Source organism: Nocardia caishijiensis NBRC 108228 (assembly GCF_001612825.1).
GTDB lineage: Bacteria > Actinomycetota > Actinomycetes > Mycobacteriales > Mycobacteriaceae > Nocardia > Nocardia caishijiensis.
This window is the reverse complement of sequence record NZ_BDBE01000036.1, coordinates 1-57671: the sequence shown is the minus strand read 5'-3', so window position 1 is coordinate 57671 and position 57671 is coordinate 1. Positions and strand designations below refer to the sequence as shown.

The following is a 57671-nucleotide window of genomic DNA, read 5'->3' as shown; positions in this document are numbered from 1 at the left end:
ACACCCACAGCACCGCCGAGGCTTTCGCGGTGCTGGCCGACAACGACGAGGCGTGGACCGTGTCGGCCTACGACCCCGCCTACGCCAGCGCGACCACCCCGGCGGACATGACCACGCTGCTGACCCAGCTCTGGTCGGGTCGGGTGCTGTCCACGCAGAGCACCGAATTCGTACGCTCGATCATGCGCGATCAGATCTGGCCACACCGTATCCGCGCCGCGTTCCCGCATCGCGATGTCGTGGTCGCGGGCAAGACCGGGACCATCGGGATCATCCGCAACGAGGTCGCCGTCGTCGAATTCGCCGGTGAGACACCGGTCGCCGTCGCGGTGTTCACCCGCGCGGCCCGCGCCGACCCCGACCTCCCCGTCGTCGACGCCGCCATCGGCGAAGCCGCGCGCATCGCCGTCACCGAACTACGTCGCCCCACCTCCTGACCTCCTTCTGGGCGACCGATGCCGCCACCGGAGTGTGGTGATCATGAAGTGACTGGGTGGGAGTCCGGGCGACGGCTTAGCATCGTCTGTCGTGGGTGGAGATTCCGGCTTCGGCCGAGCGAAAATTGTTGGGATCGTGGCGGGGGCGCTCGGTTTGTTGCTGGCGGTTCTCGTTCCGCTGCTTCCCGTGCATCAGCAGCGGGCGAGCCTGGACTGGCCGCAGGACGCGTCGTTGCAGGTCAGCGCACCGCTTGTGCACTACGTGCCGCTGAGCCTCGACGTGCGCATCCCGTGCAACGCCCTGCGAGGCTTCGCCGGGGGGACCGTCGTGTCGACCGTCCCACCCCAGGCCCCGCGCGCCGGTTCCAAGGGGCTCGTCGCCCGTATCGAGGACCGTCCCGACCTGGGCCGCACACTCTCGATGGTGTTGCGCGACCGGCTACTACTGAGTGTTCCGCTCGGCGATCTCCCCGTGGGTTCCGGAGCGCCGGGCGCCGATGGGCCGCCCTTGCCGTCAGCACCCGACGCACCAACCGGGGCGCCTGCGGGCGGACCCGCCGCAGGGCTGCCGAGCCCACCCCCCGGGGCACCAGCCGGAACGCCCACGGACGGGGCCGCAGGGGTCCCGACCCCACCCCCTGGCACACCAGCCAAAACGCTTACGGGCGCACCCGCCGCAGGGATCCCGAGCCCACCGCCCGACGCACCAGCGGGAGCACCCGCGGACAGGCCCGCGACAGGGGTGCCGAGCCCATCGCCCAGCGCACCTGGCGGAAGCGCGCCGTCGAGGGCACCTGGCGGTGACGGTGCGTCAGGCTCGGCGGACGGAAGTTGTGCGCTGGTCGTGTCTTCCGATGCGGGAAGTACTACCGCCGAGATCGTCGGGGTGACAGCGCGCGACGGCGTGGTGGTACGGACGGTTGTGCAGGGGGATGTGCGGCCGCAGGTTGTCGGGGTGTTCACCGAGCTGGATCGGGGGCGGCTCGGTGATGCGCGGTTGCATGCCGAGATCGACGCGCGGTTCTCGTCGAGCCCGAGTGGATGGAAGCTGGCGGCGATCATCGGTGCGGTGTTGTCCACGCTGGTGGCGCTGATCTGCTTGCATCGTGGCGATCTTCGCGACGGCAGACGGACGCGGCGGGTTCTGCCCGCGCGCTGGTGGCGGTTCGGCGCGGTCGACGTCACCGTGGCCGGGGTGCTGGTCGGATGGCACGTGATCGGCGCGAACAGTTCCGACGACGGGTACATCCTCACGATGGCGCGGTCCGCGCGCGAGGCCGGGTACACGGCCAACTACTACCGGTGGTTCCAGGTGGCGGAGGCGCCGTTCGGCTGGCCGTACGAGGTGCTCGCCTGGATGAGTCGGGTCAGCGAGGCCGGGGTGTGGATGCGGTTGCCCGCGTTGCTGGCCGGGCTGGTGTGCTGGTTGGTGCTCAGTCGGGAGGTGCTGCCCCGGTTGGGAATCACCTCGCATCGCTGGGCGGTGTGGACCGGTGCGCTGGTGTTCCTCTCGATCTGGTTGCCCTACAACAACGGACTGCGTCCGGAACCGCTGATCGCCGTCGGGGCCCTGCTCACCTGGTGCTCGATGGAGCGGGCGGTGGCCACCCGGCGGCTGCTCCCCGCCGCCGTCGCGGTGCTCGTCGCGGCGTTCTCGCTGGCCGCCGGTCCCACCGGCTTGATCTGTGTCGCGGCGCTGGTGGCGGCATCGCGTCCTGTTCTGCGCGGGATCGTCGACCGCTCGGGCGCCACCCCTGGCGGCTACGCGGCTCTGCTCGCGCCGATCGCCGCGGCGGGCACGCTCGTGTTGGTGGTGGTGTTCGCCGACCAGACCCTGGCGACCGTGCTGGAAGCCACGCGTGTCCGCCAGCTCGTCGGCCCCGACATGTCCTGGTTCGAGGAACGCACCCGCTGGGACACTCTGTTGTCGGTGAACCCCGACGGCTCCCTGGCCCGCCGTTTCGGCATCCTCGCCATGCTGCTGTGCCTGGTCGTCGGAATCCTCACCACCCTGCGTCGCGGATGGGTTACCGGCACCGCACGCGGGCCGGTAAACCGGCTGATCGCAATGGTTTTCATGGCATTGCTGCTGATGATGTTCACCCCGACGAAGTGGACCCACCACTTCGGCGTGTACGCGGGGCTGGCCGCCGCCCTCGCCGCCGTCACCGCAGTCGCGCTGACTCGCAGGACAATTCGAGCCCCGCACGTGCGGACGCTCTTCGCCGCGGCGGTGCTGTTCCTCCTCGCGGTGAGCCTCACCGGGTCCAACGGCTGGTGGTACGTCTCCGGCTACGGCGTCCCCTGGCCCGACCGTGCCCCGGTTCTCGGCACCGTCAGCCTGTCCACCCTCGCCCTCACTGCCACGGCAGCCACCCTGCTCGTGGCGCTGTACCAGTACTACCGCGAACGCCCCCAGGAGCACCGCACCAGCGTCCGCTCTTCCGACCACGACGCCATCGCACCGCAACCTGAACACCAGACACCTGTCGACGACGACCAGCCAAGCAATTCCGAGCTCGACAACCAGCGGAACTCGGCCGAGCACGCCGTGGAACCGCGAGCGGCCGAGGCCGACAGCAAGGCGTTGTCGGCGAAGAAGCCCACCGCGACCGGTCGTTTCATGATCGCTCCGATCGCGCCGCTCACCCTCGCAGCGGCGGCACTGGTGCTGTTCGAGGTCGGCTCGCTGGCTTCGGCGGCGATCTCGCAGTACCCCGCCTACTCGGTCGGCCTGTCCAACCTGCGCGCCCTCACCGGCAACCCGTGCGCCATGGCCGACGACGTCCTGGTGGAAACCGATACCGCCGACTCCCTCCTCACCCCGTACACCGGCACCCTCGCCGACAGCCTCGCCGCCGAGAACACCGGCTTCACCCCCAACGGCATCGGCAGCCTCACCCCCGACCCCGGCCCCGGCCAGTCCTCCGCACCCCCCTCCGGTTCCGGCCCCGGCGCCGCACCCGGTGGACCGGCCGGACCCCCACAGGGCGCCCCCGGCGCCGGAGCACCTGGTGGAAGTGTAGGACCCAGCGCCGACGCCCCGAGCGGCGCGGCGCCCGGCGGAGCGAATGGCGCCTCGTCCGGCGGGCCGACTGGTGCCGCGCCTGGCGGACCGGTAGGTGGCAGCGCAGGACCGCGTGGGGATGCTCGCGGCGCCGTGGGCGCTTCCGGTGGACCGAACAATGGTGCGCCCGGCTCCATGCCGGGGCCTGATAACGGCGCACCGACCGGAGCCGCGGGTCCCGGTAGCGGTGCGCCGAGTGGAGCCGCAGGGCCGGGCACCGGCGGGCCGACCGGAGGCGCAGCACCAGGAAATGGTGGCCTGGGCGGGGTCGGGTTCACCGGCGTCAACGGCAGTGGCGTGGCGTTGCCGTTCGGGCTTGCGCCGGAGCGGACGCCGGTGCTCGGGAGTTACGCCGTGGGCGAGCCTCGGGCCAGCAGGTTGGTTACCCAGTGGTATCGGCTGGATGGGGATGCGGTGCGGCGGGATTCGGCGTACCGGGTGCTGATTCTGACTGTCGCGGGGCGCATCGAGGGCGTGGGTCCGGATGGGTCGCGGATGCCGGGGCAGCGGCTGCGGGTGGAGTTCGCACGGGCGGCCGACGGGGCGTTTTCGCTACTGGGAGAGGCAGTTCCGCCGACTGTCGGTGGCGCACCCGGGTGGCGGAACCTTCCGGTCGGGTTGGACCGGGTCCCCGCGGGCACGACCGCCGTTCGCCTGGTCGTCGAGGGGGAACCGGACCCGATGCAGTGGGTGGCGCTCACCCCGCCGCGGTTGCCGAAGCTGGCCACGCTGAACACGATGGTCGGCACGGAGAACCCGGTTCTCGCGGATTGGCATGTGGGACTGGCTTTCCCGTGTCAGCGCCCGTTCGATCATCGGGCCGGGGTGGCACAGATGCCGATCTGGCGGATCCTGCCCGACAAACTCAACGCCCAGGTCTCCGAAACATGGCAGGGCGAAACCGGCGGTGGCCCCCTCGGCTGGACCGGCATGCTCATGCGATCGCAGACCATCCCGTCCTACCTGGCCGACGACTGGACCCGCGACTGGGGCGAACTCCAACGCCTCACCCGCCTGATCACCGCTCCCCCCGCCGAGATCACCGTCGAAACCGACTCCACCTGGGGTTGGTCGACCGCCGCACCGATCAGAACCAGCTGACCCGACGAACGCTCCGAAAACGAAAACCGCCGCTGCCCACGCGGGCAGCGGCGGTCGGGTTGCGCGAGAACCTACTTCGGCGGCGCACCACCGGCAGGCGGCTCCGCACCGGGCGCACCCGGCGGCGCCGCACCCGCGGGCGGCTTGGCACCGGCGGGCAGCGGCTTGCCGATGTGCGGCGCCATCTCCGGCATCAACCGGATGGCCACCTGCTCCCAGGTGCCCCAGTTGTGGATGCCGATGTCGGGAAAGTCGTAGGTGACGTTGGTGTAACCCAGTGCGGTGAGCCGCTTTTCGAACGAGCGGGTGTTGGCGAGGGCGATCGCCTCCAGCGGCATACCCTGGGTGATCGCATCGACGGACGACAGATCCTGATCGGCGGGCTTGGCGCTACCGGCCGAGATGTAGAGACGGGTATTGTTCGCGATCAGCTTCTCGGCGAACCCGTAGGGGTCCATCCGCCGCCACTTCTCGCTGCCCGCCGGTGCCATCGCCTCGATGTTGTATCCGCCGCTGGCGATCATCGCCGCCCCGAGCGCCTCCCGCATACCGGGCATCGACATGTGCAGATACCCCGACAGCGACCCCGCGTAGCTGAACTGCTCGGGGTGGTAGGCGGCCATCAGCAGCGCCGCGCTGCCGCCGCTGGACAGTCCGAGCACACCGTTGCGCGTCGCACTGAACCCGAGCCTGGACTTCAGCGCCTCGGGCAGCGTCTTGGTGATGAAGGTTTCCCACTGGTAGGTGGTGGTCTTGCCCTGGGTGTCCTCCCAGCCACCGATGGCCGACCCGGAGTCGGCGCTCGGCAGCATGGACCCGTCGGGATTGACCCCGTTGAAGCTGCTCGGCTGCTCCCAGTCGGCGTAGAAACTGGACTGCCCACCGACCGGCATCACGACGTTGATGTTGAACTTCGCCATCTGTGCCGGGATGGAGGTGTGCTTCTCCCAGCCGTTCAGGTCGTTCTCGGCGCGTTCACCGTCGAGCAGGTACACCACCCGGTCGGTGTTGCCGTCGGCCGCGCGCACGATGCGGGTGTTGATGGTGCCCATCGACGACTCGACCGCGAAGTCGATGGCGTTCGGATCGGCGTCGGCACCCGCCGGAACCGCCGCCCCGAACGGCAACAACACCGCCGCGGTGACCCCGATCAGGGTCCGCCGGACCCGCCCGGATCGGCGCGCAGGCGCCCCTCCCCCGTTTACGCCACGCATGATCGACCTTTCACTGACGCGGCCACGCCGCTCCCCACACGACCCGCCTCGCGGCGAGGTCCTGCCGGGCAGCATAGCGCGCCCGACCGCCCCCGGCACACATCGAATTACGGTGCGACGCAGCCACCTTCACCGGCCCGCGTTTTCGCCTCGGCGCCGCCGCCGATCCGGGCGCTACGCTGGTGGGGAAATTCGTGCCGCGACCCCGGCGGCCCCTGCAGAACGGGACCCCGTGAAGCTCGCTGTACGCCTGATGTTCCTGCTCATCCCAGCCCTGCTGCTGACCCTGCCCTGGTGGACGCTGGTCTGGGCACCGACCGGCGGCACCGGAACGCTGTTCTGGATCGGCACCGCCGTCGCCGCGTTCCTCGTCGTCTGCCTGCCGGTGGCGATGTTCCTCGGGCACGGCCCGGCCCAATCCGACCCGGCGGTGATCCTCGGCGACGCACTGCTCGGCGTGACCTGGGTGTTCTTCGCCTGGTCGGTGCTCGGCGTGTTCGCCCGTGGCGCGCTGACGGTGATCGGTGTCGACGATCCGGCCCGTCCGGTGGCCGCCGCAGTGGCGATCACCGCGCTCGCCCTCATCGGCTGGGGTCTGTACGAGGCGCGGCGGGTGCCACGGGTGCGCACCGTCGACGTGGACATCCGCGGCCTCGCCCCCGGCCTCGACGGCCTGCGGCTGGTCGTGGTCACCGACACCCACTACGCCGCGCTGAACCGCGTGCGCTGGTCGGAGAAGGTGGTCGACGTGGTGAACGGCCTCGAACCCGATATCGCTTGCCACGCCGGTGATCTCGCCGACGGCTCGGTCGCGAAGCGCCAGACCCAGGTCGATCCGCTCGGCAAGGTGGTCGCCCCGCTCGGCCGCTTCTACATCACCGGCAACCACGAATACTTCGGCGACGCGCAGGGCTGGATCGACTACATGGCCGACCTCGGCTGGCAGCCACTGCACAACGAGCACCGCACTCTCACTCGCGACGGCGACCGCCTCGTCATCGCGGGTATCGACGACCCGACCGGTCGCGGGCTCCCCGGTCACGGCCCCGATCTGCCCGCCGCCCTTGCCGGTGCCGAACCCGACCTGCCGGTGGTGCTGCTCGCCCATCAGCCCAGGCAGATCGCCGATGCCGTCGCCGCCGGGGTGGCGCTGCAGATCTCCGGGCACACCCACGGCGGGCAGATCTGGCCGTTCCACTACCTGGTCCGGCTGGAGCAACCGGTGGTGGCGGGGTTGAGCAGGCACGCGAACAACACTCAGCTCTACACCAGCCGCGGCACCGGGTTCTGGGGCCCGCCGTTGCGCGTGTTCGCGCCGAGCGAGATCACGGTTCTCGTGCTCCACCCGGAGTCGACCGGTGCCGTCAGCGGTGCGGCTGGGTGACCTCGCTCGGCAGCGGTCCACTCATCGCCACGCCGGAACCGGTCCAGGTGTAGGTGATCGACACCGGCCCACCCTGCGGTGCCGCGAACGGTTCGTCACCGACGAGCCACTTGTACTCGACGGTCACCGCGTTGCCGTTCGCCCCGGCGACATAGGTGAAGGCGTAGGCCTCCGAAGTCGCTGTGCCCAAGTACTTTCCGTCGTGAAAGAACATGATGTGAATCGGCGCGCCCGCCGAGTTGCCACCGACGGCACGCACCCACAGCAGCTCACCACAACTGCCCGGTGCGTCCGCCGAGGCCTGCGACGCGGCCCAGCCGTCGCCGAGCCGGGCAAGGGCATTGCGCACCCCGGTCGAGCCTGGGTCGATGCACCGGCCCGGGCCGCTGATGTCATCGACGGGTGGCGCGACGACCGTTTCCGCCGGTGCGGAGGGCGCACTCACCGACGGAGTTCCCGCCGACGGTGCGCCCGCCTCCGGTTCGCCTGCCGACGGTGCGCCCGCCTCCGGCGTAACAGTCCGCTCCACCGGAGGTTCCACCGACACCGACGGCGCGCCGGTGACCGAGGTCGTCGGTCGAGCAGTCACTCCGTCGTCCCCCGTGCAGCCCGCGACCAACCCCGCCGCCACTGCCATCAGCACACTCATCCGAACTGCGTTCTTCATGGCTTTCCTCGATTCCGAGTCCCCCGCACGCTCTCGCGCGGACAACGATTCCATCGAGACACCCTCCGGCCTCGTTAGGCGAAAACCGTGGATCAGCACCCTAGGGTGCGATATTCGCACCCTGCTACCTCTCATACCTAGATCTGCTAGGGTCATACCTAATGGTTCTAGGTATAGGAGTGCTGTGCGCATAGACAAAGACCTGGTGGCGGCCTCGGCCACGCCGCTCGTCCTCGGCATCCTCGCCGACGGCGAGTCCTACGGCTACGCCATCCTCGAACAGGTGAACACGCTGTCCAACGGCCGCATGCAGTGGACCGACGGCATGCTCTATCCCCTGCTGCACCGTCTGGAACGGCTGGGCTATGTGTCCTCGACCTGGCGCGTGGCCGACAGCGGCCGCCGCCGCAAGCACTACCTCATCACCGCCGCGGGCCGCGCCGCCCTCGCCGAGCGCCGGGCCCAGTGGACCGTCGTCGCCGAAGCCCTCGACCAGGTCTGGCGCGGCATCAATCAGCCGCCGACCACAGCGCGGGGGTGGGCGTGATGGAAGCCGAACTCGACGCCGCCGTCGATCTGTGGCGCGGCTATGTCCAGCGGCACCGGGTGATCTCGGTGTCGGATGTGGACGAGATGGAAGACCATCTGCGCGAACAGGTCTCGACGCTGCGGGACGCGGGACTCAGCAGCGAGGAGGCCTTCCTCGTCGCGGTCAAGCGGATGGGGAACGTGGACTCGATCTCGCGCGAGTTCGCCCGTGCGCATTCGGATCGGCTGTGGAAACAACTGGTCCTGATGCCCGAAGACGGTGGGCGCGAGAGCAATCGGGAGCTGATGGTGGTGATCGCCATCGCGCTCACCGCCGGTCTCGCGGTGAAGACCGGGTTCTCGTTGCTGCACGACGAGACCCTCGGGCTCAACGTCAGCCTGCTCGTCCTCCCCTTCCTCACCGGCTATTTCGCGTGGAAGCGGCAGGTGAGCGCGGCCGTCGCCGTCGCCTTGGTCGTACCGTTCGTCCTGGCGGCGCTCGTGCTGAATCTGTACCCGTTCGAGGACGGCGGTTCGACCGTGGTGCTGGCGGGCATCCACACCCCGATCGCGCTGTGGCTGGTGGTCGGCCTCGCCTACGCGGGCGGCGACTGGCGGTCGGACCGACCCCGCATGGACTTCATCCGGTTCACCGGGGAGTGGTTCGTGTATCTCACGCTGCTCGCCCTCGGCGGCGGCGTGCTGACGGCACTCACGGTCGCCGCGTTCGAAACCCTCGATTTCGACATCGAACCGATCATCACCGGGTGGATCATGCCGTTCGGCGCGGCGGGCGCGGTGATCGTCGCCGCGTGGCTGGTCGAGGCCAAACAGAACGTGATCGAGAACATCGCCCCCGTCCTCACCAGAGTGTTCACGCCGCTCACCATCCTGATGCTGCTGGCACTGCTCGGCGCGTTCGTCACCACCCGCAGTCTCACCGGCATCGACCGTGACTTGCTGATCCTGATGGACCTCATCCTGGTCCTCGTTCTCGGCCTGCTGCTGTACACGATCTCGGCCCGCGACCCATTGGCTCCGCCCGCGCTCTTCGACCGTGTCCAGCTGGTGTTGGTGGTGAGCGCCCTGATCGTCGACCTGATGATGCTCGCGGTCATGGCCACCCGAATCGCCGAATTCGGCTCGAGTCCCAACAAGGTCGTCGCCCTCGGCATGAATGTGGTGCTGCTGGTGAACCTCGCCTGGTCGGCCCATCTGAGCGTCCGGTTCCTGCGCGGCCACACCCCGTTCACCGCGCTGGAGCACTGGCAGACCCGCTATCTGCCGATCTACGGTGTCTGGGCGGCGGTGGTCGTGGTCGCCGTCGGGCCGATGTTCGCGTTCGCCTGAAGGTTTTCACAAGAAATCCACTGGACCGACCGTGACAGGATCGGTCCGTGCTGTTGACGATCTCCACGACCATCTCCCCGGCGACCGATCTCGGGTACCTGCTGGTCAAACACCCCGACCGCGTGCAGTCGTTTTCGACCACCGGCGGCACCGCGCACGTGTTCTACCCCCGCGCGGACGCGCACCGGTGCACGGTGGCGCTGCTGCTCGAGATCGACCCCGTGGAATTGGCCAGACCGGCCAAGGGCCAGCACAACTCGACCCTCGGGCGCTACGTCAACGACCGACCGTACGTGGCGTCGAGCCTGCTGTCGGTGGCATTGGGGAAGGTGTTCCGGTCGGCGCTCAACGGCACCAGCCGGGAACGCGCCGAGCTGGCGGGCACCGCGATCCCGCTGGAGATCGACCTACCCGCGGTGCCGTGTAGAGGTGGCGGCGAGATCGTCGAGCGGCTGTTCGCGCCGCTGGGCTGGCAGGTGTCGACCACCACCGCACCGCTGGACCCGCAGTTCCCGGACTGGGGCGACTCGCCCTACACCGGGGTGCGACTCACCGGCACCGTGCGACTGGCCGAGGCACTGAACCACCTGTATGTGCTGCTGCCGGTGCTCGACGACGCCAAGCACTACTGGGTCGACGCCGACGAGGTCGACAAACTGTTGCGCGCCGGTTCCGGCTGGCTCGGCACCCACCCCGACCGCGAACTCATCGCCCGCCGCTACCTGGCCGGTCGGCACTCGCTCACCCAGTCCGCGCTCGAACGTCTACGCGCGGCCGACGACCAGCTCGAACCCGAAACCACCGAGGACGCCGTCGAACTCGTGGAGGCCGCCGAGCGCCGGACCCCACTGGTGAAGCTGCGTCGCGACGCGGTGCTGGCCGCGCTCGCCGAGACCGGCGCCACCCGTGTGCTCGACCTCGGCTGCGGCCCGGGCACGCTGCTGCTCGCGCTGCACGCCGACCAGCGATTCACCGAGATCGTCGGCGCCGATGTATCGAGCGGCGCCCTCGCGATCGCGGAGCGACGCTTGAAGTTCCACCGCATGCCCGACCGGCAGCGGGCCAGGATCACCCTCGTCCAGTCGGCACTGACCTACCACGACGACCGGCTGCGCGGTTTCGACGCGGCCGTGCTGATGGAGGTGATCGAACACGTCGACGAAAGCCGTCTGCCCGCCCTCGAACGCGCCGTGTTCGGGCACGCCGCGCCCGGCGCGGTCATCGTGACCACACCTAACGTCGAATACAACGTGCACTACGAGACCCTCGACGGGCACCGCCACGACGATCACCGATTCGAGTGGACCCGTGCGCAATTCGCCGACTGGTCCGCCCGCGTGGCGGCCACGTTCGGCTACACCGTCGACATCCGTCCCGTCGGCGAACTCGACCCGCGCACGGGCTCCCCCACCCAGCTCGCCCTCTTCCGTAAGGCCGCCTGATGAACATCGACCTTCCCGAGCTGTCGCTCATCGCCCTCGTCGGCATCTCCGGTTCCGGCAAGTCCACCTTCGCCCGCGACCACTTCAAGCCCACCGAGGTGCTGTCCTCGGACTTCTTCCGCGGCCTGGTCGCCGACGACGAGAACGACCAGAGCGCGACGAAGGACGCCTTCGACGCGCTGGACCACATCGCGGGCATCCGGCTGCGTGCCGGTCGGCGCGTCGTCGTCGACGCCACCAATGTGCAGAAGCACGCCCGCGCCGAATTGGTCGCGCTGGCCCGCTCGTTCGATGTACTCCCCGTCGCGATCGTGCTCGACACACCGGAATCGGTGGCGTGGGAGCGCACCCGGGCGCGCACCGATCGCACCTTCGAACGGCATGTCCTGCGTCGTCAGAGCCAGGAGCTGCGGCGGTCGCTGCGTCAGCTCGGGCGCGAAGGCTTCCGCAAGGTGTTCGTGGTGAGCGACCCGGCCGATGTCACGGTCACCTACGAGCGGGCCTGGAACGATCGGCGCGAACTCACCGGGCCGTTCGACATCGTCGGCGACGTACACGGGTGCCGCGCCGAACTGGAGTCCCTGCTGGTCGAACTCGGCTGGGAGCTGGTGCGCGACGAGTGCGGGCGCCCGGTCGACGCCACCCATTCCGAGGGCCGCCAGGCCGTTTTCGTCGGCGACCTCGTGGACCGTGGACCGGATTCGCCGGGCGTGTTGCGGCTGGTGATGGGCATGACCGCCAACGGTCACGCCCTATGCGTGCCCGGCAATCACGAGCAGAAGCTGCTGCGCGCATTGCGCGGTAAGCAGGTGACGGTGTCGCACGGGTTGGCCGAAACGCTCGAGCAGTTGGAGCGGGAGACACCGGAATTCGTCGACGAGGCGGGCCGGTGGATCGACAAGCTGGTCAGTCACCTGCGGCTCGACGGCGGACGTCTCGTCGTCGCGCACGCCGGGCTCAAGGAGGAATACCACGGGCGCGCCTCCGGCCGGGTCCGTGACTTCTGCCTCTACGGCGAATCCACCGGCGAGACCGACGAATACGGTTTGCCGGTGCGCTATCCGTGGGCGCGCGACTATCGCGGTTCGGCGATGGTGGTCTACGGGCACGTCCCGACACCGAAGGTGGAGTGGGTCAACAACACCGTCTGCCTCGACACCGGTGCCGTCTTCGGCGGTGAGCTCACCGCACTGCGCTACCCCGAGAAGACCTTCGTCGCCGTACCGGCCGAGCGGACGTACTACGAGCCGGTGAAACCACTGGTGGCCGAACCGGTTCGGGACAACGAGACCCTGAATCTGGCCGACGTCACCGGGCGTAGGCACGTGCGCACCGACGACGGCACGGTCATCATCGATGCCGAGAGCTCGGCGGCCGCACTCGAGGTGATGAGCCGGTTCGCCATCGATCCGCGCCTGCTGCTGTGGTTGCCGCCGACCATGTCGCCGCCGTCCACGTCGTCGGTGGAGGGGTATCTCGAATACCCGACCGAGGCCTTCGCCGACTATCGGGCGGCGGGGGTGGACACGGTGGTGTGCGAGGAAAAGCACATGGGTTCGCGTGCCGCGGTGCTCGTGTGCCGCGACCAGGTCAGTGCCACAGCACGTTTCGGCGTCAGCGACGGCACCGGCGCGATCTACACCCGAACCGGGCGCTCGTTCTTCGCCGACGCCGCCCTCACCGAAACACTGCTCGCCCGAGTTCGGTCGGCCGCCGCGACGCTGTTCGACGAACTGGACACCGACTGGCTGCTGCTCGACTGCGAACTGCTGCCGTGGTCGGCCAAGGCGGGTGGCTTGATCCGCACGCAGTACGCCGCGGCGGGTGCGGCCGCACGTTCCGCCCTGCCCCCGGCACTGTCCGCCCTGGACGCGGGCATCGACCGTGGCCTCGACCTCACCGCGCTGCGTGCGCGCACCGCCGACCGCGCCGCGAACGCCGACGACTTCACCACCGCCTACCGCCGATACTGCTGGCCCACCAGCGATCTCGACGGCATGGCGCTGGCACCGTTCGCCCTGCTCGCGGCCGAGGGCACCACCTTCGCCGACCGCGATCACGGCTGGCACCTCGACATCTGCGACCGCCTGGTCGCCGCCGACCCCACCACCTTCCGAGCCACCGACCGCCGCGTGGTCGACCTGTCCGACCCGTCCGCCGAAGCCGATGCCACCACCTGGTGGCTGGACCTGACCGGCGCGGGCGGCGAGGGAATGGTCATCAAGCCGTACGCGGGCCTGTCCGCCCGCACCAACGGCAAACTCGTCCAGCCCGGCATCAAGTGCCGCGGCCGCGAATACCTGCGCATCATCTACGGCCCGGACTACACAGCCCCCGAACACCTCTCGCGCCTGCGCGACCGCAACCTCAACCGCAAACGCGGCCTCGCCCTGCGCGAACACAGCCTCGGCCTGTCCGCCCTGACCGCCGTCGCCACCGGCGAACCGCTGTGGCGGATCCACGAGCTCGTATTCGCCGTCCTCGCCATGGAATCGACACCAACCGACCCCCGCCTCTAGGACCCGCCCCGCGCATTCCCGGCGCTGCCGTGGCGATGTGGCAGGCGGCAATTCATCACCTGCGCGGGATGGGTCCGGTGGCGGTTTTGTGGCAGGGTCGCAGGGGTGCCCGCGGAGCCGCCGTAGGTGCGTCAGAACTGTTGAGAGATCAGAGAATTGACTGAGTTGGATCCGTTTCCGTTGCCGTTCCGCACTGCTCATGTGTCGGTTCTCGCGCCTGCTCGGACTGTGCGCGAGCTCGAGATGATGCGGATGAGTGCGAGTATCCGGGCGAAGCCGGAGTGGTATCGGAAGTATCAGGATGCCGAGATCGTGGCGCGGTGGTCGCGGGAGGCGGCCGAGCAAGGCATGACACAAGCGCAGATCCGGTATGTGCTCGACGAATTGGAGTACTACGACGACTTGCGCGACGCGGAGCGCGGGATCGAGGTATCGGCTGTCGACGGGGTGTGGCAGTCGGACTCGCTGATCGACGAGGATCTGCGCAAACGGTTAGCCGAGGCGGTGCGGGTGCTCGAGGACGTGCCCTCGACGGAGTTGGATTGGCATCCGGGTTCCGACGAACAGGTGCTCGACCTGGTGCACCCCTCGATGTACTGCCTGGTGCGTGGTGTGAGCGTGCCCGAGGACGCACCGTGGCCGGTCCTGGACAAGAAGGACGAGCGGGCCTCGCTCTCGAAGCACTTCCAGTGGTTGCCCACCGATGTCGAGGTCGGCGACGACGGTTCCGTCGCGTTCCTGTCCTATGTGAACAATGTCGATCCGGAACGTCACCAGGAGCTCGCCGCAGTCCTCCCCGAGATCTTCGGCGCGACACTGCCGCTGCTGGAGAACGTGCTCACCGACCTGCGCGCACCGAAACGGGTGCGGATCGAAGCCGACCCGTTCAGCTGGTACGGCGACACCGAACCACAGCCGCCCGAAGACGATGACGACGACGCCGCCGAGGAAGCCTACGAGGAAGCCATGGAGAAGTGGTGGGAGGAACGCCGACCCACCATCCCGGACGCGCCCGAATTCGAACGACCCGAACGCGACGCCACCCGCGCCGTCACACTCGGCGGTCGCCGATTGCAGGTGATCGTCAAGCTCGCCAACATCCACCTCACCCCGGACAAGCCCGACTATTACGGCGGCTCATGGCATGTCGAGGCGATGCTCAACGAACGCATCGTCGCCACCGCCATCTACTACTGGGACAGCGACAACATCACCGAATCCCTGCTCGGTTTCCGCACCGCCATCGACGAACCGGAGTACGAGCAGAACGACAACAACGGGGTGAGCGACGTCTACGGCCTCGACGACGAGGACCCGCTCAACCAGGAACTCGGCTCGGTCCGCACCACGACCGGTCGCTGCGTGGCCTTTCCGAACATCTACCAGCACCGCGTGGCACCGTTCCGGCTCGACGACCCGACCCGCGAAGGGCACCGCAAGATCGTGGCCTTCTTCCTGGTCGACCCGTCGGTCACCATCACCTCGACGGCCGACGTGCCACCGCAGCAGCCCTGGTCACCCACCTCGACGATGACCAGGGCCCAGGCCGAGGGCTTCCGTGAACAGCTGATGCACGAACGCAAGTTCTTCGTCGACGAACACAACGAGGAGTACTTCGAGCGCGAGTTCTATCTCTGCGAGCACTGACCTACTTGACGTGGCCGCCCACCTGGTTCAGGTGGGTCAGCGCCTGCCGATAGGACTCGAAAAGGCCGGTCTCGCAGTAGGGTACGTCGATTTCGGCACAGAATTCGGCGACCATCGGCTGGGCCAGTCGCAGGTTGGCACGCGGCATCGACGGGAACAGGTGGTGTTCGATCTGATAGTTCAGGCCGCCCATTCCCAGGTCGACGAGGAAACTGCCACGCACATTGCGCGACGTGAGCACCTGGCGGCGCAGGAAGTCGGTGTTGTCACCTTCGGGCAGGACCTCCATCCCCTTGTGGTTCGGCGCGAAGGTGGACCCCATGTACAGCCCGAACAGACCCTGCTGAATCGCGATGAACGCCAACGCTTTACCCGGCGACAGCACGAGGAACGCCGCGGACAGCACACCGATGAAGTGGGCGGCGAGCAGCGCACCCTCCCAGACCCGGTTCGCGATCGGCCAACGGAACACCGCGACAACGCTCTTCCAATGCAGGCTGCCACCTTCGAGCAGCAGCAGCGGGAAGAACAACCACCCCTGGTAACGGAAGATGAAACGGCGCCAACCTTTTCCGGCTTGCGCCCGCTCACCGGAGAACGCGAGCACACCCATCGCGTCCGGATCCATCCCCTCGGTGTTGGGGTGGGCGTGATGGCGCGCGTGATTGCTGGTCCACCAACCGATGCTCAGCCCGATCGCGAGGTTGCCCGCGATCAACCCGTACAGGTAGTTGGCCCGCCTGCCCGCGAAGATCTGCTTGTGCCCGGCATCGTGGCCGAGGAATGCGATCTGCGAGAACACCAGCGCCAGAAACGCCCCGGTCAGCAGCGTCCACCAGGAGTCACCGATGACGAAGAACGCCGCCCAACCCGCGATGAGAGCCGCCGCTGTGAACGCGGTCTTCCACCCGTAATACCGCAACCGCCGGTTCAGAAGACCCGCCTCCCGGACACGACGCAACAGGACCGAGAACTCACTGCCACGCACGGGGACGACGTCAGACGCTATAACCACCGGACAAGCATGGCGCATCCGCCCGACCAGCGGGTGAACGGGTTGCAGATCGGAGTGGAAACGCCGCCTCAGGCACCGGGCAGACCGTCGAGGAACCGCCGGATCCGGGCAGCTTCGCCACTGCCGGTGGTCGCCAGCCGCAGCAACCGCAGGTCGTAGCGTCGGCAGATCTCGTCCTTCTTCCGGTCCCTGCGCTGCTGGTCCGGATCCGCCTCGTGCGTGCGGAAACCGTCCACCTCCACCGCACCGACGAACTCGTTGGTGATGCGGTTGTAGAAGACGAAGTCGAACGAGGACCGGTCCCTGACGAATTTCCGCAGTTCCGCGTCGAGCGGGGCCAGATCGCGGGGAAACACATTCTGCAGGTACACCTGGCAGTGCACGGCCAAATGGTCACGTCCGGTCTGCGCGAGCACCTCTTCGAGCGTCGCGAGCGCGATGTCCTCCGACGGCCACTGCGTGCGCCCCCAGCCGATCATCGGATGCGCGCGCCGCCGCTCGTTGAGTTCGGTGTAGAGCAGGTCGAAGATCGACACCAGATCGCTGTCGATCACACCGTGGCGGCGGTCCCGGTACCGAACGTAACCGAACAGGTCGCGCAGGTGTCGACTGCCCGGCAGTTCGGACGGATGGGTGACGAGAACGAACTGGCGCATCGCCCGGGAAACGGCCACATTGATCAGCTTCGGGTCGTCGGCGAACTTCAGTCCGGCGCGGCCGCTGTCGGTGTCGTCGAGCACGGTGGTCATGATGATCGCGTCCTTTTCGCGTCCCTGGAACTTGTGCACCGTGTCGGCTTCGATGGCCGCGATCAGGGCATCGGCCGCCTTGTCCGCCTGGCGGCGATACGGCGTGGTGACCCCGATCTCGTGTGGCGCGAATTCGCCTTCCAGCCAAGGGATCACCTCGTGGCGGATCACGTCGATCTCCCGCTCGTTGCTGCGGGCCTTGGAGCGGGGATCGTCGTCGCTGTGGGTCCGGCGCATGTGATTGCCGGGGACTGTGCGCACCAAGGACATGGCGTTGATTCCCGGCGTGCTGCTGGTGTACGGAATCAGGTCGCCTCGGTAGAACTTGCGGTTGCAGAACTCGATGATGTCGGGGTCGCACCGGTAGTGCTCGCGCAGCAATCGGCGGGGCACGCGATCGCCGTAGCGTTCGATGATCGATGCGAGCACGCTGTTGCGGTAGTCGAAAACAGGATCGGGCGCGGGCGGCAGGCCGTGGAAATCCTTCGTGACGGGCGGCAGCTGTGCCAGGTCGCCCACCACGATCACCGTGCGGGCGCAGGCCAGCGCCGGGGCCACGGTCACCAGGTCGACCTGGGAGGCCTCATCGATGATGAGGTAGTCCAGCAGTGCCGAGGGACCGATGCTGTTCTGCAGGGAGTGGCAGGTGCTCATGATCAGCGGGTAGTCGCGCGTGAACCGGTCGAAACGCTTCCGGTAGCGAGAGTCGTAGACGGTGCGGTTCATGGCCCGGTACCGCTCGAACAGGGAATCTCGCAGCAGCCGACGCGACAGGCTCGCCTGTTCGGCCATCAGTTCGTCGAACCCGCGGGCCGCCAACGCGGTGTCGAGCTGTTCGACTCGTCGTTCGAGTTCGGCGATCTTCTTCTCGTAGTACAGGCGTTGGATGCGCAGCACCACGTCGATATCGTCGGCGTCCACATGGCGCAAGGCGCGATATCGGAAGTAGCGGTTCATCACGTCGATCGCGCGGCCGACGCCGCTGTCGCGAATCCATCGGGGATCGGTGTCGGCGATGAAGTCGAGCAGTTTGCGCGCGCTGTAGCGGGTCAGCAGTGGCAGGTTGTCGGCGTCCGGGACCTCACGGTCGTCGAAATAGGACTGGAAGTGCCGCTGTTCCAGGCGATAGGCGTGCAGTTGGGCGCGGACCTCGGCGCGGAGCCGATCCTGCTTCTGCAGGTCGGTGAGTCGCCGGTTCACCGTCACCAGTTGGGCCGCGGCATCGGTTTCTTGTCCTCGCCCGGCACGGATCAGCGCGTCGACCTCCGCGTTGCGCTGCGGCTGCGCGGCGAAGAATTCCTGGCGTTTGACGTAGTTGCCGAGGTTGGCCGCCACCATCCCGAACCGTTCCCTGGTCAGCTTCTCCACCACGTTCTCGACGGCGGAGTTGCTGAAGGAGACGACGCCGACCGTGGCATCGGGTGTACAGATCACCGAGGCGATGATGTTGAGGATCGTCTGCGTCTTCCCGGTGCCGGGTGGGCCTTCGATCACCGAAATCGGGTATCGCAGAGCGTTGTTCACGGCCTCGCTCTGGCTGATGTTGGTGCGGAACGGGTACAGCGGAATCGGTGCCCGCTCATCGGGTTTCGGCTCGATCGGGGTGTTCTCCAGCAGGCGCGCCAGAGCGCTGTCCGGGTGGATGAACTCCAGGCTCTGATAGTTCCGCTGGAGCAGCACCCCCGCGTCGTCGGTGTGTTTTCCGGCCACTGTCCGCCAGTAGCCGAGCACGTCGCGGGACGCCGGGGACAGTGCCGTTCGCACCTGAACCTGATCGTCGCGGTAGGCGTGCCAGGTTCCCGCGCGGGTCAGCACATGCCACCACGAACCGGTTTCGGGCGGGCCCGCGAAAATGTACGCCTCGACGGCGTCCGTCGGGGAACCGTCGACGAAAACCCGGTCGTGCGGGCCGAATCGCACCGGCCGGGGACTGTGGAGCACCGTCACCCGGTCCCACCCGTACCGGTAGGGGCCCGACGTGCCGAACCACACCACCGCCCGGTCGTGTCGCGGCTCGAAAGCGGTGATCTGCGGTGTCTTGTCCTCGACAAGACCGTTCGTGGTCCCCCGAATTACTATCGCCGTCGCTCGCGGATCGAGCATCGCACCCCCCTCGGTACCCGAACGGCGATTCTACAAACCGCGACTGCGTCCCGGCTTCTGTTGCGACGCTTGACTTTTGATCATCGAGCCCGGCCAGCTCAGACGGACTGGTCGACCAGGTGGGCGTTCCACACCGCCGCGGCTTCTTCGTGGGAGTCGACGCCGGAAAAGAAGACGTCAGCCATCGCGTGGTAGTCAGGAGCATCGAAACCACTGGTCTCGATGAACTTCGGGCGATACACAGCGAACCCCTGCGGGCTCGTGTGCGGCCGATAGGGGACGGCCATCTTCAGCGACCGCCGGTGTGGTCCGTATTCGACGGCGTCGATGATCAACGCGTCGACGCGGCCGCTGGGCAACCGCAGGAAGGCATCGACGACCAGCGCGGCATGAACCCACCCCGGCCGCCCCGCCCGCAGCTCCTCGGCCCCGAACTGCGCGGCCTCACCGACATCGTCGAATCCGAAGCGGACGATACCCTTCGCTCCGTCGGAACCCACGTAGCCGATCAACGGAACCAACAACGAGGAGTCGCTCACACTCCAAACCCCATGCGCACCAGCAAATCCCGCGATCTCAGCAATCTCGTACACACTGGGGAGCCTAGTGGTGGGTCACCCTCGAAGGTGACGGAGTTGCTTCACGCTCGCTCCAGCACGGCGAACGGAATCGTGGCTTCGACGGGTTCGTCGAGGAGCAGGACCCTACGGTGGACGGTGTGCGCCCGGCGGCCCATCGGAACCTACGAGCCGTGGCGAAACGACAAAAGGCCCGGCTGAAAAGCCGGACCTTTTGTGTCGGGTGGAGCTAAGGGGACTCGAACCCCTGACCCCCACATAGAGCGTCATGAGTTCATCGGTCCGGACAGGATCGGTGTGCGGAGCCCAACCCGAACGAGTAGCCCAGCGCGGCGACCGCCGTAACCGGATCGGCAAATTGACGTACTCGCGAATCATGCTCGGTCGCAATGGAAGTCCGACGCATTGATCGCAACTTTCTGCGGGGGCCAAACCGCGCGGCACCTCTCCGCGGGTTGCCCCGAGACCAGCAGCAGACACTCGGCCCATCGCTGATCGTTGGTCAGAACGTCAAATCCCCCGCCGAACGACAGGAAAGCGGCCCGGTTCCCCTCGCCGAGATCGTCAGGAGCAAACGAAGGGGGCTGACCAGCACAAAGAGTGAAACCCACCGACGGCGCCACCTTCAGTTCTCGAACAATCGCCTCTCGGCAAAAGCCTGACACCGATGCCACCTCGACGACGAAAGCGCGGGGTTACCGGTGGGCCCGCTCAAGTCTTGCACCCACCGACTCCTTCCCGACACGGCACACGGCCGACGCTGTGCGATCAGAGCTTCTCGATCGCACTGTGGCGTCCGACCATGCATCCGGGCGCCCTCGGCGACGTGACCACCACCCGCGAACACCTGCACCGCATGACCGCACCCGCCTGAATCCACCGACACCGGTAGTCTGCCGATCTGCTCGTCCCGCGCTGCACCTGAACACGTGCCCGCCGGAAACGCCTTGACCCGGCGGGATACTCTGAACTCCTTGCCTCCAACCGGGCGAGGTCCCGGAAGAAGACCACGATGGCACTGCTCCCCGACCAGCCCGCTTCTACTGACCCGGGTATGTTCCCGATCCCGGCTTCCGGTGGCCGGAATCAGCTGCGCCGAAAGTTCCGAGCTCTGGCCCGCGCGATCGAAGACACCTGGTTGGCGACGGCGGACAGCGATGTCGTGATGCACCCAGGCCATTTCCATATCGATACCGAGGCCGTCTCCATCGACGTCGCTGATGCGGTGACGGTGATGCGCACGATCGATACGCTGTTCACCGAATTGCTCGATCCGGCGGATAAACCCCGCTACGAAGCGATGCGGGCCAGCGATTCCGACGGCCGGGTCGTGCATGGCCTGCGGCTGATCCGGAACGCCGAGATCCATCGCCACGCCATGATCGACATGGACACCGACCGACTGGTCAGTGGGGTCGGTAAGGGCGGATGGCGGGTCTTTCCTCGCTGGAAGCCGTATTCCGATCTCCCTGTGGAGATCCGGAACAACACCGACGGAAAGCGCACTTCGGTCGACCGGCGCTACGAGGACTCTGTGGGTGGTCGGTTGGTGATCGAAACGCTCCTGGATGTCATGCGGTTCTTCGACCGCTGCGATCCGTCGCTCACCCACCGCAACGAGGACGGAGACATCGATGGGTTCCCCCTACCCCCTTTCATCATCGAGCACACCTACGAGTGCCGCCACCCCTACGATCCGCGCGAGGTGAAGATGAACGAGATCCTGCTCGACCGCTGGACCATCATGGCTCCGACCGGACTCAACCGGCAGATCCACCGTGCTGTCCTATACGGCGACCTGACCCTATACGTGGGCTTGACCAACTTCGGACATCACCTGGAATCGTTCGTGGAATCCGCCGACCAGATCGCCTGGGACATCGCCGGCGGTTACTCCTACACCGCTATCACTGATACCGGCCGGCTCATGCCGGTCACCGAGTGGGATCGGACGCTGATGCTGGGCGAAACACCGCTGGCCGAGGCCACGCTGGCCGAGGTTCGGGCCGGTAGATCCACAGACTCCGACGACCGGATCCGGGAGTGGTGGGACAGGCAAATCACCGACGCGTTTTGGTACCGGCGCCATCGCCGCGCTTCGTAGGGCGTTCGTTTCTGTCGCCGATCGGTTCGCCCCGGGTCTGGATGTCACCGTGTTCGGGTGTGGCGCGCCGCGCGGATTTCAGCGTCGGCGACCTTATCGGCGAGCAGGATGTAGATCGGTGGAAGCGTGACCGAGGCGCTTGCGCACGACCTTGATGGAGACGCCGGCGCAGCGCGTGCCGTTCCCGATCGGTGAGCTGGTCGTGGGACACCGGCATGCCCGCGTGGAGTCCGAGCAGCACGTCCAGTAGCGCATGTCATCGAGAGTCCTTAGTCCCACCCGCTGCCGCCGGGCCACCTCCCGGTCGTCTAGGCGGTAGGCGACACGAGCGCGGACGCCCTCCAGTCGCACGATGGTGTGCGCGAGATCGGTGCCGGTCACGACTTGCCTCCCGAAGTTGCCCGATAACCGTAGTTATCAGGCAACAATCTGGCGGCGGCGGACGTCGGAGCGGAAAATGGAGCCGAGGCGCTGGCCTGGCTTGTAACGGAAGCATCGTCATCGAACGAAGCACAGTGATGAAATCCCCAGTAGACGAAGAGCAGTGGCTGGCTGAAATTGTCGCCGTGCTCCAAGGGCGATTCACCGTCTACGTCGAAGCGATGACACTCACCGCGGCCGTAGTGGAGCTACTCGCCTGGATCGACGACCGGCGCCAGTTCATCCCCGTCCAACACAATGACTGGCAATCAATACTCGCCGATGTCCGTTCCGGGTATTCCGCGTCCGGCCCGAAGCTGCAGCGAGTCGTTGACCTGGCCTATCGCTCGGTCGAATCGCATTTCGCGCAACTTTTCACCTCCTCGGCAGGCGCCGGTGGGAACAACGAAGTAGGGATCGACGAACAGGTCCGCGATTCCCTACGCCACGATGCAGCCGTGCTGAGGGAGCGGCTCAGATCCGACGCAGCGATCGATTCCGCATGGTTAGACCTGCACCAGGCCTGCGTCAACCGGACCAAAAAGGTCGAGGACATCGAGTTCAAACGGAAGACACTGTGGGCGATCGCCGAGGCCCGACATCAGAACACCGATAACGGGTTCGGCCTCGGGCGGCAGCTCAGTGAGTTGATGCGAGGCTACCCCCTCCTGACTCTCGGTACGCACGACGGGGGAAATGGTCCAGTCTGGCGGCGAAGCCAGCAATGCCAGGAATTCCTGATGCGGCCACCGGCCAAGGCCGACTGCATTGTATGGCTGCGCTTGGAACCCGCGCTCATGCATGAGTTTGAGGTCACACACGGTCAGGTGACGTTCTACAGCGCCCAACTGCTGGCTTCGTGTGTCGGACATCCAGAACTGGCATGCAACTTCACCGTAATACCGCACGAAGTGCTCAACCTTCCCGCGGACATCCAGGAACACGAGCGCCGGGCGTGGTCCGAGGACCCGGGTCTCAGCTACGCGCGCGTTCTTCTGCCGGACGCCGTGGTCCATCTCGCACGGAAACAGGCATCTACGCTCGTGGCCGCTCTGGTCCAGATCAGCGACCCGCACCCCGGCACATGGATCCAGCTCGACGGGAGCATGCTTTTCATCGACGGCACTCTGCGCACTTGGGAATGGGGCCCCAAAGCGCGCCGCCGCGACTACTCACGCCACCGCTCCGGAGACGCCGTCGCCCGGCGGATACAACTCATGGTCCAAACCTCGCAGTCGCTGAGCATCGAGACAACCGAACAGCTCGCTGCCGCCCTAGCGCTCAGCAACGCACTGACCCGCTCGCGAGACGACGGCTCAGAAGCAACGGTCATGGCGGCTGTTCGTGCCATCGAACACGTCAATGCGTGGGCTGTCGGCGGCCGAAGCGACTGGGCACAATTCGCATGCAAATACTTCAAGCAGGCAACCTCACGCGCGCAACTCGTCGCCTTCCTCGGCGAATTCACCTCCGCCGCAAGCACCGACTTGCCGGATTCATCCCCCGACGCTCTCCCTCCGCCCGAAGATCTCGACGACATCAAGGAAGAGTTGTGGACTACGTCCGCTGACGTCGACTACTTCGATGTCAACGGCGCGATCGACCATCTCCCGAGGCTGCGCGAGATCTATCAACGGCACTGGCTTCGCCGCGCTCTGGCGGATATGGAGGCGGTATTCAGATCCGGAAAAGCCGTCGTTGCGCGACTGAACCTTTACGATCAGCGCTTCGACACCCACCTCAGTCGGCTGAAACGCATTCGCAACGCCGCGATCCATGGCGGGCCGGTCACGCCTGACGCCTGTGAATCCATAGCCACTTTCGCATACCACCTAGGCCACTACTGCCTCAACCAGGTCATCGAGGCACATCTCACCGCCACGGATATCACCACGTACATGAACAACTTTCGCGCCCGCGAACAGGAGCGGCGCCAGAAGGTCGAACTGGACAGTGACTACGACGAGCTGTTCGTCCCGACCCCGATATGAGGCCACCACCTTCCGCAGCTGGCTGCCACCGTGGCGACTCGACTTCTGGACAGTTCAGACCACCAGTCGAACTGGCCGTATCCGCTCGGGTTCGAAATGTCCAGGAACCGATCAATTCTTGAGCATCATAGAGGGTGTCTATTCGGGCCACCGGGCCAGCAGACGCACCAGCCGTGGTTGCCCCGGCCCGCTCAGCTCTTGAAGAGCTACCTGATCCACCACCGGCAGGCAACAGGCCGCGCTGGATTTGTGGCTGACCGCCTTAAGGGAACACTCGCTGGAGAACATCAGCGTTACCGAGTAGGGCGGCCCCCGACGCGAGGGCCTGATCCACTGAGAGGGCACCGGCAACGAGTCCGATCACGATCTCGGGCCCGGCGGTCAGGACGGTCTCTGGTTGACGGTCAGCGTCGATTCTCGCGCTCGAGCCGTCCTCGTCGATCCGGAGAACGATGAGGAGTCCCTCCACATCGAAGCCGACCTCCACAGGCGGCGCTGCCGTCCTGTCACGAAGCATTGCGGGCAAGGCCAGTGCCAGCCATCGGGGCCGGAAGGTATCATCGCCCCGTCCGGTCGCCAGCAGCGGAATGGCCCATCTGCCAAGGGCTTCCATCGGCTCCCGGAGCTCCGCGCCCCACGGCGTTAGTCCATAGAGGACTCCCGTGTCTCCCAGTCGTCGCTCCACGACCCCGGCCGACTCCATCGTCCGGAGACGCTCGGCCAAGAGGTTACTCGCGACGCCAGGGAGGAAGGACTTCAGCTCGCCGTACCGCAGCGGCCCGGGCAGCAGCTCGCGCACGACCAGAAGATTCCAGCGGTCCCCGACGACATCGAGCGCCCGCGCCAGGCCACAGAACTGACCGTAGGAGCGCCCGACTGGATGCTTTACGTTTTCCATCGCAGTGGATAATATCAACCGATGACTCAGGGCGCCACACCATGACCGGCGCTGGGTTTGACGAGGGATGAAGGGGCTGTGCAATGGAGATCAACTGGCTCGCGGCCGCGCTCGCGTTCGTAGCGGGCATGGTCGTGGCGTTCATCTGGTATCAGAAGGGCTTCATCGCGAACGCCTGGGAGCAGCTGACGGGCGTGACGTCGGACCGCTCGCGACCGGCTCGCGCGAGGAATATGACCCAGTTGGCCATCGCAAATCTCGTGACCGCAGTCGGCCTCGCCGCGGGGATCTCCCTCGCATCAGAGGCGACCGGCGACAAGTCTGTGGGGATGGCTTTGCTGGTCGGGTTCGCGGCATGGCTGGCGTTTTCTGCCAGTACGCTCCTGCAGCACAATGCCTTCGAGCTGAAACCTGCGAAGCTGACGGTCATCAACTCCAGTTACCAGCTCGCCCTGTTCCTGGCGATGTCGGTCGTAATCGGGCTGCTGTAACACCGGGGAGTCGTGTCGATCACGTCGCCCAGATCCCGATGGCTTCCGCCGGTCTCGCGAACTCCTGCACGCCCAGAGAAACCTCGAGAACGGCAGCCGACTCCCAACCCGCAACACAGCGAGTTGGCATCGGCGATTACCCAGTGAACACCACATCACCGCTCAGCCTGGAGCAAAACCGCCTTCGACTACTCGTTGACCGCAGCAAATATCCAGGTCGCGCGTGTTTCCATCTTCATTTGCCCCGCCGAGGGGCTCAACGAAGGTGGAAACACGATACGATCGGTACCGGCGGACCGGCATCGCTAGATCGGATAGGAATCCGCGATGACCAGGCGTTTTCCGGTTGCCCATGTTTTGTGTGTCCTGCCGAGGGCACCAACCTGCGACGACGGCTCGGCAGCCTCGAATCGATGCCATTCAAGGGTCGCGGCTACTACTTGCGCAGACCACACGCGGGAGTTGGACCAAACCTGAACATGCCGTCGCCATCTCAGCGCGCGGTACCGGCGACTGTCCGTCAGCGCAGATCCCGTCAACCGTTACATCGGGTTGTAACAAGGTAGACAGTCAACCGTGATTGCCGCTCAGCCACTGACGACTTCGGGTACCCTCTGGCAGTGCCAGCCGAGGATTCCGAGTCGCGCGTCATAGCGGTAATGCGCCTCAGCGGTGCACGATTCGACGCCAAAGGCATGCCGGCCGAGTCACTCCTCGAGGTCGCCGCGTTCGAGGACATCCTTCGATCACTCGTCAAGCTCTACTGGCTCGAACGCCACCCTCTCCAAAAGCGCGTGCCGAACGGGTATGACGACCTCATCGCCCTGCGTCTCGTCCAGAAAATCGGCGAAGGATCAGCGAAGCCACAGCTCGAGTACGATCTCGGCGCCGGCGCCATCGACATGTTCGCCGAAGACGAACTCGAACACGACTACGGCCGAGCCCTCGAAACCGTCGAAGCGTTCATCGACTATGCCCAGACAGGCAACGGCACAATCCCCGGCGAGATCCGACGACTTCACCAAAAGGTCAAGAAACTCGGCCAAACTATGCAGGCTGGCGATGCTATCCAGGTCGCCGCGACCGACGTCGCTGACTGGAAGCCCGTTCCCAAGTACGACAACTGGGCACGGAAAAGGGTGATGCGCCGACTAGAGGTCGACTCGGCTCGGCCTGTCACCATCACCGGGCATGTCATCGACATCCACGTGCTCTCAGGTCGGCTGATCGTCCGAGACCGTGAGCACAGGGCCGATGTTCAAGTTCCATACCTGGACTCCGGCGTAAAAGTAAACGTCGATTCCGGTCGCCAACTATTCAAATGCTCCGCTGAGGGCATCGGCCACTTCAACGCAAACAACCGGCTTATCAAACTGGACAGACTCAAGTCCCTCTCCGTTGTCGAGTTCTCTGAGGACGCCCAGCTCGCGCGCGCATCTGTCGACGCTCTTGCTGACCTCGCCGAGGGTTGGATGGATGGCGAGTCCGGCGAAGCGATCTCGAAGTTGGCAATCGAACGCGCTCACACGGTAATCGAGGCGATGATCTCTCTCGGCAACTTCACCCGCACTATCTTCCCAACCGAGGAAGGCGGGATCCGCTTCTACTGGCCCGAGGCGGAAAACCAGCTAACGATCGACGTCGAGCCCAGCGGGAGTTTGTACATACACGCCGCAGACGTTGAGGCAGGAACATTCGATGAGGGCACCATTGCTGCTGACATCTCGGACTTGGCCGAAGCGCTCGACTCATGGCTGTCCGAGGCAGGCGATCGATGAGCGACGACAGCGAAAGCCCCGAAATTCTTCGTGAGCCCATCACCGTGCCCACCGAAGAGCTGCTCCGGCCGATCATCAGCAACTGGTTCACCAACGACGTCATCGATCCTAGCGCCTTCAACATCAGCACCACGGATCGAAAGCACGACAACAACCGCATGTCGATCGCACGCGGCAGCGCGACAACTCCCGAGCAGGCATACCAGGCAAAACTCAACGCAATCAAAGAGCGATGCGAACCGCTCGGAAAGCCCTACAACGCGCCGATCGGCGTCCTCGCTGTGACCGTCGAGGAAGTCGAGTCGGTCGAGGTCAAGTCGCCACACGGCGGTGAGGCGCGACAGCCTCTCACTGTCTGGGACGACTCGATGAACGAGAACCGCCCCGACGATCACGGACACATAGACTTCAATGCCGTTCCTGCCGACGACAAGGGCGCTTGCCTGCTTGCCGCGAAGCAACTACTGAGACTGGCAATGGAGCGCGATTGGAAGTACCGGCCCTAGGCTAGCCAGCGCCCGAGTCCCTAGAAGTGCGATTGGGCAATCACCGCCCCGCAGTACGGAGCGCGGCGACTGACAGTCAAACGTAACGGCAGCGGCTCCGAAAACGGAATAACCGCCATGGACACCCTGCGAACAGGCACCGGGCAACGAGTCACCGAGCCAGTGGGCCTGCGGGACGTAACTCACCCTGACCTTTCGTCGACCCTCGTCCATTTCGTACACCGAAACCGTCCACCTGGTATCGGTGTGCCCGAAGCGATCCGAGCATTGGACGCCGTCGAGCGCATGGAATCGATCCTGACTGATGGCGCAATCTCGCCGTTCGTGACCTACTCGGGCGGAATGCCCTCAGTATGCATGACTGAGGCCACACAGGCCGGAGTGAGCTACCTCATCGAAACCCGAGGCTACGAACCCTGGGCACTGATGTTCGACCGACAGCACGTCTACGCCGCAGGCGGCGGACCAGTGTGGTACGCCCGGCCCGATGAGTACCAGATGCTGAAAGACGATGAGAGACTCCGCACCTGGGCTGTCGAGCTCAGTGGTCAATCCGACTGGTCCCATGAACGCGAATGGCGCATACCCCGACCGGCCGACAGCCGCGGCATTGCGCCACCGATCCCCTTGTCGGAGTTGGGCTTTTGCGGAGTACTTGTCGGCGACCCAGACTGGGACCCTCGGATCTTCGCACACGATCCCAACCTCGGAATCGGCCATCTGCCCCACCACTGGGACTTCCTACCATTGCCTGCCCTGGTCGGAATACCACGCTACTTGTGGAACCCGGCCGAAAACATCCTCCTATGCGACAGCTGACAAGACACGGTCACCGAACCACCCCTATTGAGGGTCGACTACTCCATCGCGACCGTGTGGCATCCACAGCGATGGTCAAGGCAGTCCGTCAGCGAATCCGTCAGCCTTCTCGCTGGCCGCAGCGGCACACGACCGTATAGCTGGCGACCGTAAACTGGATCTAGGGCCAAACGGGGGGTAAACGGGGGGCTAGACACAATAAAACAGGTCAGGCCCGGTCTGCGACCGGGCCTGACCTGCTATTTCTGTGGAGCTAAGGGGACTCGAACCCCTGACCCCCACATAGAGCGTCATGGGCCCATCGGCCTGACGGGGTCGGTGTGCGGAGCCCGACCCCACTGACGATCAGTCCAGCGCGCGACCGCCGCGACCGGGCAAGAAGATCGTTGAAACCGCGAAACATACTCGGCTGCAACACAATTTCGATGCTTTGATCGGAACCTTCGTCCGAGGCCAAAACCGCGCCGCACCCCTCCGCGCGCTACCCGAGACCAGCAGCAGGTACTCGGCCCGCGCTGATCAGTGGTCAGAACGTCAAGTACCCCAACGGGCGACAGGAAGCCGCCCGGTTCACCTTACTGAGATGGTCAGGAGCATAGGAAAAGGGTTGACCAGCACAAAGATGAAATCTGCCGACAGCGCGGCCTTCAGTTCTCGAACAATCTTCTCTCGGCAACGCCTGACACTGATGCCACCTCTACGACGAAAGCGGGGGGTTACCGGTGGGCCCGCTCAAGTCTTGCACCTACCGACTTCTTCCCGGCAGGGCACACAACCGACGCTGCGCGATCAGAGCCGGGAAACCGCTCGACACGAGCTTCAGCACGGATCGCTATCGCCACGACTCTGCAGCCAACTCAACAGCGCGGCCACCGCCTTGGCTTGGACAGCAGGGATACGCTACTTCCGCACCACCGACGTACCGAACGTTCAAGGACACCGTGCTCGCACAGCACACCCGTCGCGTGCACCACGCAACCCATCCGCCAATCGCCTGTTCAACGCCGCCGCCACGGCCGTCGACCTGACAGTGGGCGACATAGGCCGACGCGCCCGGTCGACGAACCGTCGCCCCCGGACAATCCGCGCACCCTGATGCGAGCCCCCACTGGGCCAGCGGGCAGCGCCGCTCGAGGCCGTCTTCGAGATCCAGGGTGCCGAGAACCACGACGGCGAACATCTGCCATAGCAGCAGGCCGAAGCACCCACCGTGTATTGAAATAGATTGCATCACAATAATCTTCGCCCCGGCAGTCTGCTGGTTGAACTGCTGCGATCACTCACCTCTCCGCATTACTATGGTTGAGCGGGGACAGCCATCGGCCGGATTCCGGGGGGTCAATGGGCATCAGGTCACCGCGCGCGGGCGACGTGACAGCAACGGCGATGATCACAATCAAGACCTACCCGAATCCCAGCGACACCTACGGCGAGACCGTCTGTGTCGCGGGGGTTATGACTCGATCGCGGACGGCCGGAGTGGATCCGGCTGTATCCGGTCAAGCTTCGCATCGAGGACTTCAACAAGCGGTTCAGGAAGTACTAGCCGCCCAGTCAGGGTTCGAGTCCCTGTGGGGGCCGCTTCATTTGCGCAGGTGGGCGCGTTGCGCCGCCGGTCACGACGTACATCAGCGTCGCCACCCCGGCACGCGGGCAGGTAGACAGCCATAACCTCATGCTGGCGAACAAGTTCGTCAGCATGAGGCCGGCAAGAGGCTGTCACATGCCGGGTGCGAACGGTCGTCGGTGTCCCGTCGTAGTCTGAGCAGGTGGAAGATGGTTCGGCCGCAGAGCCGGCACCTTTTGTGCCGGATAGATCAGGCAAGGGTCCGGTAGCCACTTGCGTGGCGGAGGCGTGTTCCTTGAAGGTCTCGAACAAGAGTCAACAGCTTTGTGAAAAGCATTATCAAGCCTACTGGAAGTACGGCGACCCAAACGGAAGCCGCTCACGTGCACGGGGAGAGCGATGCCACGCTCCTGATTGTGAGCGGACACGGAGCAGCCGTGAAGGGCTCTGTTCCATGCATCGCCAACGCCTGCGTCGCACTGGATCGCTAGAGAAGCGGAAGCCCAAGGTCTGCTCGACGGCTCACTGCAACGGCAAAACCACGGCGAAGGGTCTGTGCCAGCGGCACTACGACGCCGCGCGCAAAAACCTGAGAAGATCTACCGGAATGTGCTCCACAACCGAATGCTCGAACGCGATAAAGGCACGCGGTCTATGCAGGTATCACTATGCAAAGCTCCAGCGGACTGGCCGATTGTCATCTGCCCCGCTCGCAGCGCGAGCCCGCGCTAAGGACCTCGGCATTGGCGCAGAACATCCGACGAGTCGCCCTTGCCGTGGCTGCGGTAAAGATTTGGCAGGCCTTCCAAGGGGTCGGCGCTACTGTTCGGAAGCCTGCAAGCCCCGATGCGGCGGTCCTGCCTGCGATCGGCAGGTATCAGGCAAGGGCCTGTGCTCGAGCCACGCGAAGCAACAAAATCGAGGAGAGACCCTTCGAGCAATTTCTAGTCGAGCCCCCCAAACACCGAACGGACCATGCGGATGGTGCGGCGAGCCGGTCGGTGCTGGCAGCACGAGTCGGTACTGCTCAATAACATGCCGAAATTTGGCGCGACGGCATCCAACAAAAAGCACAACCGCCGAATGCGGTCAATGTGGAAAGCTGATTGACTACCTAGCTCCCGCCAGCGGCGGCGGAAACCGCATGACACCGATTTCGAAGAAGCTGTGCGATGACTGCCGCCATCGCAGCGCGTCGTTGTACCTATCGGCGGATGACATTCGGGCACGCGACGGCGATGATTGCAGCATATGTGGGCTGCCGGTTCCGACTGACGCATTTAAGTCCCACCCGCTAGCGGCGGAGGTAGACCACATAATTCCGATTGCCCGAGGCGGAAGCCATGATCCGAAGAATCTGACACTCGCGCATAAGACCTGCAATATCGCGAAAGGCGACAAGTTCGGCTGGCGACGAGATCCAGCCGAGGTTCTGGTGCTACTTGAAAGATGGCGGGACGATTATATGCCGATGGCTCGAGCGACTTGCTCTGCGGACGAGTGTGACCGAGTTGCAGGTACAAAAGGAATGTGCGACAAGCACTACCGCCGTGTCAAGAAGTACGGCACGACAGAATTGCCCGCAAAGTTGTCGGCGTGCAGTGCGAAAGATTGCATTAATCCTGTGCGCGCGAGGGGACTTTGTCGGTCACACTACACTCAATGGCTTCGCAATCGGAGTACCTGCAAGCATGAGGGGTGCGACAAAAATTCTCATACTCGAGAACTCTGCAAACGGCATTACAGTAAATGGTTACTCAGCCGATCCGACCAGCCAAAATGCTCAGCAGAGAACTGTACCCGAACAGCCGAGGTTCGCGGGCTCTGCAATCTCCATTATTCGCGGGTGCGTACCGCGCTCCGTGCCGGTGCGGAGATCGTTGGCCCGTGGGATTGAACTACCCCGACCGACGACCAAACAGCGGCACCACACTCGACGGAACCTCTACCACCGGCGCAGACGTAGCCACCGGGGCGAGTGGTTCGGGCAGCAGGATGGTCGCGCCACCGTCCTCTTCGGGGATCCAGTCGCCGTAGGTGTTCAAAGTGAGGGTGAATGTGCTGTGTCCCAGCCACTTGGACACCTGTATGAAGTGCGTACCGGACATCAAGCCGAGACAGCCCAAAGCGGTCCCAAATCCGTGACGGTTCACCCGGCGCCGCAGGGCCTGTCGGTATCTCTCGCAAGATAGAGGCTGAAACCGCAGGTGCGAGGATTCGGCGCGTCGCCAACGTTCTACGCTGGGAGGGAGGGCATGCTGACCCCGGCTACCACCTGCTCAATCGCTCGACAGACGGCTTTACTCCTTCGGATACCGCACGAGCGGCAGCCATGCCAAACTGATCACACTGCAGCAAAGCAAGGAGAGGTGAGGTCCGATGCCGGTACGCGTCAGTGTCGCCCCCAGCCTCCTGGAGTGGGCCGTCGAACGCGCTGGCTGGGACGACGAGACAATAGAGCGCCGTGCCCCGAAACTCGATGAGTGGATCAGCGGCGAGCGTCAGCCGACCCTAAAGCAGTTGGAGAGCTTCGCGCAGGCGACTCATACGCCGTTCGGTCTGTTGTTCCTGCCCGAGCCCCCGAACGAGCCTTTGCCTATTCCGGACATGCGTACGGTCGGCAACGCGACGGTTCCCCGCCCATCGGTGGACCTGCTGGACACGATCTACATCTGCCAGACCCGGCAAGAGTGGTACCGCGACTACGCACGGAATCACGGTGCTCCACAGCTGGATTTCGTGGGCTCCGCGACAACCGATACACCTCCGGTGGATGCAGCGCGGGCGATCCGCGCTGCCCTCGGCTTCGACCTGACCGAGCGCACCGCCTTTGCCAATTCCGACGATGCGCTGCGGCAGCTGATCGACCGTACCGAGGCCATCGGCGTCCTCGTGATGGTGAACGGCATCGTCGGCGGCGACACTCACCGCGTGCTCGACCCGGAGGAGTTCCGGGGCTTCGCTCTGTCCGATCCGGTGGCGCCGCTGATCTTCGTCAACGGTACCGACACTAAGGCGGCGCAGATTTTCACGCTGGTCCATGAGCTCGCCCACGTCTGGCTCGGCGGCAGCGCCCTGTCCGACGCGGCGATGACCGCGTTGGACGGCGTTGCCGAAGAGCTGTGGTGCAACCGGGTCTCCGCCGAAGTCCTGGTCCCACTGGCCGCTCTTCGCCGCGACTACCAGGGCGAGTTGACACCCCAGGAGCTGACACGGCTGGCCCGTCGCTACAGGGTGAGCACGTTGGTGATCCTCAAGCGTCTGTTCGACGCACGTTTCCTCGGCTGGGATGACTATCAGGTGCGGTACGAGGCAGAGCGAGAGGCAGTCATCGAGTTGGCAAAGCGCTTCCGCGGAGAGAACTCTGGAGGGAACTACTACTACACTCAGCCGTTGCGCCTAAGCCGCCAGTTCGCGCGTGCCGTGGTCGCTAGCACCTATCAGGGCGACACCAGCTTCCGAGATGCCTTTCAGCTCCTTGGAACGAAGAAGCACGAAACCTTCGCCCGCCTGGCCGACGAGATCGGAATCGGTTGATGTACCTGGTTGACGCGAACGTTCTCATCGAGGCGAAGAACCGCTACTACGCCTTCGATATCGCCCCCGGGTTTTGGGAATGGCTTGAGGGCGCGCATGCTGCGGGCGAAGTGTGCAGCATTGAGGCGGTGAAGACTGAGCTGGTCGGCCGAGCCGACGATCTCTCGGCCTGGGCGCAGAGGAACAGTTCGTTCTTCCAGTCGATCGATCAGGCCACGACGGCTCACTTCCCGGCTCTCTCTGCGTGGGCTGCGTCGCGTACCTTCACTCCTGCAGCACTCGCGGAGTTCGCAGGCAACCAGGCCGATTACCAACTGGTGGCTCACGCGCGCGGTCACAACCTTGTGCTGGTCACCCACGAGAGGCCGGACCCCAACTCGCGGAAGCGGGTGAAAATCCCTGACGCGTGCGCCGCGATCGGTGCCACCTGCATGGACCCGTTCGAGATGATGCGACGCACCGGGGCGAAGCTGAGACTAGGCACCTGACCGGCGGCGACCGACACGGCGCCCGCGTCCCGACCTAGGATCAACCTTCCCGCGAAACATCCGGAGCATTACTTCAATTGCCGATACCCGAGGCAACGGATTGCCCGCTCGTATCCGAAGCAACATCATCGAATCGAACACGCCTCCGCGATGACCAGACGTTTTGCAGCTGCCCATGTTCTGCGTGTCGTGCCAAGGAATCGAACCTGCGACTACCCGACTGGACCGGCGCCATATCCAGGATCTTCAACCAGTCGGGCTACAGGCCGTCGCGCGCACGGATTTCGAGGGACCGCACGAGCCGTTCGGCTCTCGCGAGGGTGGAATGAAGGCCCTCGGAAAGTGTGCCGAAAGCGCTCTGACCAGGCTCGACTACGGAGCACCAGCCTTCCCGAACTCCTCCCGTTCGGCGACTGCGCTGGTGTATGCAGCCATCAGCGCATCTCGTACTTCCTCCGCCGGTCGGAGTTCGTAGACGAAGTTCAGTAGTTGCTGCCGATTTGGCATCGTCTCAGCAGCCATCCAGCCGGGCAGGCCGGTACGTGTCGACTCAGATTGGAACATCTCCGGGGTAACGCCCGCGCTGTGCAGGCACGACCAAATGCGGTGCGCGAGTTGCAGACGCATGTTGTAATGGGCGGCAGACACACCCATGCTGTCGAGACTGGCTATGAGGTGGTCGTAGGGCTTCTGAGGTGGCTCACCGCCCGTATCGCCCTTTGCCGCCGCAGCAGCGCGAGCCCGATCCAGCTTCGTGGATCGGGCCGGCTGGCGGAGGGGAAGCTCAGTCTGAGGACTACTCACGCGGATGGGCTGTTCCTGAGCGATGAGAGGTTCCTCGTGTAGGTTGCGCTCTTCATGAACACCGAGGCTCCACAGCCTCATCACCTTGTCCACCTCGGACTGGCACGCAAGTGCACCGACAAGCGCCTCGGTCATCGCACGCGCAGGCATCCGTGGGCCGGTCAGCGCCTTGTATACGGTCTGGTGGGAGTATCCGGCCATCCGCCCCAGTTCAGTGGTGGACTTGTCGCCACACTCGGTTATCAGCCGCTGCAAGTACAGGAAGAACGACAACCGGGCACCCGAGGGCACACCCGGCTTCCGGAGACGGCGCTTCGCCATTGACGACCCTTGGCAACATCTTTTCAACCTGGCATCTACTTCACATCAGCGGTGTCTCACCAGTTCAGCAGAGCACCTGAGAAGAGTTTGCCCGGGAAATCCGTTGCTGCCAACCTTGTTTCAGCACGACCGCCGAACGCCTATCCGGCACTAAGCACCGTAAACAGACTCAAAGTACGAAAACAGGAGGTAGCAGTGCCACGCCGTTCCCCCCGGGCCGTCCAGCCGCAGCCCGGCGTCGTCAAGAGGGGTACCCAGAGTCCCCCTGTGCCAGTCCCGATGTCGTGGCCCGGCGCGGCCGTCGATCTTCTCGCGCTGACACTGATACTGACCGCATTGGTTGCCCTCGTCGTGTTCGGCAACGCCAATGCCGCGGTTATTGCCGCCGTGGGTGCCGCCACAGCCATCGCGATTCGGGCTTGGCACGGCAGACGTAGCGCCTAACCCATCGCGAGCGGCAGCGGTCAGGCTGACGCCAGACCGACTCCGGACAAGATCTTGTGGCGACTAGTGCCGATTTCGATCCGTCGCAGTGCATCGAACCACGACAAGTTCGGACGGGCCGAATCAATCAGACATACAGCCAAAGCGGGGGGTAACCGGGGGCTGAACCGCAAAAAACAGGTCAGACCCGGTCTATGACCGGGCCTGACCTGCTATTTCTGTGGAGCTAAGGGGACTCGAACCCCTGACCCCCACACTGCCAGTGTGGTGCGCTACCAGCTGCGCCATAGCCCCGTGTTCTTTTGTTTCAGCCGCTCTCGCTGCTGCCTGAATGAAGTTACACCATGGTTCTCCGGGAGAACAAATCGGCTGGTAGGGGGCGAAAACGGGGCAGTATGGGAGGGGGTTCGGGGGGCGGGGTTACGAGCGGGGGGCGCTAGGGAGGTCTAGGATGTGCGCAACCTCACGTGGGTCAGGGGGCGAGGGTGGTCACCCAGTTCTCGTCGCGCCAGTCGATGGTGGTGGTGCCGTCGTAGATGGTGGGGGTGGCGGATTTGTTGCCGGTGCGGGTGTCGAGGTCGGTGAGGGCCGATTTCGCGGTGGTGGCGGCGGCGTCGCGCTGGGTGCCGTGGGTGATGCAGGCGGCGACGGACTCGGGGGCGCCGGATTCGGTGGCGAGGGTGGCGAGTGCGGGGTTGCTCAGGTCCTCGGCGCCCTCTTCGGGCTGGCGGTCGACGAACAGTGCCTTGTGGAACTTGCCGTAGGTGGGGCCAGAACCTGTCTGGGCGACGCAGAGGTTCGCGGCTATGGCGCGGGTGGAGTAGTCCTTGCTCTTGGACTGGTCGTCGAGGAAGGCGACGAGGTGGTAGTTCACGGCGAGCTTGCCCTCATCGATCTTCTGGGCGAGTTCCTGGCCGTAGCTGGTCTCCATCACACCGCAGGCGGGGCACAGCGGGTCTTCGAAGATGTCGATGGTCTTCGCGGCGTCGGGGCGACCGAGCCGGATCACGCCCTCGGGGGTGGTGGTGACCTGCACCGCGGCCTCGCGGACGGCGCCGTAGCCGTCGTTGCGGACGCCGGGTGGTTCGGCGCTCCACTTGTAGGCGGCGAACACGATCAACCCGATCACGACGAGAGCCACCGCGCCGAGGGCGTAGGTGGTGTTGCTCGAGACGGGACGTGGATTGTGCGAAGAACCGGCTGTGCTCACCCGTCCACTCTGCCTCGAGCCGATATCGGCGCGCCGTCCGGGCACACCGATATCGGCTCTACCAGCTATTTCTCCATGCCGACCGGACGGCAGCCTGCCGGGACCAGGCCATCACGCACGACGGGTGACCCGTCGGGGCCGTCGCAGGTGCACCGCGGGTCGAGGCCGTCGCCCGCGTGGTCGGGGTGCTGGGGGTCCTCGGGGTGCACGATCCGCGACGGCTCCGGGGTGACCACCCACACCGCCGCCGACACCGCGAGCACCGCACCGGTGACCGCCATGCCGACGCCGAAGGACGTGCGATCGGCCACCTCACCGATGACGATCGGGCCGACGACCGCGCCCAGGTCGGCGGCCATCTGGAACGCCGCGAGCACCGGTCCGCCGCGCGCCCGGTTGCCGAGCACATCGGCCAGTGCCGCCTGCTGCACCGGACTGAACATGCCCGAACCGATGCCCGCAACGAACGAGGCGAACAGGAACCACGGCAGCGACGGGGCGAAGCCGAGCGCGCCGGTGCCGACCGCGCAGATCGTGGAACCGAGGATGAGGAAGGGTTTGCGGCCGAGCCGGTCGGACAACCTGCCCGAGGCGAACAGCACCGCGCCGTTGCCCGCCGCGAACACGGTGAGCGCCACGCCAGCCATGCCGGGTTCCTGCCGCAGGGTCTCCACCACCAGCAGCGGGACGAACGCCATCCGCACCCCGAACACGGCGACGCCGCCCGCGAAACTCGACAGCAGCACCGCGCGGTAGGCGGGTTCGGACCAGCCCTGCCGGAAGGTGAGCTCGGGGGTGGCGGTGGCACTGTCGTCCCGCAGCACCGGCGACTCGCGCAGGCCCGCGAACACGATCACGCACACCACGAGCAGGGCGATCGCGTAGATGACGAACGGCGCGCGCAAGCCGAGCCCGGCCAGCCCGCCACCGACGAGCGGGCCGACCAGCGAACCGATCAGGAAACTGGTCGAATACACCCCGGACACCCGGCCGCGCGCGGCGGGTGGGGACACGCGGATGATCAACGCCATCGACGACACCGTGAACATCGTCGACCCGATGCCGCCGAGCGAACGCAACACCAGCAGTTGCCAATACGTCTGCGCCAGCGCGCACGCACCGGTCGACACCGCGACGATGAGGATGCCCGCCAGATACACCCGCCGCTCGCCGAGCTTCTGCACCAGACGCCCGCTGGCGGGAGCGAACAGTAGCCGCATCAGCGCGAAGGCACTCACGATCGCCGACGCGGCGGCGATGCCGACGCCGAACTCGCGGGCGTACTGCGGCAGCACAGGCGCCACCAGACCGAAGCCGAGGGCGATGACGAACGCGGCCGCGATCAGCACCCAGATCTCGGCGGGTAGTCGAACCTTCGTCGCGGTACTCACTCGGTCAGCGCCTGATTCACCATCTCCTCGGCGGCGGCCTGCACCTGGGTCAGGTGCTCGGCACCGAGGAAGGATTCGGCGTAGATCTTGTACTTGTCCTCGGTACCCGACGGGCGGGCGGCGAACCAGGCGTTCTCCGTGGTCACCTTCAAGCCGCCGAGCGGTGCGCCGTTGCCGCGCGCGGTGGTGAGGATGCCGGTGATCTCCTCACCGGCGATCTCGGTGCCGGTGATGGCCTCGGCGCTGAGCCGCGCGAGCTTGGCCTTCTGCTCGCTGGTGGCGACGGCGTCGATGCGCGCGTACGCGGGGCTACCGTGCTGACGTTCGAGCTCGCCGTAGCGGGCCGACGGGGTCTGGCCGGTGACCGCCGCGATCTCGGCGGCCAGCAGCGCGAGCAGGATGCCGTCCTTGTCGGTGGTCCACACGGTGCCGTCCATCCGCAGGAACGACGCGCCCGCGCTCTCCTCACCGCCGAAAGCCAAACTGCCACTGAACAATCCGGGCACGAACCACTTGAAACCGACCGGCACCTCGTACACGTCGCGGCCGAGCACGCCGACGACCCGGTCGACCATGGAGGACGTGACGACGGTCTTGCCGACCTTGGTGAGCGCGTCCCACCACATCCGGTTGGCGATCAGGTATTCGATCGCCACCGCGAGGAAGTGGTTGGGGTTCATCAGGCCCCCGTCGGGGGTGACGATGCCGTGGCGGTCGGCGTCGGCGTCGTTGCCGGTGGAGATGTCGTAGTCGTCCTTGATGCCGACCAGTCCGGCCATGGCATGGCGGGAGGACGGGTCCATCCTGATCTTGCCGTCGCTGTCGAGGGTCATGAAACGCCAGGTGGGGTCGACGAACGGGTTGACCACCTCGAGTTCGAGATCGAAGCGCTGTCCGATCTCCTCCCAGTAGTCCACGCTGGCCCCGCCCATCGGGTCGGCACCCATGCGGATGCCCGCGCCGCGAATCGCGTCCAGGTTCAGCGCGTTCGGCAGATCGGCGACGTAGTGGTCGAGGTAGTCGTAGCGCTGCACATGGGTCTTCATCGCCTGCTCCAGCGACACGCGCTTCACCTCGGCGAGTCCGCCGCGCAGCAGTTCGTTGGCGCGCGCGGCGATGGCGTCGGTGGCCTTGGTGTCGGCGGGACCGCCGTGTGGCGGGTTGTATTTGAAGCCGCCGTCGCGCGGCGGATTGTGCGACGGGGTCACCACGATGCCGTCGGCCTGGTGCTTGGTTCCGCCCTGATTGTGGCGCAGCACCGCATGACTCAGCGCGGGCGTGGGGGTGTAGCGGCCGCGCGCGTCGATCACAGCGGTGACGTCGTTGCCCGCGAGGACCTCGAGGGCGGTGGTCCACGCCGGTTCGGACAGGGCGTGGGTGTCGCGCGCGAGGTACACGGGACCGGTGATGTCGCGGGTGGCACGGTATTCGACGATCGCCTGGGTGATGGCCATGATGTGCGCCTCGTTGAACGCGCTGTCCTCGCTGGAACCGCGGTGACCCGAGGTGCCGAAGACCACCTGCTGACTCGGTTCGGCCGGATCGGGCACGCGACTGTAGTACGCGGTGACCAGGTGAGCGATATCCACCAGGTCGGTCGGGCGGGCGGGCCGTCCGGCGCGATCGTGGGCCATGGTGGGTGTTCCCTTCCGTGTCGGCTGGGCGCGGCTGGTCATGAGGATCATGCGCACAACCAGTTGGTCAGGGACGCGGCGGCGTACACCGAGGCCAGGCTGGCCGCGACACTGATCGCGACATTGCCGACGGCGTACGCGTAGGCGCCCTCGGTCACCAGACGGACGGTCTCGTAACCGAATGTGCTGAACGTGGTCAGCGCACCACAGAAACCGGTTCCCGCGAGCGCCAGCAGCGTACTGCCCGCGCTCGCGCCGATCAGGCCCCCGAGCAACGCCGAACCGACAATGTTAACCGTCAACGTCCCCCACGGCATCGCGGCCGGAAACCGCACCGAGACCGCCCGATCGACGAGATAACGTGCGGGGGCGCCGAGCATTCCCCCCGCGAACACGAGTGCCGCGGTCATCGGCAACCACCCGCCGTCGGCACCCACATCGCGACCATCGGATGGCCCCCTTCCGTCGTCGGATTCACGTGCCACGTCCCACGGTGCCTGCCGCCAAGCGGGTCCCGGTCATGGCGAGCGCCACCGCGCCGAGGCCCGCGAGGACCGAGACAGCGAGGTAGGCCACGGCCGTGCCCGGCGAACCGGTGTCGATCAGTGTACGAAGCTCTAGCCCGAAGGTGGAGAAAGTGGTGAACCCGCCGAGGACACCGATCCCGAGAAACGGACGAACCAGCAGCGGCGCCGACCAGAGTTCGGTGACAACGACCATCAGCACCCCGAGCGCGAAGCAGCCGACCACATTGACGGCGAGGGTGGACCACGGGAAATGCCCCGGCCGTACCGGCCACCACTGGCCCACACCGTATCTGGCCGTGGCCCCGAGACCTCCGCCAACCGAGATCGCCGCGAGGACGGCCGGGTCGAGCGCCGGGGGCCGCGATGCCATGCACTGCCCTCCCCTGCTGGTCCGATGGTGGTCGTTGCTCATGGTATCGAGTACCACCGACAAACCAGCGCCCGGTGCGGATCCGGCAAACCTCCAGCAGCCACCCCACACGAACGCCGATGGCCCGGACCGAGTCTCGGTCCGGGCCATCGATTCACACAGGGTGGATCAGTGCGCGAGCACCAGTTCGCCCTCGGCCGGGGCGGGCACCTTGTTCGGCATGAGCACGCCGACCACGATCGCGCCGAGCACGAAAGTGGCCGCCGCCCACCAGAAGCTGGTGGTGTAGCTCTCGATCGCGCCCTGGGCCATGGTCAGTGGACCCGGCTCGTGCGCGGACACGTAGTCGGTCATCGCCGAGGCCGCGATCGTGCTGAGCAGCGCGGTGCCGATGGAACCGCCGACCTGCTGGCTGGTGTTCACCATCGCCGAGGCCACACCGGCGTCGTCGTGCTGGACACCGGCGGTCGAGCCCTGGAAGGCCACCGACATGGCGCCACCGAGACCGAGGCCGAGCAGGATGAGCGCGGGCAGGATGTGGGTGACATAGCTGCTGTCGAGCCCGATGAAGGTGAGCCACACCATGCCCGCCGCGGCGACGAGGAAGCCACCGCTGATGACGAACTTCGGACCGACCTTGGGCAGCAGCAGTGAGGGCGCGGTGGTGGAGGAGGCGACCATGCCGAACACCATCGGCATGAACGCCACACCGGTCATGATCGGCGAGTACTGCAGCGACAGCTGCATGTAGTACGTCAGGAACAGGAAGATCGCGAACATGCCGATGCCCATGATGAACACGGTCAGGTAGGAGCCCGCGCGGGTGCGGTCGGTGACGATGCGCAGCGGCAGCAGCGGATGCGCCACCCGGGTCTCGATCCAGACGAACACCGCGAGCAGCACCGCACCGCCGAGGAGGAACGCCAACGTGGTCGGGTCGGTCCAGCTGTGCGACTCGGCGTGGGAGAAGCCGTAGACGATGCCGAACAGGGCCGCGGTGACCGTGATGGTGCCCGGCCAGTCCAGTTTGGGTCGCGCGCTCGTGTTCACGTGCTTGGCCAGCAACAGCACCGCACCGATCAGGGCGACGGCCGCGAAGATCAGGTTCACATACATCGCCCAGCGCCACGACGCCCACTCGGTGAGCGCGCCGCCGAGCAGTAGCCCGATGGCGCCACCGGCACCGGCGACGGCACCGAAGATGCCGAACGCCTTCGCGCGTTCACCTGGCTCGGTGAAGGTGACGGTGAGCAGCGAGAGCGCGGCGGGCGCGAGCAGCGCGCCGAACACGCCCTGGCCGACGCGGGCGGCGACCAACATCTCGAAGCTGCTGGCCGCGCCACCGATGGCCGAGGCGACGGCGAAGCCGACCAGACCGACGATGAAGGTGTTGCGGCGGCCGAACAGGTCGCTGAGGCGCCCGCCGAGCAGCAGCAGGCTGCCGAAGGCCAGCGCGTAACCGGTGATGACCCATTGGCGGTCGGCGTCGCCGAAGCCGAGGTCGGCCTGGGCGGCGGGCAGCGCGATGTTCACGATCGTCGCGTCGAGCACGACCATCAGCTGCGCGATACCGAGGACGGCGAGCACCCACCAGCGCAACGCGTGTGAGCCTCGCCGGTTCCCGGTGTCCGCACCGGACGCGGGACCCGTCCCCTTGTCGAGTGTGGTGGTCATGACTCCCCTTGCAGGTCTAGGTAGGTGGTTTCGGTGGCATAATCGGAGATATAGCCTCCGCTTCAATCGAAGCTACCAGAGTAACGGAGAAACCACCTCCACTTAATCCGGCAATGAGTAGGATGCACCTGTGAATCACGCCACGACGACTGCCGCAGCGCCCCGCAGGCTGCGCGCCGATGCCGCCCGCAATCAGCAACGCATCGTGGCCGCAGCCAGGGAACTCTTCGCCGAACACGGCCTGGAGATCACCCTCGACGACGTCGCCGAGCGCGCGGGCGTCGGCGTGGGAACGGTCTACCGACGCTTCGCCAACAAGCGCGCTCTCATCGTCGAGGTGTTCGAGCAGCACATGGTCGACTTCGCCGACGCCGCCGACGCCGCCCAGCACAACCCCGACGCCTGGCTCGCCCTCGTCGAGTTCTTCGAATACGCCTGCAAGCACCTGGCCACCAACCGAGGCTTCGGCGAGGTGGTGCTCGAACTCGAGGAGGACCCGGCCCGGTTCGCCGAGATGCGCGAGCGGATCCGGCCGTCGGTCGCGGCCATCGTCGACCGCGCCCGCGACACCGGCGCCGTCCACCCCGACATCACCACCACCGACTTCTTCGCGCTGATCCACATGGTCAACTCGTTCATCGAGTTCGCCGCGCCGGTCAATCCCGATGTGTGGCAGCGGTATATGGCCGTCGCGCTGAACGGTGTGCGCACCGATGCCGTGCCGCGTCAGCCGCTGCTCGCCCCGCCGCTGACCGACGCCGAAGTGGAGCAGGCCAAAGCGGCAGGCTGCCTGGGCCGACGCCGCTGATTTCACCCTCCCAGTAGCGCGGGTCACACTTGGTCCTCTACATTTGGACACATGACCAAGAACACCTGGGTGAACTGGGCTGGCGAGCAGCGCTGCGCACCCGCCGTCGTCGCGAGGCCGCGCGACGTCGATGAGCTCGCCGGGATCGTCACCGAATCCGCGGCGCGGGGGCGAACGGTGCGCGTCGCCGGGTCGGGCCACTCGTTCACCGACGCCGTGCTCACCGACGGCACCCTCGTCGACCTCGGGGCCATGAACAAGGTGCTCGACGTCGACACCGCGACCGGTCGGGCCCGCGTACAGGCCGGGCTCACGCTGAACGCCGCGAGTCCCCTGCTGCACGAGCACGGCCTCGCCTTCCCCAACCTCGGCGACATCGACACCCAGACCGTCGCGGGCGCCACCGCCACCGCGACCCATGGCACCGGCGCACGGCTGCGCAACATCTCGGCGGCGCTGCACTCGGTGCAGGTGCTGTGCGCCGACGGCTCCGTGGTCGAACTGAACGAGGAGACCGACCCCGACGGCTGGCGCGCGGCGCGGGTGAGCATCGGCGCGCTCGGCATCGTCACCGAGGCCACCCTGCAACTCGAGCCGTCGTTCGTGCTCGAAGGTGTGGAACGGCCGGTGCCGCTGGCCGACGTGCTCGCCGACCTCGACGAATACGTCGACGGGAACGAGCATTTCGAGTTCTTCGCCTTCGCGCACAGCTCGGTCGCGATGACCAAGGCGCTCAACCGCACCGCCGACCCCGAGCAACCGCGTGGCGCGCTGAGCGAGTGGGTCAACGACATCCTGCTGTCCAACCATCTCTACGACGGCCTGTGCCGGGTGGGTCGCCGGATTCCCGCGACCATCCCGCTGATTCATCGCGTCGCCACCCTCGCGGGCAGCAACAATCGTCAGCGCGATCGCTCCTACCGGGTGTTCGCGACCCCGCGCCTGGTGCGGTTCAACGAGATGGAATACGCGGTGCCGCGCGCCGACGCCGCCGAGGCGGTGCGCGAGATGATCACGCTGGCAAAGAAATTCGGCACGCCGATGCCGATCGAGGTGCGCTGGGTCGCACCCGACGACGCCTTCCTCTCCCCCGCGAGCGGACGCGACACCTGCTACATCGCGGTGCACCAGTACCAGGGCATGGAATGGGAACCGTACCTGCGCGCTTGCGAGGCGGTGTTCGATCGGCTCGACGGTCGCCCGCACTGGGGCAAACACCATTTCCAGACCGCCGAGACGCTGCGCGAACGCTATCCCGACTGGGATCGGTTCGCGGCCGTGCGCAAGCGCCTCGACCCCACGGGTGTTTTCGCGAACGACTACGTGCACCGGGTTCTCGGCCCACTCGCCTGAAGCGGACACCACAGGACAACACCGTCGCCGCGCCCACACGCCTGCCGGTTGATGCGATGATGGCGGTGATATCCGAAGCGCCACAAGCACTTCGCCCCTGCACCGAAAGGGCGACCATGGCCCACACACCCTGCGTGTTGTTCGTCTGCGTCCACAATGCGGGCCGATCCCAGATGGCGGCGGGCTTCCTGCGCGCCATGGCAGGCGATCGCATCGAGGTCCGCACCGCGGGCAGCGAACCCGCCGACGAGCTCAATCCCGTCGCGGTGGCGGCGATGGCCGAGATCGGCATCGACATCTCCGGTGAGCGCCCCAAGCCGCTCACCGACGACGTCGTCGGCCTGTCGGATGTGGTGGTGACCATGGGGTGCGGCGAGGTGTGCCCGTATTTCCCCGGGATCAGCTACCGCGACTGGGTGCTGTCCGATCCGGCCGGGCAGCCGATCGAGGTGGTGCGCGGGATCCGCGATCACCTGCGGATCCTGATCGGCAACCTCATCGCCGAACTGGTGCCCGTGCCCGCGCGGTGATTGTCCGATTCGTTCAAGACGAGCGGCGACGGCACCGAATACGCTGCCGGGCATGACTCCTCAGCTCGACGCCATCTCCGTCATCGTGTCCGACATGGCCGCCTCGGTGGCCTTCTACCGTGCGCTCGGCCTGGACTTCCCCGAGGGATGTGAATCCGAGGGACACGCCGAGGCTCACCTGTCCGGCGGTATGCGTCTGCTCCTGGACACCGAGGCAACGATCGCCTCCTTCACCCCCGGTTGGCAACCGCCCAGCGGCCCCGGCCGGAGCAGCATCGCGTTCCGCTGTGCCGATCCGGCCGAGGTCGACTCGGTCTACGAGAAACTGGTCGGCGCCGGATACCACGGTGAACTCGCGCCGTGGGACGCCTTCTGGGGCCAGCGCTACGCCGCACTCGCCGACCCCGACGGGCACGGTGTGGACCTCTACGCGCCGTTGCCCAGCGGATAGGTCGACCAGCCGTGCGGGTCGCGCAGCCGACGGCGATACCGGCCGAGTACCTCGCGGACTTCGTCGCTGACCGGTGGTTCGCCGTCCAGCTTGGTCCACAGGTGGGCGTCGTGCTCGGTGAGCCGCACGGGTTCGCTGCCCGCGACATCGACGACGAAGGTGAACTGCCTGGTGCGTGCGCCGTTGCCGGACAGATAGTCGAACTCGCCCAGGTAGTCGGTGACGCCGGTGACCTCGAGACCGGTCTCCTCGGCGACCTCACGGGCCAGCGCGTCGTCGAGAGCCTCGCCGCGCTCGACGACACCGCTTGGCAACTCCCACCGGCCGCCGAGGAAGTCGGATCGTCGACGGCGCAGGATGAGTACCCGATCGTGGCGCACGACGACGGCGCCGACGACAAGTCGGCGTACTTCGTCTCGTTCGGCCTCGATACGCAGCGTGGTGAACACGGATTCGTCGATCATCGGGTCACATCCTCTCGTCGTGGTTCGGACTCGGCCTGGCACATGCGACGGGGCGTGCACAGTGAGCATAACTTCGCGGCGCGACGAAGCCGAATGAGACTTTCCGGGCACCCTCAGCCGGGCTGCAGGCTGCGCACCGAGCATCCGGCCAGGTCACGCACCTCGCGGGACAGATGCGCCTGGTCGGAGTACCCGTACCCGGCCGCGATCTCGGCGGCCGGGGTGCCTGCGCGGATCGGTTCCAACGCCCGCTGAAAGCGAAGAATCCGCGCCAACATCTTGGGGCCGTAGCCGAACAGGGCGAGCGAACGGCGGTGCAGCATCCGCGGCGACAGCCCGGTGTCGGCAGCGGTGTGGGCGACCGATCCGCCCGCCGCCAGCGCGTCGACGATGCCGGAGACCATCGGGTCCGGTGGCGGTGCGGCGGCCGCGAGCGCGACGGCGACGGATTCCAGGGCCACAACGCGGTCGGGCGCGTTGTCGACCCGATCGAGGAGTGCGCGGGCGGCGGCGGCGGGCACGACAGCGTCGAGTTCGACGCGCTGATCGAGCAGCTCGACGGCGGGCACGCCGAGCAGCGCCGGTGCCGTACCAGGGGCGAACCGGATACCAACGAGGTCGGCCTCGCCCGCGCGCACTTGCGCGGCGCGGCTGTCCGGCCCGGCGACCATCAAGGTGCCCGCGGTCCAGATCAGGTCCATACAGCCGTCGGGCAACACGCTGACCTGGCCCGAACCGCCGCCGGTGCGCTGCCAGACGACCGCGCGATCCACCCGTGACGGACGTTCTCGGTAGCCCATCCCCCGACGGTAGTACCGCCCACCGACATACTCGGTTCCGCGCGCGACCACCCGTCCGTAAGATCTGGCAGCACAACGTTCGGCTCGGCGGAGGGGTGGCTGGATGCAATCGGCAGGCTCGGTGCATGGGCGAGGGCGGGTCGCGGGGTTTCCCGGTGCGGATATCGACCCCGAGCCCGACGTGTGGTCGGGTGCGGCGCTCGACGACGACCGCATCCGGGCACTGGCCGTCGGCGCCTACTACGGGCGCAGCTGGGGCGCCTACTGCGACAGCGTCGCCTTCCTGCCGGAGGAGCCGGGCAGTTCCGCCACGCGCCGCGAGACCGCGATCGAGGGCCTGCACGAATCGTGGGGCGTCGACCACGCCGAGGACGCGCGCGACACCATCCAACGGCTGCTGGCGGGCATGCACGCGCCGCTGTTCGAACTGGTCCACCCGCTGGCCGTCGCCGCGGCCACCGACACCGGGCGGGTCGACCGGTCGGGGCTGGCCGACGAGCACCGCGAATTCCTGCACACACTGTCGGGGTTCCGTGGCTATCGCGGCCCGGCCGGAATCGACCGCGACTACGACGCCTGGTTGCAGGCCATCAAACTCGGTATCACCGACAACCTGCCCGCGCCGCTGCAGAACGACGCCACCGCCTGGGATCTGGCGCGGCTGGTTTTCATCGCCCGCGCCTCGCGCACGGCCGGTTATCTCACCGAGGACGAGGCCTTCGACCACATGCTCACCGGCCTGGACCGGGCCCGTCAGCACTATCGCAACTGGCGGCAGTTCGGCGACGGGTTCCTCACCGGAGCCATCTTCTGGGCCGCCACCCAGGATCTCTCGGCCGCGAAAAGCCAAGTGGCGGAACGTCGCCGGATGATCGCCGGATTGCACCTACGGCCGTCGAGCCCGTGGCGACGGGTGGCGTTGCACGCGGGGGCGCCGGTGTTCAGCCCGGCATGGTCAGCATGATGCCAACGGCCTGACGGCGGAACGGTTCGTCGGCGACCATCCCGAGTTTGCGCCGCTCCACCAGCAGCTGCCACTCGCCGAACAGATCCGCCGAGGACGGCAGCGACGGCGAGATCGAACCGTCGACGTGCTCGATCTCGCAGGCCAGGCGGATGGCCTCGGCCATCCGTTCGAAGTCGGTCGCAGTCCAGTCGTGGAAATCCAGATCGGTTCCGGCGCCTGAGATCCGCAGCGTCACCATGTTCTCCGCGCCCGCCCGCACCTCGGCGCCGGTGAGCACGGCCACCGGGAATTCGTATGTCGCCCACGCGGAAACGAACAGCAACCGCAGCGTGGTGATCACGAGCAGACCGGGCGCGCCCTCGTGCCCGGCCTGCGCCAGTTCCAGGACGTACTCGTCCGGGCGGGCGGCGGCGTGCAGCGTGTCGATCTCGCGAGCACAGTTGCCCGCGTGCCGCATGCGGGCCGCGGCCGCGCCGACGTCGGGCCGACGCGGGCCTTGCGGACCCAAGAGTGGGCGTGGCGGAACGAGACTCGGGCGCGGCGGGAACACCCGGCGCAAACCGACCAGATCACGTTCGACCGCGCGAACCAGCACCTGGGCCTGCTCCCGCAACCCCGTCTCCAGGAACACCGGAACCGGATGCCGTTGCGTCGCTTCACCACCCACCACGAACTCCGCCGACCGGAAGAACAGCAGCAGCGCCATCTGCCCGTCCTCGGTGGTCGCCAGCGCGACCCGTGCGAGTTCGGCCACGCCCACGTCGAGGGCGATCTCGTTGTCGGCCCGCAGCGGGGTCGTCACCAAGCGCCCGTTCGCGTACCGCACCGCGACCCGCGCACCCCATACCTCGATCACGCCCGCGTCCCTCCTACCCGGCCCCCGCCCTGGCTGGATCGTACCGAGCAGGTCTCACCACCCCCACACAGATGGCAGGCTTACCCACATGTCCGAAGACGAAAACCCGACCGAGTCCCCCGCCGAGGCGACCAAACGCAAGTTCCGCGAAGCCCTCGAACGCAAGAACGGCAACGCCTCCCTGGCCGGTGCCGCCCAGAACGAAGCCAAACTCCGCGGCACCTCCGCCGCGGCCGGCGGCAAACGCACCTTCCGCCGCCGCGCGGGCGGCTGATCCCACGAAAAAGCCCCTCACCTGCGTGTCAGGTGAGGGGCTCTTCAGTGGAGCTGCCGGGAATCGAACCCGGGTCCTCCGCCGCATCTTCAGGGCTTCTCCGTGTGCAGTTCGCTGTGTCTCTACTCGGATCTCCGGGTCTCGCGAACAAGCTCGGATGACGATCCCAGTCGCTGTTGGATGTCCCGCCCAGATCCGCGACCGACCTGGACGGTGATTCCCTCTAGCTGATGCCAGTACCCGGGTCGAGGGACGAACCCGGACTGACAGACACGCTTCGCTACTTAGGCAGCGAGAGCGTAGTCGCGCTGATTGGAATCGGCGCTTAATTGGTTGCAACGACGCTTACGGTGGTCTCTTGCCTGCACCGACACGCTTCCCCTGAATCAACGTACGCAGTCGAAACCGTTCAGCCCCGTACGTGCCCGCGCCTTGCGGGCTAGTCATATTAACACCCACGCTTCGCCGTTTCTTCCCCTTATCTCTGCCAGCGCGCGGTGGCGCCGTGGTGACCGGGTAGCGAACCGGCCAATTGGTCCGGCACAGTCGGTGGGGGCGAGTATCGTTCTCGATCGGTCGCACCGGGAGAAGCGAGATCGCCTGGGCGGCTGGACCAAGGAGTTGATTGATGGCATTCCCCCGTCGGCGTGGGCTGCGCCGAGTCGCGGTGATTCCGGCCGTTGCCGGGCTTGTGCTCGCCGCGGCGTGTTCGGCTGGTGAATCGGGGCACGGTCCCGGTGTGAGCAGTCAACCCTGCCCCGGTTCCGCGCACCCCGATCGCGGCTGCCTGTATCTCGGGGTGCTCTCGGACCTGGCCGACGGGCCGTTCTCGCCGCTCGGTTCCTCGATGAACGAGGGACAGCTGGCGTTCTGGAAGCAGGTCAACGAGTCGGGCGGCATCGGCGGCTACGACATCGACATCACCACCCACAGCCGCAACACCTCCCTCGACCCGGGCAGGCACCGTTCGGGCTACCTCGAGATCGAGCCGCATGTGCTCGCCCTCGCGATGAGTTTCGGCACCTCACAGACCATCGCGATGCTCAACCAGATGGACGCCGACGACATGGTGAGCACCGCGGCCACCCAGTGGTCGGGCTGGAACTACCGCAGCGCCGACCGCAATCTGGTGCTCAGCGCGGGCTACTCCTACTGCACCGAAGCGGTGATGGGGCTGGACTGGTTCGCCGAGAACCATTACGCACCGACCAACATCGCGGTGGTGTCCTACCGGGGCAATTACGGCGGTGACTACGCCAGCGGCGCATTGAAGTGGGCGCTGGCCAACGGCGCGACCATCGCCGACCGCATCGACACCGGACCCAACGGCGAGGTGGGCAACCAGGACGGTCCGGTGCAGGAAGTACTCGCCGCCGATCCCGATCTGGTGATGCTGGCCACCGGGCCCGCCGAGACGGCGGAGATCGTGGGCAAGCTGGTGCGCGCCGGGTTCACCGGCCGCTTCCTCGGTTCGCTGCCCACCTGGAATGCCGCGCTGAACCAGACCCCCGCCGCTCCGGCGCTCGCCGCTCGCTACAACTACATGACCCCGGTCGACAGCTGGACCGGCGACAGCGTGGGCGCGCAGAAGGCGCGGAACGCGACCGATCACGAACCGTCCAACTTCGGTTATTCGCTGGGCTGGGCCATCTCCTACCCGCTGAAAGCACTGCTCACCGAGGCCGCGGAGCGCGGCGAGCTCACCCGGGCGGGACTGCGGCGCGCCGCCGAGGGTCTTAAGCCCGACGGCGAAGGCATCGTCGCCATCCACCCGGTCGGTTCGGATGCCCCCGACCTGAGCAAGGAGTGGACCGTGGTGTTCCAGCCCGACGACAGCGCGCCGATGGGCGCACGGCCGGTCGCGGTCGGCTATCAGGGTTCGACGCTGCCCAGGCTCGGACTGCACGAGCCCTGCACCCGGCTGTAGGACTCAGCTCGCGGCGATCATCGCGACCGCCGCGAGTGCCAGGCCGAGCCCGAGCTTCTGGGTACGACTGATCCGTTCACCGAGCAGCACCATCGCCAACACCACAGTGGCGGCGGGATAGAGCGAACCGATCACGCTCACCACCGACAGCATCGCGCCGTGGAAAGCGTAGAGCAGGGCGGCGTTGGCGATCACGTCGAGCACCCCGATCCACAGCGCCAACCGCAGTGGTTCGCCGCGCAGACCGGCGAACTGACCGGCCGCGAGCGCGCAGATCCACACCACTGCCGTCGCCGCGCCACGCTGACCGAGCAGCGGCCACAGACCGGCCGACGGATCCGTTTCGTGCAGGAAGTAGAACGCGAACCCGAACGCGGCGCCGGAACCGACGGTCAGCAGGGCGACGCGCCGGGAGAAACGCAGCGGCCGACCGCCGATGATCTCCTCGGTGGTCTCGTCGGGGGCCTCGCGGCTCACCAGCACCACCGCGACCAGCGCCAGCGCGATGCCCGCGATCGCGGCCGGGCCGGGTCGTTCACCGAGAAAGAAGCCCGCGACCACCGGGATACCCGCCACCAGGACCGCCGTGACCGGCGAAACCACGGCCATCGGCCCGTCGGCGAGCGCGGCGTAGAACCACCACACCGCGAGCCCACTCGCCACGCCCGCGGCCAACCCCCAGAGCATCGACGCGGTGTCGGGATGGCCGCCGACCAGCGGTGCGATCAACAGGACCAGCAGCACCGACCACGGATAGGAAACGACAACGACCCGCAGAGCGGTGACTCTGCGGGCCGCGATGCCGCCGAAGAAATCGCTGACTCCGTATCCCGCCGCCGCGACCAGGGCGAGAACGACGGAGATCAACGCATACCCTTCACCCGCCGACCGATCTCGCGGGTGACCTCACGCTCGGCCTGGCGGCGAGCCAGATCCTGGCGTTTGTCGTAGTCCTGCTTACCCTTGGCCAGGGCCAACTCCACCTTCACCTTGCCGTCGGAGAAGTACATCGACAGCGGCACCAGCGTCTGGTTGCCCTCGCGGGACTTGCCGACCAGGTGCTCGATCTCGCGCTTGTGCAACAGCAGCTTGCGGGTGCGCCGGGGCGAGTGGTTGGTCCAGGTGCCGTGGCTGAACTCGGGGATGTGCAGGCCACGCAGCCACACCTCGCCGTTGTCGACCGTCGCGAAGGCGTCGACGAGCGAGGCCTTGCCCTCACGCAGGCTCTTCACCTCGGTGCCGACCAGCGCGATCCCCGCCTCGTAGGTGTCGAGGATCGTGTAGTTGTGCCGGGCCTTGCGGTTGGTCGCGATGACCTTCCGGCCTTTCTCCTTCATAACGGTCAACTGTAAGTGACGGCGCCAGCGGTTTATTCCATGGCCGGATCAGGCGCGGGCGGCCGCCCTGGCCAGGGCGCGGTCGCGCTGTTCCTCGAAGCGGGCGGCCTTCACCTCGAGATCGGTGAGGTAGGCGTGCAGTTCGTCGCGGGCCCGTTCGCCCTCGGGGCCGAAGTCGGAGCGTTCGAAGATCTTCCAGGTCCGCAGGACCGGTCGCAGCACCGTGTCGAGGTGCTGACGCAGGTCGTAGACGCCGTGCTTGGCGAGCAGGACGGCGTTGCGGCGGAAGTTGGGCTGGTTGAGGCCGGGCATCTGGAAACGCAGGATGACGTCGGTGATCGCGGACATGGCCGCGTCGGGGGTGAGGTCGAGGGCCGCGCCGCACAGTTTGCGGTAGAAGATCATGTGCAGGTTCTCGTCGGCCGCGATGCGGGCGAGCATCCGGTCGGCGACCGGGTCACCGCACAGGGTGCCGGTGTTGCGGTGGCTGATGCGGGTGGCCAGTTCCTGGAAGGTGACGTAGGCGACGCCGCGCAGGAACTGGGAACCTTTCTCCGGCTTGGCGATACCGGCGGTCATGTGGGCCATCCTCGCCTGTTCCAGGGCCACCGGGTCGACCGCGCGGGTCACCACGAGGTAGTCGCGCATGACGATGCCGTGCCGGTTCTCCTCGGCGGTCCAGCGCCCGACCCAGGTGCCCCAGGCATTGTCGAGACCGAAGGTGTCGGCGAGTTCGCGGTGGTAGGAGGGCAGGTTGTCCTCGGTGAGCAGGTTGGTGATCATGGCCGCCCGCGCCACCTCGCTGAGCCTCGATTGCCCCGGTTCCCAATCGATGCCACCCATGGCGGCGAAGTTGCGGCCCTCGTCCCACGGCACGTAGTCGTGCGGGTTCCAGTCCTTGGCCTTGGCCAGGTGGTCGTTGAGGTTGTCCTCGGCCGTCGATTCGAGCTCGGCGAGGATGTCGCGGTCGGACAGGTGGAGCTGCATCTGGTGTCACCTCGAAGTTGCGGGAGAGGACTCGGGGTCCCTGCCCCTACGATCGGCCCAGGTGCCGGTGGCCGTCGAGACAGTCACGGAATACTGTGTGCGATCACAGTGGCCGCGGCCTCGGCTAGTCCGTGGGCAGTACGGGACCGAACTGATCGATGCTCAGCGGCAGGTGCGGCCAGGGGGCGGTGTCGGGAGTCAGTTCGCCGACCACTTGGACACCCGCCGCGTCGAAAGCGGCGCGGGCACGGGCGACGTGGTCGGCGGAGGTGACCAGGACCGCCGAGGTCAGGTGGTGTTCGGTCATCAGGACGGCGGTGAGGTCGGCGTTTCCGACGGTGGAGTCGGCGTGTGGCTCGCGCAGGATGCGGGCTGGCTCGATGCCCGCCTCCTCGAGCCAGCTCGCCATCGCGTCGGCTTCGCTGCGACCCGCCTGTGGGTTGCCGCCGGTGACGATGATCGGCGACCAGGGGGCGAACACCGCCTGCACATACCCGGCTCGCAACCGGCGCAGCAGTTCCTCGCGCATGGTGCCCTCCGGGGTGAGTCCGTAGCCGAGGATGACCACCGCTGTCTCACCGCCATAGGTACCGGGCAGGGTGGGGGCGACGATCCGGCGCAGATCCTGGATCACCGTGACCGCCGACGGCTCCGCCGACACCGATTGTGGTGCGGCACAGACGAATCCCGTCGCGGCAAGGGCCGTGCACACCCCTCGGATCGCCCACTTGGTCCACACCATCGCCGTCGCCTCCTCGCGCGGACCGATCACCGTTCGATCGGTCGAGGAGGCCAACGGTGCGCCGTGCATCGCGACGCGGGAAGGACTATGACGTGCGGCTACCGGAATTCACAAGGGCGCGGTGCGCGGTGCTGGTCCACGCCATCACAAACCTTACGGTCGCGGGCGGGTCAGCCGCCCGGACGCAGCAGGAGGTAGAGGGTGAGCGCGGACGCGAAGACGAGAACGAGCGCCACCGTCGACCAGCGTGGTCTGCCCCGGTGCACCGGACGATGGCCACCGAGCAAGGAGGGCGCGACCGCCGGGTCGACGTGCCGGTGCGGCATCGGCGCGGGGGTATCCGTGCCGCCCGAGCTCGCGCCACCCGACGTTTCTCCCTCGGAGCCTTCACCATTGGCCATGAATCGACACTAACGTGGCACCCCCTGATCCGTCGCGAGTTCCCTTCCGGCTAGTCGCCTGCCAGCGTGGCGAGCACTCCCTCCCCGTACTTGGCCAGCTTGTTCTCGCCAACTCCGGCGACCGTGCCGAGAGCGGCCAGGTCGCCCGGTTTGCGGGCCGCGATCTCGCGCAGGGTCGCATCGTGGAACACCACGTAGGCGGGCACGCCCTGTTCCTTGGCGGTGGCCGCGCGCCAGGCCCGAAGGCGTTCGAACAGCGGCACATCACCGGCGGGCAGGTCGACGGCCGCCTTGGCCGCCTTCGGGGCACGCGCGGGTCTGGTCGGACGTTCGGGTTCGCGACGCAGAGCCACCGTGCGGCCCTGGAAGAGCACCTCGTTGCCCGCGTCGGTGAGGGCGAGTACGCCGTATTCGCCCTGGACCGCGAGGAAACCGCCCGCCAGCAGCTGACGGACAACCCCGCGCCACTCGGTGTCGCGCAGGTCGGTGCCGATACCGAACACGGTGAGCTCGTGGTGGCGGTGCTGAGTGATCTTGGGGTTGGTCTTGCCGAGCAAGATGTCGACGAGGTGACCGGCGCCGAAGGCTTGTCCGCGTTCACGTTTGAGCCGCAGCACCGTGGAGAGCAGTTTCTGCGCGGGGACCGTGCCGTCCCAGGTTTCGGGTGGGTTCAGGCACACGTCACAGTTGCCGCATCCCTGTCCGGTCGGCTGCTGACCGAAGTAGTTCAGCAGTTGCGCGCGTCGGCAGTTGACCGTCTCGCACAGCGCGAGCATGGCGTCCAGGTGCAGTTGCAGTTGTCGGCGGTGCGCGGCGTCGCCCTCGCTGGAGTCGATCATCTTGCGCTGCTGCACCACATCGGCCAGCCCGTAGACCATCCACGCCGTCGACGGCAGACCGTCGCGCCCGGCGCGGCCGGTCTCCTGGTAGTAGCCTTCCACCGATTTCGGCAGGTCGAGATGGGCGACGAACCGCACGTCGGGTTTGTCGATGCCCATGCCGAAGGCGATGGTCGCCACGACGACCAAACCGTCCTCGCGCAGGAAACGCGCTTGATTCTCCGCGCGCACCCGGTTGTCCAGGCCCGCGTGGTACGGCACCGCACGCACACCGTTCTCGTTGAGCATGGCTGCGGTCTTCTCCACCGAATTGCGCGAAAGGCAGTAGACGATGCCCGCGTCGCCGGGGTGCTCGGTGCGGATGAACTCCAGCAGTTGCCGGTCGGGACGGTTCTTGCCCTCGATCCGGTACTGGATGTTGGGCCGGTCGAAGCTGGCGACGAACTGCTTCGCCTCGCCCAGGTCGAGTCGTTCGACGATCTCGGCGGCGGTTTTCGCGGTGGCGGTGGCGGTGAGCGCGATGCGCGGCACGTCGGGCCAGCGTTCGTGCAGCAGCGACAGCGCCAGGTAATCGGGCCGGAAATCGTGGCCCCACTGCGACACACAGTGCGCCTCGTCGATGGCGAACAGCGCGACCGTGCCGCGATCGAGCAGGCGAAGCGTGGATTCCAGACGCAGGCGTTCCGGCGCCAGATACAGCAGGTCGAGGTCGCCCGAGACGAACTGGGCCTCCACCGTGCGGCGCTGATCGGGCGACTGGGTGGAGTTGAGGAACCCGGCTCGCACGCCGAGGGCACTCAGCGCGTCGACCTGGTCCTGCATCAGCGCGATCAGCGGCGACACCACGACACCGACGCCGGGGCGGACCAGTGAGGGCACCTGGTAGCACAGCGATTTGCCGCCGCCGGTCGGCATCAGAACCAGGGCGTCGCCACCGCCGATGACCTGTTCGACGATGGCGGCCTGATCGCCGCGGAAGCTGTCGTAGCCGAAGACGCGGCGTAAGACCTCCTCAGCCGTCTCACCGCGTGCGGGAGCCGCCGCTCGACCGGGGGTCGCGGGGGCAAGATCGTCGAAGTGGAAGCCGCCGGTGTCGTCGAAATCGTGTTCGGAGACGTAGCCGCCGCCCGACGAGTAGGGGTCGTCGGGCGGGAAGTCTTCCGGTGGGAAGTCGTCGACATCGGGGGCTGTGGCGCCGGAATTGCTCACCGGGCCATCCTACGAGCGAGCGCCGGGACCGCAGCCCGTCCGTCGACCCCGATCACGGCCGTGACCGGGATTTGCTCACATGTGGATAACTTCGTCTCACCCCTGCAAACGGGCGAGGACCTCGGGGTGCAGCAAGCCGTTGGTCGCCACCGCGTCGCCACCGTGCGGGCCGGACTTGCCGTCCAGGGAGGTGAACACTCCGCCCGCCTCGCGGACCAGGATGTCGAGGGCTGCCAGGTCCCACAGCGAGACCTCCGGTTCGGCGGCGACGTCCACAGCACCCTCCGCGACCAGGCAGTAGTTGAAGAAGTCGCCGTAACCGCGGACCCGCCACACCTCGTCGGTGAGGTCGATGAACTTCTCCCGCAGGCCCCGCTCGTGCCAGCCCGACAGGGAGGAGAACGCCAGACTCGCCGAGTCCAGGTCGGCCACTGCCGACACGGTGACGGGTTTCGGGGCGCCCGGATGCGCCTGTGCCCAGGCGCCCGAGCCCGCGGCTGCCCACCAGCGGCGGCCGAGCGCGGGCGCGCTGACCACGCCGACCACCGGAACACCGTCCTCGAGCAGCGCGATCAGGCTCGCCCACACCGGAACGCCCCGGACGAAGTTCTTGGTGCCGTCGATCGGGTCGACCACCCACTGCCTGCCGGTGAACTCCGCGTCGCCGCCGAACTCCTCGCCCAACACGGCGTCGTCGGGCCGTTCCTCCGCCAGTACCCGCCGGATCACCTGCTCCACCGCGAGATCCGCGTCCGAGACGGGCGTGAGGTCGGGTTTCGAGTCGACCTTCAGGTCGACAGCCCCGAAACGCACCTTGGAAATGGCGTCGGCCTCGTCGGCCAATCGAAGAGCGAGGTCCAGGTCAGCGGAGTAGGCAGCCACGAAGGAAGTTTATGGCGAGCCCGTAACCCGACTCGAACGGGATTCCCCACAATTCGCCATGACAGCATT

Annotated in this window: 48 protein-coding genes, 1 tRNA gene, 1 other RNA gene and 1 pseudogene (1 of these 51 running past the window's edge); 26 read left to right on the top strand and 25 right to left on the bottom strand. The window is 66.6% G+C overall.

Features of this window, described 5'->3' with window-relative positions:
- The 3 genes and pseudogenes from NC7_RS19910 to NC7_RS19905 form a co-directional block, all read left to right on the top strand.
- Positions 1-437 carry the final stretch of a serine hydrolase gene (locus NC7_RS19910; protein ID WP_067985459.1) on the top strand. Its footprint begins 499 nt before the window's first position, so only the last 437 of its 936 coding nucleotides appear in the window; its start codon lies off the left edge, out of view; the stop codon is at positions 435-437.
- A gap of 91 nt (positions 438-528) precedes the next feature.
- Positions 529-891: pseudogene (locus NC7_RS30560) on the top strand (arabinosyltransferase); the annotation flags it as partial.
- An 18-nt stretch (positions 892-909) separates the two neighbouring features.
- Positions 910-4605: an arabinosyltransferase domain-containing protein gene (locus NC7_RS19905; RefSeq protein ID WP_444980001.1), complete on the top strand. Its 3696-nt coding sequence runs from the start codon at positions 910-912 to the stop codon at positions 4603-4605.
- A 71-nt stretch (positions 4606-4676) separates the two neighbouring features.
- Here NC7_RS19905 and NC7_RS19900 read toward each other — a convergent pair whose 3' ends face one another.
- Entirely contained in the window at positions 4677-5819 is a 1143-nt protein-coding gene (locus NC7_RS19900; protein ID WP_236573497.1) for an alpha/beta hydrolase, read from the bottom strand.
- Between the two features lie 253 nt (positions 5820-6072).
- Between NC7_RS19900 and NC7_RS19895 the strand changes: the two genes are divergently transcribed.
- Complete coding sequence (locus NC7_RS19895; RefSeq protein ID WP_067985452.1) at positions 6073-7203, top strand: metallophosphoesterase; 1131 nt, start codon at positions 6073-6075, stop codon at positions 7201-7203.
- Here NC7_RS19895 and NC7_RS19890 read toward each other — a convergent pair.
- Positions 7184-7870 (bottom strand): LppP/LprE family lipoprotein, encoded by a 687-nt coding sequence (locus NC7_RS19890; RefSeq protein WP_159372882.1) that lies wholly within the window; start codon positions 7868-7870, stop codon positions 7184-7186. The genes NC7_RS19895 and NC7_RS19890 overlap by 20 nt on opposite strands.
- Before the next feature lie 184 nt (positions 7871-8054).
- Here NC7_RS19890 and NC7_RS19885 point away from each other — a divergent pair, with 184 nt between their 5' ends.
- From NC7_RS19885 to NC7_RS19865, 5 genes are all read left to right on the top strand, one after another.
- Positions 8055-8417, top strand: coding sequence for a PadR family transcriptional regulator (locus NC7_RS19885; protein WP_067985319.1), 363 nt, complete (start codon positions 8055-8057; stop codon positions 8415-8417).
- Positions 8417-9748 (top strand): permease prefix domain 1-containing protein, encoded by a 1332-nt coding sequence (locus tag NC7_RS19880; RefSeq protein WP_067985449.1) that lies wholly within the window; start codon positions 8417-8419, stop codon positions 9746-9748. The genes NC7_RS19885 and NC7_RS19880 overlap by 1 nt, the downstream gene beginning before the upstream one ends.
- A gap of 47 nt (positions 9749-9795) precedes the next feature.
- Positions 9796-11190: a 3' terminal RNA ribose 2'-O-methyltransferase Hen1 gene (locus tag NC7_RS19875; RefSeq protein WP_067985317.1), complete on the top strand. Its 1395-nt coding sequence runs from the start codon at positions 9796-9798 to the stop codon at positions 11188-11190.
- Positions 11187-13709, top strand: coding sequence for a polynucleotide kinase-phosphatase (locus NC7_RS19870; protein ID WP_157102095.1), 2523 nt, complete (start codon positions 11187-11189; stop codon positions 13707-13709). The genes NC7_RS19875 and NC7_RS19870 overlap by 4 nt, the downstream gene beginning before the upstream one ends.
- Positions 13710-13865: 156 nt before the next feature.
- Entirely contained in the window at positions 13866-15356 is a 1491-nt protein-coding gene (locus tag NC7_RS19865; protein ID WP_067985313.1) for a DUF4246 domain-containing protein, read from the top strand.
- Position 15357: 1 nt separating this feature from the next.
- Here the strand turns inward: NC7_RS19865 and NC7_RS19860 are convergent, their stop codons facing one another.
- From NC7_RS19860 to NC7_RS19850, 3 genes are all read right to left on the bottom strand, one after another.
- Positions 15358-16371 carry a fatty acid desaturase family protein gene (locus NC7_RS19860; protein WP_236573493.1) on the bottom strand — a complete coding sequence of 338 codons (1014 nt, stop codon included), beginning with the start codon at positions 16369-16371 and terminating at the stop codon, positions 15358-15360.
- Between the two features lie 68 nt (positions 16372-16439).
- On the bottom strand, positions 16440-19223 hold the full coding sequence (locus NC7_RS19855) for a DEAD/DEAH box helicase (RefSeq protein ID WP_067985309.1): 2784 nt from the start codon (positions 19221-19223) through the stop codon (positions 16440-16442).
- 98 nt (positions 19224-19321) lie between these two features.
- Positions 19322-19762, bottom strand: coding sequence for a hypothetical protein (locus tag NC7_RS19850; protein WP_067985307.1), 441 nt, complete (start codon positions 19760-19762; stop codon positions 19322-19324).
- A gap of 1051 nt (positions 19763-20813) precedes the next feature.
- On the opposite strand from NC7_RS19850, the gene NC7_RS19845 reads away from it, so the two are divergent.
- Positions 20814-21905 carry a hypothetical protein gene (locus tag NC7_RS19845; RefSeq protein WP_157102094.1) on the top strand — a complete coding sequence of 364 codons (1092 nt, stop codon included), beginning with the start codon at positions 20814-20816 and terminating at the stop codon, positions 21903-21905.
- Between the two features lie 518 nt (positions 21906-22423).
- Positions 22424-24316, top strand: coding sequence for a hypothetical protein (locus NC7_RS19840; RefSeq protein WP_067985303.1), 1893 nt, complete (start codon positions 22424-22426; stop codon positions 24314-24316).
- Positions 24317-24578: 262 nt separating this feature from the next.
- On the opposite strand, the gene NC7_RS19835 is transcribed toward NC7_RS19840, so the two are convergent.
- On the bottom strand, positions 24579-25214 hold the full coding sequence (locus NC7_RS19835) for a winged helix-turn-helix transcriptional regulator (protein ID WP_067985301.1): 636 nt from the start codon (positions 25212-25214) through the stop codon (positions 24579-24581).
- Between the two features lie 83 nt (positions 25215-25297).
- Here NC7_RS19835 and NC7_RS19830 point away from each other — a divergent pair, with 83 nt between their 5' ends.
- The 8 genes from NC7_RS19830 to NC7_RS19800 all read left to right on the top strand — a co-directional run bounded on the left by NC7_RS19830 (position 25298) and on the right by NC7_RS19800 (position 34400).
- Entirely contained in the window at positions 25298-25705 is a 408-nt protein-coding gene (locus tag NC7_RS19830) for a DUF1761 domain-containing protein (RefSeq protein WP_067985299.1), read from the top strand.
- A gap of 620 nt (positions 25706-26325) precedes the next feature.
- Positions 26326-27483 (top strand): hypothetical protein, encoded by a 1158-nt coding sequence (locus tag NC7_RS19825; RefSeq protein ID WP_157102093.1) that lies wholly within the window; start codon positions 26326-26328, stop codon positions 27481-27483.
- On the top strand, positions 27480-27989 hold the full coding sequence (locus NC7_RS19820) for an endo-1,4-beta-xylanase (protein ID WP_067985295.1): 510 nt from the start codon (positions 27480-27482) through the stop codon (positions 27987-27989). Before NC7_RS19825 ends, NC7_RS19820 begins: the two co-directional genes overlap by 4 nt.
- Positions 27990-28235: 246 nt before the next feature.
- Positions 28236-28808: a hypothetical protein gene (locus NC7_RS19815; protein WP_067985294.1), complete on the top strand. Its 573-nt coding sequence runs from the start codon at positions 28236-28238 to the stop codon at positions 28806-28808.
- Between the two features lie 1341 nt (positions 28809-30149).
- Complete coding sequence (locus NC7_RS30670) at positions 30150-30479, top strand: DUF8758 domain-containing protein (RefSeq protein WP_507762076.1); 330 nt, start codon at positions 30150-30152, stop codon at positions 30477-30479.
- A 350-nt stretch (positions 30480-30829) separates the two neighbouring features.
- Positions 30830-32272: an HNH endonuclease gene (locus NC7_RS30555; RefSeq protein ID WP_084458634.1), complete on the top strand. Its 1443-nt coding sequence runs from the start codon at positions 30830-30832 to the stop codon at positions 32270-32272.
- A 482-nt stretch (positions 32273-32754) separates the two neighbouring features.
- Entirely contained in the window at positions 32755-33912 is a 1158-nt protein-coding gene (locus tag NC7_RS19805) for an ImmA/IrrE family metallo-endopeptidase (protein WP_067985291.1), read from the top strand.
- Complete coding sequence (locus NC7_RS19800; protein ID WP_067985289.1) at positions 33912-34400, top strand: DUF4411 family protein; 489 nt, start codon at positions 33912-33914, stop codon at positions 34398-34400. The genes NC7_RS19805 and NC7_RS19800 overlap by 1 nt, the downstream gene beginning before the upstream one ends.
- A 372-nt stretch (positions 34401-34772) precedes the next feature.
- Here the strand turns inward: NC7_RS19800 and NC7_RS19795 are convergent, their stop codons facing one another.
- From NC7_RS19795 to NC7_RS19760, 8 genes are all read right to left on the bottom strand, one after another.
- Positions 34773-35477, bottom strand: coding sequence for a hypothetical protein (locus tag NC7_RS19795; protein ID WP_157102092.1), 705 nt, complete (start codon positions 35475-35477; stop codon positions 34773-34775).
- 713 nt (positions 35478-36190) lie between these two features.
- Positions 36191-36263: transfer RNA gene (locus NC7_RS19790), tRNA-Ala, on the bottom strand.
- 178 nt (positions 36264-36441) lie between these two features.
- Positions 36442-37179 carry a DsbA family protein gene (locus NC7_RS19785; RefSeq protein ID WP_067985285.1) on the bottom strand — a complete coding sequence of 246 codons (738 nt, stop codon included), beginning with the start codon at positions 37177-37179 and terminating at the stop codon, positions 36442-36444.
- A gap of 65 nt (positions 37180-37244) precedes the next feature.
- Positions 37245-38570 (bottom strand): MFS transporter, encoded by a 1326-nt coding sequence (locus NC7_RS19780; RefSeq protein ID WP_067985283.1) that lies wholly within the window; start codon positions 38568-38570, stop codon positions 37245-37247.
- Positions 38567-40204 (bottom strand): phosphoglucomutase (alpha-D-glucose-1,6-bisphosphate-dependent), encoded by a 1638-nt coding sequence (pgm, locus tag NC7_RS19775; protein WP_067985445.1) that lies wholly within the window; start codon positions 40202-40204, stop codon positions 38567-38569. Before pgm ends, NC7_RS19780 begins: the two co-directional genes overlap by 4 nt.
- A gap of 47 nt (positions 40205-40251) precedes the next feature.
- Positions 40252-40614 (bottom strand): fluoride efflux transporter FluC, encoded by a 363-nt coding sequence (locus NC7_RS19770; protein ID WP_067985447.1) that lies wholly within the window; start codon positions 40612-40614, stop codon positions 40252-40254.
- Between the two features lie 64 nt (positions 40615-40678).
- On the bottom strand, positions 40679-41101 hold the full coding sequence (gene crcB / locus NC7_RS19765; RefSeq protein ID WP_067985281.1) for a fluoride efflux transporter CrcB: 423 nt from the start codon (positions 41099-41101) through the stop codon (positions 40679-40681).
- Between the two features lie 168 nt (positions 41102-41269).
- Positions 41270-42775, bottom strand: a complete 1506-nt coding sequence (locus tag NC7_RS19760; RefSeq protein ID WP_067985279.1) for an MFS transporter — start codon at positions 42773-42775, stop codon at positions 41270-41272.
- Between the two features lie 130 nt (positions 42776-42905).
- Here NC7_RS19760 and NC7_RS19755 point away from each other — a divergent pair, with 130 nt between their 5' ends.
- From NC7_RS19755 to NC7_RS19740, 4 genes are all read left to right on the top strand, one after another.
- Complete coding sequence (locus tag NC7_RS19755; RefSeq protein ID WP_067985277.1) at positions 42906-43583, top strand: TetR/AcrR family transcriptional regulator; 678 nt, start codon at positions 42906-42908, stop codon at positions 43581-43583.
- A gap of 51 nt (positions 43584-43634) precedes the next feature.
- A complete protein-coding gene (locus tag NC7_RS19750) occupies positions 43635-44936 on the top strand; it encodes a D-arabinono-1,4-lactone oxidase (protein WP_067985275.1) in 1302 nt (433 codons plus the stop codon).
- Positions 44937-45052: 116 nt separating this feature from the next.
- Positions 45053-45466 (top strand): arsenate reductase ArsC, encoded by a 414-nt coding sequence (locus NC7_RS19745; RefSeq protein WP_067985273.1) that lies wholly within the window; start codon positions 45053-45055, stop codon positions 45464-45466.
- Between the two features lie 52 nt (positions 45467-45518).
- Positions 45519-45917 (top strand): VOC family protein, encoded by a 399-nt coding sequence (locus NC7_RS19740; protein WP_067985271.1) that lies wholly within the window; start codon positions 45519-45521, stop codon positions 45915-45917.
- Here the strand turns inward: NC7_RS19740 and NC7_RS19735 are convergent.
- Together NC7_RS19735 and NC7_RS19730 are read right to left on the bottom strand one after the other, a co-directional pair.
- Positions 45893-46381 (bottom strand): NUDIX hydrolase, encoded by a 489-nt coding sequence (locus tag NC7_RS19735; protein WP_067985269.1) that lies wholly within the window; start codon positions 46379-46381, stop codon positions 45893-45895. The two genes, NC7_RS19740 and NC7_RS19735, sit on opposite strands and share 25 nt — an antisense overlap.
- Positions 46382-46494: 113 nt before the next feature.
- Positions 46495-47181, bottom strand: coding sequence for a helix-turn-helix domain-containing protein (locus NC7_RS19730; protein WP_067985443.1), 687 nt, complete (start codon positions 47179-47181; stop codon positions 46495-46497).
- A 103-nt stretch (positions 47182-47284) separates the two neighbouring features.
- On the opposite strand from NC7_RS19730, the gene NC7_RS19725 reads away from it, so the two are divergent.
- Positions 47285-48145 carry a DUF1266 domain-containing protein gene (locus tag NC7_RS19725; RefSeq protein ID WP_157102091.1) on the top strand — a complete coding sequence of 287 codons (861 nt, stop codon included), beginning with the start codon at positions 47285-47287 and terminating at the stop codon, positions 48143-48145.
- On the opposite strand, the gene NC7_RS19720 is transcribed toward NC7_RS19725, so the two are convergent.
- Positions 48123-49004, bottom strand: coding sequence for a hypothetical protein (locus NC7_RS19720; RefSeq protein WP_157102090.1), 882 nt, complete (start codon positions 49002-49004; stop codon positions 48123-48125). The two genes, NC7_RS19725 and NC7_RS19720, sit on opposite strands and share 23 nt — an antisense overlap.
- Positions 49005-49092: 88 nt before the next feature.
- On the opposite strand from NC7_RS19720, the gene NC7_RS19715 reads away from it, so the two are divergent.
- Positions 49093-49278 (top strand): DUF5302 domain-containing protein, encoded by a 186-nt coding sequence (locus tag NC7_RS19715; protein WP_067985263.1) that lies wholly within the window; start codon positions 49093-49095, stop codon positions 49276-49278.
- Positions 49279-49323: 45 nt separating this feature from the next.
- Here the strand turns inward: NC7_RS19715 and ssrA are convergent.
- Positions 49324-49695: a transfer-messenger RNA gene (gene ssrA / locus NC7_RS19710) on the bottom strand.
- A gap of 211 nt (positions 49696-49906) precedes the next feature.
- On the opposite strand from ssrA, the gene NC7_RS19705 reads away from it, so the two are divergent.
- The gene (locus NC7_RS19705; protein ID WP_067985261.1) at positions 49907-51205 is read left to right on the top strand and encodes an ABC transporter substrate-binding protein; all 1299 of its coding nucleotides are present in this window, start codon (positions 49907-49909) and stop codon (positions 51203-51205) included.
- 3 nt (positions 51206-51208) lie between these two features.
- On the opposite strand, the gene NC7_RS19700 is transcribed toward NC7_RS19705, so the two are convergent.
- The 7 genes from NC7_RS19700 to hisN all read right to left on the bottom strand — a co-directional run bounded on the left by NC7_RS19700 (position 51209) and on the right by hisN (position 57602).
- Positions 51209-52072: an EamA family transporter gene (locus tag NC7_RS19700; RefSeq protein ID WP_067985259.1), complete on the bottom strand. Its 864-nt coding sequence runs from the start codon at positions 52070-52072 to the stop codon at positions 51209-51211.
- Positions 52069-52542: an SsrA-binding protein SmpB gene (gene smpB / locus NC7_RS19695; protein ID WP_067985257.1), complete on the bottom strand. Its 474-nt coding sequence runs from the start codon at positions 52540-52542 to the stop codon at positions 52069-52071. The genes NC7_RS19700 and smpB overlap by 4 nt, the downstream gene beginning before the upstream one ends.
- Before the next feature lie 48 nt (positions 52543-52590).
- Positions 52591-53529, bottom strand: coding sequence for an acyl-ACP desaturase (locus tag NC7_RS19690; protein ID WP_067985255.1), 939 nt, complete (start codon positions 53527-53529; stop codon positions 52591-52593).
- 124 nt (positions 53530-53653) lie between these two features.
- Positions 53654-54271, bottom strand: coding sequence for a YdcF family protein (locus NC7_RS19685; RefSeq protein ID WP_159372880.1), 618 nt, complete (start codon positions 54269-54271; stop codon positions 53654-53656).
- A gap of 170 nt (positions 54272-54441) precedes the next feature.
- Positions 54442-54672, bottom strand: coding sequence for a WLR motif membrane protein (locus NC7_RS19680; protein ID WP_067985252.1), 231 nt, complete (start codon positions 54670-54672; stop codon positions 54442-54444).
- Between the two features lie 50 nt (positions 54673-54722).
- Complete coding sequence (gene recQ / locus NC7_RS19675) at positions 54723-56720, bottom strand: DNA helicase RecQ (RefSeq protein WP_067985250.1); 1998 nt, start codon at positions 56718-56720, stop codon at positions 54723-54725.
- A gap of 96 nt (positions 56721-56816) precedes the next feature.
- On the bottom strand, positions 56817-57602 hold the full coding sequence (gene hisN / locus NC7_RS19670; RefSeq protein WP_067985248.1) for a histidinol-phosphatase: 786 nt from the start codon (positions 57600-57602) through the stop codon (positions 56817-56819).
- Between the last annotated feature and the right edge of the window lie 69 nt (positions 57603-57671).

Excerpts from the sequence above, each read along its gene's own strand:
- NC7_RS19900 (WP_236573497.1), bottom strand. The coding sequence starts at position 5,819 with ATGCGTGGCGTAAACGGGGGAGGGGCGCCTGCGCGCCGATCCGGGCGG.
- NC7_RS19895 (WP_067985452.1), top strand. The coding sequence starts at position 6,073 with ATGTTCCTGCTCATCCCAGCCCTGCTGCTGACCCTGCCCTGGTGGACG.
- NC7_RS19890 (WP_159372882.1), bottom strand. The coding sequence starts at position 7,870 with ATGAAGAACGCAGTTCGGATGAGTGTGCTGATGGCAGTGGCGGCGGGG.
- NC7_RS19880 (WP_067985449.1), top strand. The coding sequence starts at position 8,417 with ATGGAAGCCGAACTCGACGCCGCCGTCGATCTGTGGCGCGGCTATGTC.
- NC7_RS19855 (WP_067985309.1), bottom strand. The coding sequence starts at position 19,223 with ATGCTCGATCCGCGAGCGACGGCGATAGTAATTCGGGGGACCACGAAC.
- NC7_RS19845 (WP_157102094.1), top strand. The coding sequence starts at position 20,814 with ATGGCACTGCTCCCCGACCAGCCCGCTTCTACTGACCCGGGTATGTTC.
- NC7_RS19840 (WP_067985303.1), top strand. The coding sequence starts at position 22,424 with ATGAAATCCCCAGTAGACGAAGAGCAGTGGCTGGCTGAAATTGTCGCC.
- NC7_RS19835 (WP_067985301.1), bottom strand. The coding sequence starts at position 25,214 with ATGGAAAACGTAAAGCATCCAGTCGGGCGCTCCTACGGTCAGTTCTGT.
- NC7_RS19830 (WP_067985299.1), top strand. The coding sequence starts at position 25,298 with ATGGAGATCAACTGGCTCGCGGCCGCGCTCGCGTTCGTAGCGGGCATG.
- NC7_RS19820 (WP_067985295.1), top strand. The coding sequence starts at position 27,480 with ATGAGCGACGACAGCGAAAGCCCCGAAATTCTTCGTGAGCCCATCACC.
- NC7_RS30670 (WP_507762076.1), top strand. The coding sequence starts at position 30,150 with ATGGGCATCAGGTCACCGCGCGCGGGCGACGTGACAGCAACGGCGATG.
- NC7_RS30555 (WP_084458634.1), top strand. The coding sequence starts at position 30,830 with ATGCATCGCCAACGCCTGCGTCGCACTGGATCGCTAGAGAAGCGGAAG.
- NC7_RS19805 (WP_067985291.1), top strand. The coding sequence starts at position 32,755 with ATGCCGGTACGCGTCAGTGTCGCCCCCAGCCTCCTGGAGTGGGCCGTC.
- NC7_RS19800 (WP_067985289.1), top strand. The coding sequence starts at position 33,912 with ATGTACCTGGTTGACGCGAACGTTCTCATCGAGGCGAAGAACCGCTAC.
- pgm (WP_067985445.1), bottom strand. The coding sequence starts at position 40,204 with ATGGCCCACGATCGCGCCGGACGGCCCGCCCGCCCGACCGACCTGGTG.
- NC7_RS19770 (WP_067985447.1), bottom strand. The coding sequence starts at position 40,614 with ATGACCGCGGCACTCGTGTTCGCGGGGGGAATGCTCGGCGCCCCCGCA.
- crcB (WP_067985281.1), bottom strand. The coding sequence starts at position 41,101 with ATGGCATCGCGGCCCCCGGCGCTCGACCCGGCCGTCCTCGCGGCGATC.
- NC7_RS19760 (WP_067985279.1), bottom strand. The coding sequence starts at position 42,775 with ATGACCACCACACTCGACAAGGGGACGGGTCCCGCGTCCGGTGCGGAC.
- NC7_RS19750 (WP_067985275.1), top strand. The coding sequence starts at position 43,635 with ATGACCAAGAACACCTGGGTGAACTGGGCTGGCGAGCAGCGCTGCGCA.
- NC7_RS19745 (WP_067985273.1), top strand. The coding sequence starts at position 45,053 with ATGGCCCACACACCCTGCGTGTTGTTCGTCTGCGTCCACAATGCGGGC.
- NC7_RS19740 (WP_067985271.1), top strand. The coding sequence starts at position 45,519 with ATGACTCCTCAGCTCGACGCCATCTCCGTCATCGTGTCCGACATGGCC.
- NC7_RS19735 (WP_067985269.1), bottom strand. The coding sequence starts at position 46,381 with ATGATCGACGAATCCGTGTTCACCACGCTGCGTATCGAGGCCGAACGA.
- NC7_RS19730 (WP_067985443.1), bottom strand. The coding sequence starts at position 47,181 with ATGGGCTACCGAGAACGTCCGTCACGGGTGGATCGCGCGGTCGTCTGG.
- NC7_RS19725 (WP_157102091.1), top strand. The coding sequence starts at position 47,285 with ATGCAATCGGCAGGCTCGGTGCATGGGCGAGGGCGGGTCGCGGGGTTT.
- NC7_RS19715 (WP_067985263.1), top strand. The coding sequence starts at position 49,093 with ATGTCCGAAGACGAAAACCCGACCGAGTCCCCCGCCGAGGCGACCAAA.
- NC7_RS19705 (WP_067985261.1), top strand. The coding sequence starts at position 49,907 with ATGGCATTCCCCCGTCGGCGTGGGCTGCGCCGAGTCGCGGTGATTCCG.
- smpB (WP_067985257.1), bottom strand. The coding sequence starts at position 52,542 with ATGAAGGAGAAAGGCCGGAAGGTCATCGCGACCAACCGCAAGGCCCGG.
- NC7_RS19690 (WP_067985255.1), bottom strand. The coding sequence starts at position 53,529 with ATGCAGCTCCACCTGTCCGACCGCGACATCCTCGCCGAGCTCGAATCG.
- NC7_RS19685 (WP_159372880.1), bottom strand. The coding sequence starts at position 54,271 with ATGGTGTGGACCAAGTGGGCGATCCGAGGGGTGTGCACGGCCCTTGCC.
- NC7_RS19680 (WP_067985252.1), bottom strand. The coding sequence starts at position 54,672 with ATGGCCAATGGTGAAGGCTCCGAGGGAGAAACGTCGGGTGGCGCGAGC.